At 55.6% G+C, this 57,671-nt stretch carries 49 protein-coding genes, 1 tRNA gene and 1 pseudogene (2 of these 51 cut by a window edge); 16 read left to right on the top strand and 35 right to left on the bottom strand.

Annotation, left to right across the window (positions count from 1 at the left end; genetic code table 11):
• From H1D41_RS03045 to H1D41_RS03000, 10 genes are all read right to left on the bottom strand, one after another.
• On the bottom strand, window positions 1–311 hold the 5' portion of the coding sequence (locus tag H1D41_RS03045; protein ID WP_228847526.1) for a tetratricopeptide repeat protein. Its footprint begins 547 nt before the window's first position; 311 of the gene's 858 nt are visible here — the first part of the coding sequence; the start codon lies at window positions 309–311; its stop codon lies off the left edge, out of view.
• 27 nt (window positions 312–338) lie between these two features.
• Window positions 339–899, bottom strand: a complete 561-nt coding sequence (locus tag H1D41_RS03040) for a tetratricopeptide repeat protein (protein ID WP_228847525.1) — start codon at window positions 897–899, stop codon at window positions 339–341.
• A gap of 28 nt (window positions 900–927) precedes the next feature.
• Window positions 928–1,908 (bottom strand): type II secretion system F family protein, encoded by a 981-nt coding sequence (locus H1D41_RS03035; RefSeq protein ID WP_228847524.1) that lies wholly within the window; start codon window positions 1,906–1,908, stop codon window positions 928–930.
• A gap of 25 nt (window positions 1,909–1,933) precedes the next feature.
• A complete protein-coding gene (locus tag H1D41_RS03030; protein WP_228847523.1) occupies window positions 1,934–2,902 on the bottom strand; it encodes a type II secretion system F family protein in 969 nt (322 codons plus the stop codon).
• Between the two features lie 3 nt (window positions 2,903–2,905).
• Window positions 2,906–4,342 (bottom strand): CpaF family protein, encoded by a 1,437-nt coding sequence (locus H1D41_RS03025; protein WP_228847522.1) that lies wholly within the window; start codon window positions 4,340–4,342, stop codon window positions 2,906–2,908.
• 14 nt (window positions 4,343–4,356) lie between these two features.
• Window positions 4,357–5,613 (bottom strand): AAA family ATPase, encoded by a 1,257-nt coding sequence (locus H1D41_RS03020; RefSeq protein WP_228847521.1) that lies wholly within the window; start codon window positions 5,611–5,613, stop codon window positions 4,357–4,359.
• 310 nt (window positions 5,614–5,923) lie between these two features.
• Window positions 5,924–6,595, bottom strand: a complete 672-nt coding sequence (locus H1D41_RS03015; RefSeq protein WP_228847520.1) for an OmpA family protein — start codon at window positions 6,593–6,595, stop codon at window positions 5,924–5,926.
• 5 nt (window positions 6,596–6,600) lie between these two features.
• Window positions 6,601–8,037, bottom strand: a complete 1,437-nt coding sequence (locus H1D41_RS03010) for a type II and III secretion system protein family protein (protein WP_228847519.1) — start codon at window positions 8,035–8,037, stop codon at window positions 6,601–6,603.
• A gap of 203 nt (window positions 8,038–8,240) precedes the next feature.
• Complete coding sequence (locus H1D41_RS03005; protein WP_228847518.1) at window positions 8,241–9,902, bottom strand: U32 family peptidase C-terminal domain-containing protein; 1,662 nt, start codon at window positions 9,900–9,902, stop codon at window positions 8,241–8,243.
• A 103-nt stretch (window positions 9,903–10,005) separates the two neighbouring features.
• Window positions 10,006–10,377 (bottom strand): hypothetical protein, encoded by a 372-nt coding sequence (locus H1D41_RS03000; protein WP_228847517.1) that lies wholly within the window; start codon window positions 10,375–10,377, stop codon window positions 10,006–10,008.
• An 88-nt stretch (window positions 10,378–10,465) separates the two neighbouring features.
• Here H1D41_RS03000 and H1D41_RS02995 point away from each other — a divergent pair, with 88 nt between their 5' ends.
• Window positions 10,466–11,233, top strand: a complete 768-nt coding sequence (locus H1D41_RS02995) for an alpha/beta fold hydrolase (protein ID WP_228847766.1) — start codon at window positions 10,466–10,468, stop codon at window positions 11,231–11,233.
• A gap of 2 nt (window positions 11,234–11,235) precedes the next feature.
• Here H1D41_RS02995 and H1D41_RS02990 read toward each other — a convergent pair whose 3' ends face one another.
• The gene (locus H1D41_RS02990; RefSeq protein ID WP_107496351.1) at window positions 11,236–11,421 is read right to left on the bottom strand and encodes a CTP synthetase; all 186 of its coding nucleotides are present in this window, start codon (window positions 11,419–11,421) and stop codon (window positions 11,236–11,238) included.
• Window positions 11,422–11,510: 89 nt separating this feature from the next.
• Window positions 11,511–12,185, bottom strand: a complete 675-nt coding sequence (locus tag H1D41_RS02985) for a hypothetical protein (protein WP_228847516.1) — start codon at window positions 12,183–12,185, stop codon at window positions 11,511–11,513.
• 720 nt (window positions 12,186–12,905) lie between these two features.
• On the opposite strand from H1D41_RS02985, the gene lepA reads away from it, so the two are divergent.
• The gene (gene lepA, locus H1D41_RS02980; RefSeq protein ID WP_228847515.1) at window positions 12,906–14,705 is read left to right on the top strand and encodes a translation elongation factor 4; all 1,800 of its coding nucleotides are present in this window, start codon (window positions 12,906–12,908) and stop codon (window positions 14,703–14,705) included.
• Between the two features lie 239 nt (window positions 14,706–14,944).
• The gene (locus tag H1D41_RS02975) at window positions 14,945–15,637 is read left to right on the top strand and encodes a hypothetical protein (protein WP_228847514.1); all 693 of its coding nucleotides are present in this window, start codon (window positions 14,945–14,947) and stop codon (window positions 15,635–15,637) included.
• Window positions 15,638–15,776: 139 nt separating this feature from the next.
• Here H1D41_RS02975 and H1D41_RS02970 read toward each other — a convergent pair whose 3' ends face one another.
• The 8 genes from H1D41_RS02970 to H1D41_RS02935 form a co-directional block, all read right to left on the bottom strand.
• Window positions 15,777–16,088 carry a type II toxin-antitoxin system Phd/YefM family antitoxin gene (locus H1D41_RS02970; protein WP_228847513.1) on the bottom strand — a complete coding sequence of 104 codons (312 nt, stop codon included), beginning with the start codon at window positions 16,086–16,088 and terminating at the stop codon, window positions 15,777–15,779.
• A gap of 79 nt (window positions 16,089–16,167) precedes the next feature.
• Window positions 16,168–17,094 (bottom strand): AEC family transporter, encoded by a 927-nt coding sequence (locus tag H1D41_RS02965; RefSeq protein WP_228847512.1) that lies wholly within the window; start codon window positions 17,092–17,094, stop codon window positions 16,168–16,170.
• A complete protein-coding gene (locus tag H1D41_RS02960; protein ID WP_228847511.1) occupies window positions 17,094–17,915 on the bottom strand; it encodes an MBL fold metallo-hydrolase in 822 nt (273 codons plus the stop codon). The genes H1D41_RS02965 and H1D41_RS02960 overlap by 1 nt, the downstream gene beginning before the upstream one ends.
• Window positions 17,915–18,721: a TatD family hydrolase gene (locus tag H1D41_RS02955; RefSeq protein ID WP_228847510.1), complete on the bottom strand. Its 807-nt coding sequence runs from the start codon at window positions 18,719–18,721 to the stop codon at window positions 17,915–17,917. The genes H1D41_RS02960 and H1D41_RS02955 overlap by 1 nt, the downstream gene beginning before the upstream one ends.
• A gap of 3 nt (window positions 18,722–18,724) precedes the next feature.
• Window positions 18,725–19,870 (bottom strand): DNA polymerase III subunit delta', encoded by a 1,146-nt coding sequence (locus H1D41_RS02950; protein WP_228847509.1) that lies wholly within the window; start codon window positions 19,868–19,870, stop codon window positions 18,725–18,727.
• A complete protein-coding gene (tmk, locus tag H1D41_RS02945; RefSeq protein ID WP_228847508.1) occupies window positions 19,867–20,490 on the bottom strand; it encodes a dTMP kinase in 624 nt (207 codons plus the stop codon). The genes H1D41_RS02950 and tmk overlap by 4 nt, the downstream gene beginning before the upstream one ends.
• A 63-nt stretch (window positions 20,491–20,553) precedes the next feature.
• Window positions 20,554–21,756 (bottom strand): D-alanyl-D-alanine carboxypeptidase family protein, encoded by a 1,203-nt coding sequence (locus H1D41_RS02940; RefSeq protein ID WP_228847507.1) that lies wholly within the window; start codon window positions 21,754–21,756, stop codon window positions 20,554–20,556.
• 14 nt (window positions 21,757–21,770) lie between these two features.
• Window positions 21,771–22,562 (bottom strand): SPOR domain-containing protein, encoded by a 792-nt coding sequence (locus H1D41_RS02935; RefSeq protein WP_228847506.1) that lies wholly within the window; start codon window positions 22,560–22,562, stop codon window positions 21,771–21,773.
• Between the two features lie 320 nt (window positions 22,563–22,882).
• Here H1D41_RS02935 and H1D41_RS02930 point away from each other — a divergent pair.
• Window positions 22,883–22,972, top strand: a tRNA-Ser gene (locus H1D41_RS02930).
• A 619-nt stretch (window positions 22,973–23,591) separates the two neighbouring features.
• Here H1D41_RS02930 and H1D41_RS02925 read toward each other — a convergent pair.
• Genes H1D41_RS02925 through H1D41_RS02915 form a run of 3 tightly spaced genes read right to left on the bottom strand, consistent with a single transcriptional unit; the run spans window position 23,592 to window position 28,790 of the window.
• On the bottom strand, window positions 23,592–26,804 hold the full coding sequence (locus H1D41_RS02925) for an error-prone DNA polymerase (RefSeq protein ID WP_228847505.1): 3,213 nt from the start codon (window positions 26,802–26,804) through the stop codon (window positions 23,592–23,594).
• Entirely contained in the window at window positions 26,801–28,288 is a 1,488-nt protein-coding gene (locus tag H1D41_RS02920; RefSeq protein WP_228847765.1) for a DNA polymerase Y family protein, read from the bottom strand. The genes H1D41_RS02925 and H1D41_RS02920 overlap by 4 nt, the downstream gene beginning before the upstream one ends.
• Complete coding sequence (locus H1D41_RS02915) at window positions 28,218–28,790, bottom strand: ImuA family protein (protein WP_228847504.1); 573 nt, start codon at window positions 28,788–28,790, stop codon at window positions 28,218–28,220. Before H1D41_RS02915 ends, H1D41_RS02920 begins: the two co-directional genes overlap by 71 nt.
• Window positions 28,791–29,118: 328 nt before the next feature.
• On the opposite strand from H1D41_RS02915, the pseudogene H1D41_RS02910 reads away from it, so the two are divergent.
• Window positions 29,119–30,150: pseudogene (locus H1D41_RS02910) on the top strand (transposase).
• Between the two features lie 195 nt (window positions 30,151–30,345).
• On the opposite strand, the gene H1D41_RS02905 reads toward H1D41_RS02910, so the two are convergent.
• Entirely contained in the window at window positions 30,346–31,479 is a 1,134-nt protein-coding gene (locus H1D41_RS02905; protein ID WP_228847503.1) for a helix-turn-helix transcriptional regulator, read from the bottom strand.
• A 340-nt stretch (window positions 31,480–31,819) separates the two neighbouring features.
• Between H1D41_RS02905 and H1D41_RS02900 the strand changes: the two genes are divergently transcribed.
• From H1D41_RS02900 to H1D41_RS02890, 3 genes are all read left to right on the top strand, one after another.
• Window positions 31,820–37,513: a hypothetical protein gene (locus tag H1D41_RS02900; protein WP_228847502.1), complete on the top strand. Its 5,694-nt coding sequence runs from the start codon at window positions 31,820–31,822 to the stop codon at window positions 37,511–37,513.
• A 132-nt stretch (window positions 37,514–37,645) separates the two neighbouring features.
• Window positions 37,646–38,797 (top strand): SH3 domain-containing protein, encoded by a 1,152-nt coding sequence (locus H1D41_RS02895; RefSeq protein ID WP_228847501.1) that lies wholly within the window; start codon window positions 37,646–37,648, stop codon window positions 38,795–38,797.
• A 67-nt stretch (window positions 38,798–38,864) separates the two neighbouring features.
• Window positions 38,865–39,551 carry an outer membrane beta-barrel protein gene (locus tag H1D41_RS02890; protein WP_228847500.1) on the top strand — a complete coding sequence of 229 codons (687 nt, stop codon included), beginning with the start codon at window positions 38,865–38,867 and terminating at the stop codon, window positions 39,549–39,551.
• Window positions 39,552–39,619: 68 nt separating this feature from the next.
• Here H1D41_RS02890 and H1D41_RS02885 read toward each other — a convergent pair whose 3' ends face one another.
• A complete protein-coding gene (locus H1D41_RS02885; RefSeq protein ID WP_107497059.1) occupies window positions 39,620–40,855 on the bottom strand; it encodes an aspartate kinase in 1,236 nt (411 codons plus the stop codon).
• A 160-nt stretch (window positions 40,856–41,015) separates the two neighbouring features.
• Entirely contained in the window at window positions 41,016–41,438 is a 423-nt protein-coding gene (locus H1D41_RS02880) for a MarR family winged helix-turn-helix transcriptional regulator (RefSeq protein WP_228847499.1), read from the bottom strand.
• Between the two features lie 89 nt (window positions 41,439–41,527).
• Here H1D41_RS02880 and H1D41_RS02875 point away from each other — a divergent pair, with 89 nt between their 5' ends.
• Complete coding sequence (locus H1D41_RS02875; RefSeq protein ID WP_228847498.1) at window positions 41,528–42,124, top strand: YceI family protein; 597 nt, start codon at window positions 41,528–41,530, stop codon at window positions 42,122–42,124.
• Window positions 42,125–42,145: 21 nt separating this feature from the next.
• Here the strand turns inward: H1D41_RS02875 and H1D41_RS02870 are convergent, their stop codons facing one another.
• The 4 genes from H1D41_RS02870 to H1D41_RS02855 all read right to left on the bottom strand — a co-directional run bounded on the left by H1D41_RS02870 (window position 42,146) and on the right by H1D41_RS02855 (window position 45,225).
• Window positions 42,146–43,243 (bottom strand): Hint domain-containing protein, encoded by a 1,098-nt coding sequence (locus H1D41_RS02870; RefSeq protein ID WP_228847497.1) that lies wholly within the window; start codon window positions 43,241–43,243, stop codon window positions 42,146–42,148.
• Window positions 43,244–43,531: 288 nt separating this feature from the next.
• A complete protein-coding gene (locus H1D41_RS02865; RefSeq protein WP_228847496.1) occupies window positions 43,532–44,182 on the bottom strand; it encodes an SDR family NAD(P)-dependent oxidoreductase in 651 nt (216 codons plus the stop codon).
• Window positions 44,183–44,208: 26 nt separating this feature from the next.
• Window positions 44,209–44,682, bottom strand: coding sequence for a DUF1178 family protein (locus H1D41_RS02860; protein WP_228847495.1), 474 nt, complete (start codon window positions 44,680–44,682; stop codon window positions 44,209–44,211).
• Window positions 44,683–44,757: 75 nt separating this feature from the next.
• Complete coding sequence (locus H1D41_RS02855; RefSeq protein WP_228847494.1) at window positions 44,758–45,225, bottom strand: NUDIX hydrolase; 468 nt, start codon at window positions 45,223–45,225, stop codon at window positions 44,758–44,760.
• A gap of 446 nt (window positions 45,226–45,671) precedes the next feature.
• On the opposite strand from H1D41_RS02855, the gene nrdR reads away from it, so the two are divergent.
• Both nrdR and ribD read left to right on the top strand, forming a co-directional pair.
• Window positions 45,672–46,139 carry a transcriptional regulator NrdR gene (gene nrdR / locus H1D41_RS02850; protein ID WP_228847493.1) on the top strand — a complete coding sequence of 156 codons (468 nt, stop codon included), beginning with the start codon at window positions 45,672–45,674 and terminating at the stop codon, window positions 46,137–46,139.
• A 30-nt stretch (window positions 46,140–46,169) separates the two neighbouring features.
• Window positions 46,170–47,264 carry a bifunctional diaminohydroxyphosphoribosylaminopyrimidine deaminase/5-amino-6-(5-phosphoribosylamino)uracil reductase RibD gene (ribD, locus tag H1D41_RS02845; RefSeq protein ID WP_228847492.1) on the top strand — a complete coding sequence of 365 codons (1,095 nt, stop codon included), beginning with the start codon at window positions 46,170–46,172 and terminating at the stop codon, window positions 47,262–47,264.
• Between the two features lies 1 nt (window position 47,265).
• On the opposite strand, the gene H1D41_RS02840 is transcribed toward ribD, so the two are convergent.
• The 3 genes from H1D41_RS02840 to H1D41_RS02830 form a co-directional block, all read right to left on the bottom strand.
• The gene (locus H1D41_RS02840) at window positions 47,266–49,341 is read right to left on the bottom strand and encodes a capsular polysaccharide biosynthesis protein (protein ID WP_228847491.1); all 2,076 of its coding nucleotides are present in this window, start codon (window positions 49,339–49,341) and stop codon (window positions 47,266–47,268) included.
• 3 nt (window positions 49,342–49,344) lie between these two features.
• Window positions 49,345–50,472 (bottom strand): polysaccharide biosynthesis/export family protein, encoded by a 1,128-nt coding sequence (locus H1D41_RS02835; RefSeq protein ID WP_228847490.1) that lies wholly within the window; start codon window positions 50,470–50,472, stop codon window positions 49,345–49,347.
• 105 nt (window positions 50,473–50,577) lie between these two features.
• Window positions 50,578–51,879, bottom strand: a complete 1,302-nt coding sequence (locus tag H1D41_RS02830; protein ID WP_228847489.1) for a capsule biosynthesis protein — start codon at window positions 51,877–51,879, stop codon at window positions 50,578–50,580.
• Between the two features lie 233 nt (window positions 51,880–52,112).
• Between H1D41_RS02830 and H1D41_RS02825 the strand changes: the two genes are divergently transcribed.
• The 5 genes from H1D41_RS02825 (at window position 52,113) to H1D41_RS02805 (ending at window position 55,838) form a co-directional block, all read left to right on the top strand.
• Window positions 52,113–52,715 (top strand): riboflavin synthase, encoded by a 603-nt coding sequence (locus tag H1D41_RS02825; RefSeq protein WP_228847488.1) that lies wholly within the window; start codon window positions 52,113–52,115, stop codon window positions 52,713–52,715.
• A 218-nt stretch (window positions 52,716–52,933) separates the two neighbouring features.
• Window positions 52,934–54,052 (top strand): 3,4-dihydroxy-2-butanone-4-phosphate synthase, encoded by a 1,119-nt coding sequence (gene ribB, locus H1D41_RS02820; RefSeq protein WP_228847487.1) that lies wholly within the window; start codon window positions 52,934–52,936, stop codon window positions 54,050–54,052.
• A gap of 2 nt (window positions 54,053–54,054) precedes the next feature.
• Window positions 54,055–54,609, top strand: coding sequence for a 6,7-dimethyl-8-ribityllumazine synthase (locus tag H1D41_RS02815; RefSeq protein WP_228847486.1), 555 nt, complete (start codon window positions 54,055–54,057; stop codon window positions 54,607–54,609).
• Window positions 54,606–55,109 (top strand): transcription antitermination factor NusB, encoded by a 504-nt coding sequence (gene nusB / locus H1D41_RS02810; RefSeq protein WP_228847485.1) that lies wholly within the window; start codon window positions 54,606–54,608, stop codon window positions 55,107–55,109. The genes H1D41_RS02815 and nusB overlap by 4 nt, the downstream gene beginning before the upstream one ends.
• 429 nt (window positions 55,110–55,538) lie before the next feature.
• Window positions 55,539–55,838 (top strand): hypothetical protein, encoded by a 300-nt coding sequence (locus H1D41_RS02805; RefSeq protein ID WP_228847484.1) that lies wholly within the window; start codon window positions 55,539–55,541, stop codon window positions 55,836–55,838.
• Here the strand turns inward: H1D41_RS02805 and H1D41_RS02800 are convergent.
• Both H1D41_RS02800 and H1D41_RS02795 read right to left on the bottom strand, forming a co-directional pair.
• Window positions 55,835–56,611, bottom strand: a complete 777-nt coding sequence (locus tag H1D41_RS02800; RefSeq protein ID WP_228847483.1) for a class I SAM-dependent methyltransferase — start codon at window positions 56,609–56,611, stop codon at window positions 55,835–55,837. The two genes, H1D41_RS02805 and H1D41_RS02800, sit on opposite strands and share 4 nt — an antisense overlap.
• Window positions 56,612–56,996: 385 nt before the next feature.
• Window positions 56,997–57,671: the 3' portion of a BaiN/RdsA family NAD(P)/FAD-dependent oxidoreductase gene (locus H1D41_RS02795; RefSeq protein WP_228847482.1), read on the bottom strand. The gene runs 507 nt beyond the window's last position; 675 of the gene's 1,182 nt are visible here — the last part of the coding sequence; its start codon lies off the right edge, out of view; its stop codon occupies window positions 56,997–56,999.

Here is a 57,671-nt window from a genome sequence, read left to right as displayed (position 1 = left end):
ATGGCTTCAGGATGTTCCACTGTTGCTTCCCAGGCTGTCAGCGCATCATCATGCTTTCCGGCGCGGGTCAGAGATTGTGCAAGACCGCGCTTCAGATCAATCCGGTCAGGGTGCGCAGAAGAGGTGCGGACAAAATGTGCAACCGCTTCATTCGGATCTGCCGCGTTCAGCATGACATCATTGAGATTGCTTTCGTCAATGACGTTGAGATCAACCAGGGCTTCTTCGACCTGTTGTTCACCTGATTTCTGACAGGCAGAAAGCGCAACAGTGCCGGCAAGACACAGGGATATAATAAATGAATGGCGCATTTTTGCGTCCTTTTACTGCTCAGGATCTCAGGAGGGGGTCAGCAACAGATAGCTGCCATTGCCCCGGCCAATCAGATCAAATCTGGTCTCACTTTGTCCATCATAAGACAGATCTTCATTTTTTGCGATAGCACCGCGCAGGTTGTCCCGGATAGAGTCACTTTCGCCACTATCAAGAGCATAGGCCTGCCGGAACACCTGGACAGCTTCGGCGGTCTGGTTGCGTTCCATCAGGACAACGCCCAGATTGTTCCAGGCCTCTGGGAAATCTGACCCTTCTTTCACGGCCTGTCGCAATGTGGTTTCGGCCTGCCCCAGGCGGCCAAGCATCAGCTGCGCAGATCCGATGCCAGACAGTGTATCTGCCGTCAGGCCATATTGCCCGGCAGCCCGGTAGTAGGCTTCAAGCGCAAGATCATATTCCCCGGCCGCCATCAGGCGGTGCCCGACGATCAGCCCGTCGACACTGTCTGCGGGGTCAAAATTACCACGCGGCGCGTAAGGGCTGCCTGATTTGGTGGTCAGGCCAGCCTGCCCACAGGCCGCGAGGGCTGAGATCAGAAGAACAAGAGGAATAAAGCGTGTCATCCGCGCAAAAACTTTCGGTGATCCGGTGTTAATAGCTGGTAGGAGTCCCGCCACCCAGAAGCAGAACAATGTCGTAAACTGAGGGCCCGATAAGAATAATCAGCAGCGGGGGAACGGTCAACATCATGGTCGCCAGCGTCATTTTGGTCGGCAATGTGTTGGCTTTCTCTTCCGCCCGCATCACCCGTTTGTCACGCATTTCACCGGCATAGACCCGCAGCGCGTCGGCGATGGATGTACCGAAGGTCTGCGACTGAATAAGCACGGTCACAAAGCTTGAAACATCCTGTACACCCGCCCGTTCTGACATGTCCCGCAGGACCTGGGTTTTGTCTTTACCCGCCTTCATTTCCTGTGAAACGATGGTGAATTCATCTGCCAGTGCCGGAAAACCAGCGCGGATTTCACCGCTGACGCGCAGAATGGACTGGTCAAGGGATTGACCGGCTTCGACACACACCAGCATCATATCAAGCGCATCGGGGAAGCCATTGGTGATCTCTTCCTGGCGTTCTGCGACGCGGCGGGTCACCCAGTATTTCGGGGCCATATAGCCGATGACACCTGGCATCAGAATGGTCAGAACGGTGTTCTGTGTGGTGACCTCGCCCTGAGATCGCATGTACAGCCAGACAACAAGACCCACCGCCATCAGACCAAGGCCAAGGGCAAACTGGGCAAAGTGATAGGTCCGCACGGATTGTTTCGACCGATAGCCCGCCTGCAGCAGTTTCAACCGGACCGCAGAATATTCCGCTTCATCCTGAGGTTCCAGGAAGTCAGAATATTTCTCAAGTTTATCGGCCTTGCTGGTATAGCGCAGCTGTTGCGATTTGCCTGCTGCCCGGGCTTTGGTTTCCCGGTTCAGCTTGGCCAGAGGATCTTCTTTCTGCGAAAACATTGCAGGCAGAACGGCCAGGATCAGCAACAGACCCAGCCCGCCCAAAGCCATGAGAGGGCCGAACTCGCCGAAGTTGTCGATCAGAAGCTGGTTGATTGAATCAAGCATATTTTCCTCGCCTCACGGGCAGATTTCAGACTTTGATATCCACAAGGGACCGCATGACAAACACATTGACGATCAGGAAGCCGGCCACCACCAGACAGGCCGGGATGAAAACCGGGGTGTCGATCACTTTGTCATAGTAATTCGGCTGCGCCACGTTGATGCCGATCAGCGCGGCAATCGGGAAACCCGACAGGAACATGCCGGACCATTTGGCTTCGGCAGTAATGGCTTTCACGCGGCGGAACAGTTTGAACCGCGAACGGATCACCAGAGACAGACCATGCAGAATTTCCGCAAGGTTACCCCCCGCCTGGGTCTGAATGGCGACGGCCACCGCCAGGAAGCGAAGATCCTGCATATCAAGCCGTTCGGCCATGTCTTTCAGGGCTTCGCCAATGTCGCGGCCGTAAGCGGCTTCATCGGAAATGACGCCCATTTCGGATGCCAGAGGATCCGGAACCTCATTGGCCACAATAGACAGGGCAGAGGTGAAGGGATGCCCGACGCGCAGACTGCGTACCATCAGGTCAACGGCGTCAGGCAATTGTTCTTCGATCATCGCCAGACGTTTCTTCGCCTTGCCGTTGATCCAGATATAGACCCCGGCCACGCCCATGATGATGGACAGGCCTATGCGCAGTTCAAAACTCGTAGCTGTGCCGAAAGTCAGGCCGACGAATGCGACGCCCGCAAGAACCCCCATAAGCATAATAAGCTGGGGCGGGCTGAAAGCGATGTTGGCTTTCTGCGCTTTCTGGGCCAGCAGGGAATAAAGTGGGATGGAGTCAAACTTAAGGTGCTGCTCCATTTCTTTGCGCAGCTGGTCAAGAACCTGTTCGCGTCCCTGACCTTTTTCCATCATTTCAAGGCGACGGTTCACCTTGCTGTTCAGGCTGATCGATTTGCCAAAAATCGTCAGGTAGATGCCTTCCACCAGAAGGATAACGCCGATGAAAACAAGGCCGTAAATAAGGAGTTCCGGATTGATGGACATAGGTTACTCCGCCGCGATCGGCTCAAAGATAGAGGGTGGCAGATCATAGCCCCACATGCGGAAGCGTTCAGAGAAATGCGAACGCACGCCGGTGGCGGTGAAATGGCCGATGATCTTATTGTCAGGGGTCAGGCCGACACGCTGATAGCGGAAGATTTCCTGCATCGAGATAACATCCCCTTCCATGCCCGTGATTTCGGTGATGGAAGTCATACGCCGCGACCCATCCTGCAGACGCGAGGCCTGCACAATCAGGTTCACCGCAGATGCGATCTGGTTCCGCACAGCCTTAAGGGGCATTTCGATCCCGGCCATGGCGATCATGTTTTCAAGACGTGAAATACCGTCCCGGGCAGAGTTGGCGTGAATGGTGGTCATGGATCCGTCGTGACCGGTGTTCATCGCCTGAAGCATATCGATAACTTCTTCGCCCCTGGTTTCCCCCACGATAATGCGGTCAGGTCGCATCCGCAGGGCGTTTTTCAGACAGTCGCGCGGGGAAACTTCGCCTTTGCCTTCGACGTTGGGTGGACGGCTTTCCATCCGGCCCACGTGCGTCTGCTGCAGCTGAAGTTCCGCCGTGTCTTCGATCGTCAGAATACGTTCGGCGTTATCAATGAAAGAAGACAGCGCGTTCAGCGTGGTGGTTTTACCGGAACCCGTACCGCCGGATACAATGATGTTCAGTCGGGTTGATACCGCAGCCTGAAGATAGGCAGCCATTTCTTCGGTGAAAGCACCAAATCCCACAAGGTCATCAATCGCAAGTTTGTCTTTTTTAAACTTACGAATAGAAACCAGAGACCCATCCACCGCAACAGGTGGCACCATGGCGTTGAAACGTGAACCATCAGCAAGACGGGCATCCACATAAGGGTTGGATTCATCAACACGACGTCCTACCGCGGATACGATTTTGTCGATGATCCGCAACAGGTGGCGTTCATCTTTAAAGGTGATCGGGGAAATTTCCAGTTTACCATCGCGTTCAACAAAGATCTGTTGCGGACCGTTCACCAGAATATCGTTGACGCTATCATCTTTCAGAAGCGGTTCCAGCGGGCCAAGACCGGTGACTTCGTCAAACAGATCCTGGTTCAGGGTGTTGCGTTCTTCACGGTTCAGAACCACACCCAGATCATCCAGGGTTTCAGACGCAATCGCGATGATTTCCTGGCGCAGGTCAGATTCTGATGCGTTTTCCAGTGCTGACAGGTTCAGGTTATCAAGAAGTTCCTGGTGCAGGTGAGATTTGATTTCACTCAGCCGCTCTTTGCGTTTCTTTTCTTTGTCCTGTGTCGGGGATTGCGCAACTTTGCTGGCTTCTACCCGTCGGATGACTTTGCGTTCTGTTTCCGGTGCGGGGGATGCCGTTGCATCTACCGCCTGGGTTTTGGGGGCCTGTTCGACCTGTCCTGGTTTTTTATATTTGGAAAACATAGCTGAATATCCTTTTACCGTCCGGTTTCAGCGACCTGGTTCACTGCATGGACGGACTGAGCCAGTTTCTGAATTTCTTTGCGCATCGGGTTTTTCGCGGCTGTTTCCTGCAGAGGCAGGCCGTGATCCCCGGATTGTGTGACGGGTTTCCCGCCATCCGGAAGCTGCAGCTCGATGGTGATATCAAGGCTTTCCGCCATCCGTTTGACCCGGCCTTTGCCGGTGAGGTCCGTGAACTTGGGCGCACGGTTCAGTACATAGCGCAGCTTTTCATAGGGCAGTTCTTCAGATTTCAGCGCCCGGATCATCCGCAGGGTGTTCTGTGCAGACCGCATATCCAGTTCCATGGTCGCAAAATAGACATGGGCCAGGTGCAGAACTGTTTCCGTCCAGGCCACCAGGGTGGAAGGCATATCAATGACGACATAGTCGAAATTGCTGCGGGCGGTTTCAAGCAGACGCGTGATGTCTTCCGGCCCGATAAGATCCAGAGGCAGAACCTCGGCAGGGGCCGTCAGCACATGCAGCTTGTCTTCAAAAGTCAGCAGCGCCTGCATGAAAGAGTCATTGTCCATGGATGCGGTGTCAGACAACAGTTCATAGACGGAATCGCGCCGGGGCAGATCAAGGTAAGTGGATGTGGTGCCGAACTGCAGATCCAGATCGATCAGGCAGACCCGGGGTGGGGTGTCTTTTTCGACGTTCGCAAGTTCCCAGGCCAGGTTCACGGCAAGCGTGGTTGCGCCTGTGCCACCGGCAAGCCCGTGAACGGGAAGCACAACGCCATTGCGGTCACCCGTGGCTTTGATGGTTGTGCGCAGTTCGTCCGGGACGTCAGAATGATCTGCTGTTGCCTCGGGGGCAGGGCGGCGCAACCGTTCGATGGCTGCGTGCAGTTCGCCTTCGGGCAGAGGGTAGGGGATGAAATCGCCGGCACCCATACGCAGCAGCTGGTGCAGGGCGATCGGGCTGACTTCTTCCGCGATCAGGATCACTTTGATCCCGCGTTCATTGGCCATGCCGATCAGGGATCCGATATCTGTCAGCCGTTCTTCATCATGGTCATCAATGGCAATCGCCACAAATTCCAGCTGATTGGCTTCGGGCTGATCAAGGAAGGCAACAGCATCCTCAAAGCTGAGATCACCCCAGCTTTCGCCCAGTTCGGTTTCCATATCATCGATCAGAAGATCGAAGTTCTGCACATCCCGCGAGATGGTACAGGCCACAATTGGAGCTGGTTCAGGCTGCAACATTGCGCTACTCGACATTTGCCTCATTATCTCCTGTTACAGGCTGCCGGTTAATATTCGGGCAATGCCTGCAAATTACTGATTCCGCTGACACACTGAATAATGTCCGCGAATCTGCGGAATACCGGGCGTCTGGCTTATTCTGGCGGGTAAACTGGGCAACATTGCGGCTAATAATCGAAAATTGGCGATTATATGGCGACAAAACGAAATACGAAGTTTGTATTATAGTCAGATTGAAGCAAATTGCGATGATATTTGCGAATGAGCTATGAGAAAAGCCGCGACATATTTTGTCGCGGCTTTTCCGAATGCTATGCGGCAGGTATCAGCCGCCCTGACCTTCGGCATCGGCCCTTTCCACTACGCGAGCGGGCTCGGCGCTGGTCAGGTATTCACGCCAGACGATCTGGGCATATTTGCCGTTCAACACTGCCGGGTTGCTTTGCACAAAGCCGGAAACCCCTGTCACTGTACGGCGATTGCGGCGTTCGCGATCCTGTGTCTGAACCAGTGGCTGGGATTCACCCAGGGAACTGACGGCTTCCAGGCGGCTGCGGGAAATACCCTGTGCCACAAAGAAGTTAACCACTGCCTGTGCCCGGCGCAGACCAAGGCGACGGTTGTAGGCGTCCCCGCCTACAAGGTCAGTATGGCCGTAGACGCGGAACTGAATCTCAGGGAACTGACGGATCCAGTTGGCCTGTTGTGTCAGGACGCGCCGTGCCTCTGCATCAAGAGTTGCCTCATTGAAGCCAAAGTTGATTGTGCTTGGCACCTCTGCTTCAAACCGGTTGGCAAGGTTGACGGCATAGTCAAGCTGGCCGGTCTGAATCAGGTGGTTGTTCATATTAGAGTTGCCGAAGTTGCCGCGATTAAGGACGCTGCCGGCTTCTTTATAGAACTGCAGGTTTGCCCCTGGTGCGCAGGCGGTAAGACCTGCAAGACCAGCAACAAGGATCAGGGATTTCAGTCGGGTGGGGGATGTTGTGATTTTCATGATCTTCACTCCATCACATAGCCATAGGAACCAGAGAAATCCTGGCGTGAAATTTCAGCCGCTGCACCGGAAGCTGCATTGCCCTCAGACGCCACACGGCCACGCAGGAACAAATCCGCTTCTGTGGGTGGACGAACCCGATCTGTTGGCAGAGCCAGGGCTTCGCCGCGGGTTGGTGTCACCAGATGTGCTGTGACCACGATCACAAGCTCGGATTGGTCACGTTCATAATCAGCAGACCGGAACAGAGCACCCAGAATCGGGATGTCGCCCAACCATGGCACCTGAGAGTTCAGATCGCGGAAGTCGTCCTGCAGAAGGCCTGCAATCGCAAAGCTTTCACCATCGCGCATTTCTACGGTGGTAGAGGTTTCACGACGTGTGAAGGCCGGAATGCTGAGGCCGCCGCTGGTGAAGCTGTTGGACGGATCCAGTGCACTTACTGCAGCAGAGAGTTCCAGATTGATCACATCCTGATCCACAACGCGAGGGGTAAAGCTAAGCTCGATACCAAATGGCTTAAACTCAACAGTAATCCGGGTGAAGCCGGTTTCATCAACACGCTGTGATACGGGGATCGGGAATTCACCGCCAGCAAGGAAGTTTGCTTCTTGGCCAGACAAAGCCACAAGGTTCGGTTCCGCCAGTGTGCGAATTACACCACGGCTTTCCAGAGCTTGCAGCATAACAGCAAGCTGAACATCACCGATGCCGATGGAGCCAATCGCGCCACCCTGAGAACCTGGAAGGGATGAAAAACCGGAGCCGGAAATGTTACCGCCGCCGCCGCCGAAGGTCAGGCTGCCATCTGTGCCCGGGATCTGAACATTCAAACCACCACGCAGAGCTTTGGTAACAGAACGCTGCATTTCCGCGAAGCGGACTTTCAGCATGACCTGTTGTGTGCCGCCAACACTCATAAGGTTGGATACACGGCCAGGAGCGTAACGTTCCGCCAGATCAAGTGCACGATCAAGGCGGGCGATGGAAGATATCACACCGGACAGCACAAGACCGTCATTGGCGGTGCGCACTTCAACCGGTTCACCTGGCAGGATCTGCTGCAGGCGTTCCTTGAATTCTGCGATATCAGGGGAAACCTGGACATCAACGTTTGCCATCAACTGCCCGTCTGCTGTCAGCAGGGTCAGGGTTGTACGGCCCGGGATCTTACCCAGCACGTAAATTGTACGTTCATTAATTGTTGAAATCTCTGCAATGCCGGGGTTGGCAATCGAGATGTCTGAAAAAGCTCCCTGTGTTTCCACCACTACAGCGCGGTTCATTGGAACACGCAGAGTTGCGGAAGACTGCCCCTGCACAACACGCAGGGTTGACCCGGAGGTCGTTGGGAGATTGTTTTGTGCGATACCTGCACTGATACTGGTTAACGAAACAGCAAGACCTATCAGTCCCGCTTTCAGGAAGTGTGAGTGTGTCATTGTGACCTGCCTCTCCGATCACTGCTTCGCCTGAGCATTTTTGCCCTTATTAGGCGAACAATGGCGGATAACACACGCTTTGGCAACAATCTTTGCATATTGCCGGGGAAAAGATGTGGGGAAGAAGACACACCCGCCTGGGGATAGCGGGTGTGGGATGTGTTGCGCCTGGATGGTGTGTGGCTACTGCATTCAACCGCAGATCACAGGTCCAGTTTCAGTTCTGCAGCTTCTGCTTTTGTCAGCTGTTCACCCTGTTTGCGCTTCAGCAAAACCTTGCGGGCAAGGGCGTATTTATCGTCTTCCCAGAAGATCATACAGCCATTGCAGCCCTTACCACAGCACCCGTCCACGCCGACACGATTGGTCTTGAAACGCTTTTCATTGCTGTCCTCTGCAATGCTATCCGCCAGGGCATCACGACGACGCTCGTAAGCTTTCGCATTCTCTTTGCCGGAAATTTCCAGCCCCTGCGTCAGTTTGTCAAAGCGGATGCGATTCCATTGTTCGTCGCTCAGGGCTTTTTCTTTGCGCAGCACGGAATACTGCGGGAAACGCGCTTTCAACTGATCCAGGTCCTCGTGATCAAACAGCGTAAACGGAATGCGGATCGTGGTTTTTGTGCCACCCTGGACGATTTCTTTGCGCGTGCCTGTGGCGGCATCTTCAAAGTCATACATGCGCAACAGCACGGTTTCACGTGAAATCGGCGAGATAAATTCAAGCACCTCACCGGCGGCAAATCGATTCTTGACCTCAACCAGGAAAGCATCCTCAGTCACTTCAGACACAACGCCTGCATATTCCCACTGCGACAGCGATGCGGTGTGTTCATAATCATGCGCCAGATTGTTCAGGCGGCCATTGTGGAAGGCCAGGGTATAGCCCCGGTTCCCGACAGATTCGAGTTCCCGCATATAGGGTTTCGGATCCCAGTTTTCCGGATCGGCATAATAGTCATCAATCGCCATACGATAGGCACGGGCAACCACGGCACAGTAGTATTCAGACTTGCCGCGCCCTTCGACCTTCAGACTGTCGACACCGATCTTCAGGTAATCATCCAGTTTCGGCATAATGCAGAGATCGCGGGAATTGAGGATATAGGATCCACGCCCGTCTTCCTCAATCGGCATCAGTTCCCCGGGGCGGCAGCCTTCTTCCAGCAGGAATTCGAACATATCAATATTATCGTCATTGATATCCAGTTCCTGCACCGTGCCATCCTTCAGGCGCATACGCACACCATAGTTCCAGCGACAGGAATTGGCGCAATTGCCCTGGTTCGCCCCGCGTTCCGCCATGAAGTTCGACAGCAGGCACCGGCCGGAATAGGTCATGCACATGGCGCCATGCACGAAGGCTTCCAGTTTAATGTCAGGGCATTTCTCACGGATTTCCGCAAGCTCGGGGTAGGACACCTCGCGCGCCAGCACCACAAGTTCCGCGCCCTGTTTTTCCCAGAACTGCACGGACAGCCAGGAACAGATATTGGCCTGTGTCGAAATATGCAGGGGCAGTTCCGGTGCACGTTCGCGCACATATTGAAACACACCCGGATCCGCGATGATCAGCCCGTCCGGCTTCACCCTGCGCACCGTGTCGATATATTCATCAAGCTTGGGGATGTCTTTGTTGTGGCTGAACAGGTTCAGGGTCAGATAAGCGCGTTTGCCGTGGTCATGGCAGAAGTTCACGCCTTCAATCACCTCTTCCAGGGAAAACTCGGATTTTGTGCGCAAAGACATATCCGGCGTGCCCAGATAAACTGCATCCGCCCCGTAAAGGATCGCAAGTTTCAGTTTGCGCAGGTTGCCTGCGGGCATCAGCAATTCGGATTTTCGCGGGTTTGTTTCGTGGCTCATATCACGGCTCGATTTTGGATCAGGGACGCGATGTTTTAGCCGTAAGCTGCAGGAAGGGGAACGGCGCAAACTGCGACCAATTCACACGTTCGCACAGGCAGGTTCAGATCAGCCCGCGCCAGGCCAGAACCGTGATCAGCCCGCCACCGACCACGAGGATCACAAGCCCGATCCGCCAGGCGCTTTCCCACAGAAGATCCCGCGCCCGTGCCCCCGGATCCACATCCGCAAGCCAGCGCAACGCATTGCGATGGGTGCGTTCAATCCGTTTCATATCCACAAGTTTCGCCAGCCGCGGGTTCGCCGCCAGCTCCTGCGCGTCACACATATATTTCAGATCACGCCGCAGGTGGCGTGGCAACAGCCGCCCGGCTTTGCGCACACGTGCTGACAAACTGCTTCCGCGCAGGCGAAAACTGCGCCCGAGCGCGTCAAAAATTTCTTCAGCTTTATCTTCAATCTCAGATGGAGTCATCTGCAGCCTCCCGTTGCTGAAACCTAAGCGCTTGCAAATTGCATTACAACGTCTGGAAAGCCTGACCCCGCTGCGTTACATAAACTTCATGTTGAACTATGTTGAATACGGCACAGAACATGGCGGCACGCCGCTGTTGATTGCCCATGGCCTTTTCGGATCCGCCCGCAATTGGGGGGTTATTGCCAAACGTCTGGCGGATACACGCCATGTGATTGCGGTGGATATGCGCAACCATGGTCAGAGTGATTTTGGCAACAGCCATACCTATGAAGATATGGCAGCGGATCTGGCTGAGGTCATTCGCACTGTGGGCGGGCAGGCCGATGTGCTGGGGCATTCCATGGGCGGCAAGGCGGCGATGATGCTGGCGCTGACCTGGCCTGACCTTATGCGCAAACTGATCGTCGCCGATATCGCGCCTGTGGGCTATGGCCACACGCAGACCCCGCTGATTGACGCGATGGAGGCGCTGGACCTTGCCACGATCACGTCCCGCCAGGAGGCGGACACAGCCCTTGCAAACACCGTGCCCGAAGCCGGCGTACGGGCGTTTCTGCTGCAATCGCTGGATTTACGCGCGGATCCCAAAGCCTGGCGTCTGAACCACGCAGCCCTGCGGGCGCATATGAATGCAGTGATCGGCTTCCCGGCGCTGGGCGATCAGATCTTTGACGGGCCGGTTTTCTTTCTGTCCGGTGCCACATCCGATTACGTGCGCCCGGAACACCGCCCGCTGATCAAAACCCATTTCCCCGCCGCCCGTTTCGCAAAGATCCCGGGAGCAGGGCATTGGCTGCACGCCGACAAGCCCCGCGAATTCGAGGCCGCCGTGCGTGTGTTTCTGGACGCGTAAGCTTACTTCAGCTCAAGAATCGCTTTGGTCACCAGCCATGTGACGGGCAGGGCCACGATGGCCCCGACAGCCGCCGCATAAATGATGGGCATCATGGTGTCATAACCCATGGTCAGAACGGCCACGACACAGGCCCCCGCAATGGAGGTGCCGACGATGGAATATAAAGCAGATGCGAGGCGTAACATGGGGCAGACCTTTCCTGTGCAGCCTTGAAGTTGCACAAATATTACCCCGAGTCGCCCGGCCAATCTTTGATCCAGGTCAGGTTGCAATGTCAGATTTCGATCACTTCGGGTGTTTCATCTGGTAGAACATCGGATGTCGTCGCCTCAGTTCCAAAAATAGCTGTCCTGGCTGCACCAAGGTTCTCAAGCCTTTGCTGCATGCCAAGATCATCCCCTGAGATCAGCCAGAGCGCACCACACATCGCACCATACATTTTCCAGTCGCCCAGGCTTTTGCCGATCTGCTCTTTCAGGGCGGGTAAAAAAACCGGGGCAGGGGCTTTGCGCAGGGCGTTTACCTCCTGTTCCAGTTCAATCACCCTGGCATTTAGTCGCCCGATTTCCTGGCGCAGGCTGTTTTCAACCGTCGGGTCAGAGGCATGTTGTCGGATTTGGCGGCTGACACGGACCATTGAACCCGCAATTTCCGGCAATGCCTGAAATGGGTCAGGCAGTTGGTTTGCACCGGTGTCATTCAGATAGCGACATTCGGCGTCCCGAATACCCTGCGCCGCGGCCTCAATCTGTCCGGCGGAGAGTGTGGGCGCGCGCAGTATGCGTTCCAGAGAGGAGGGTTCCAGTTCCTCAAATCGTTCCTGTTCCGGGGCAGTGGTGCCGTCAAAATCCCTCCGGATTTCTTCAATCACCCGCGCAATATGCTCCGGCCCTTTCTCCCAGTCCTCATCCGGGATCATCGCCACCCGCCGCTGCAACTCCCAATCCATGGGTTTGCCATCGAGAAAACCTTGATGCCATTCGCGCCAGAAGGAGAAAATGTCATTGTGAAGGTACTCGCGAATATTCACTTTTGGGGGAAATTGAGAACGTGGGTTTTGTTCATCAAACCATAACGGGCTATCGAAGGCCTTTCTTTCTGGCAAATTAATGTCTCTGACTGTTAGCATTGACATTAAATCCTGTGCTTCAAAATAGGAGCTTTCGACGCTGAAATTCTTGTTAATATCGGGAAATAAATTTTTGTTTGTCTCGGTTTCTGTTGCAAAGCTTGCGATCACATCTTCAACAGCTTCCCACGCTCTCTCACGCGAAATGAGCAGAAGTGATTGTGCCGCTTTAACGGCCGCGGATTCTGCCTGTAGAAGGCCGGTGATTTCCTTCATGTTTAATGCTGATGAGACACTGTCCTGGATGGTCTCTATAGGGAAGTGGTAGGCAAGATTCGCGCTGAGAAGCACCCGGCTTATTGGGAAAACATATTCCCGACCCAGATCAACATTTCCCCTGATGTTGACATCCGGATAGCCCCGAAGTGCAGCACGAAGCGCCGCCTGGATACACTGATCAACTTCTTTCGTGTCGAATTGCTCTTCTAATATCTCTGAAAACGCTGACATGTTGCCCTTTATGCCTTACCTTGATTTATCTCAACCAAACCACTGACTAACGACCTTGACCAATCCTCAAATCCCTATAATACGCACAGTATGACTGAGCTGAGCAAAATCCGCAATTTCTCCATCGTGGCGCATATCGACCACGGCAAATCCACTCTGGCTGATCGCCTGATCCAGGAAACGAATACCGTTGCCGATCGCGATATGAAGGAACAGATGCTCGACTCGATGGATATTGAGCGCGAGCGTGGCATCACCATCAAGGCCAACACTGTGCGTATCGACTATACGGCGGAGGATGGGGAAGATTATGTTCTGAACCTCATCGACACCCCCGGCCACGTCGATTTCGCTTATGAAGTCTCCCGTTCCATGCGTGCGGTTGAAGGCTCACTCCTGGTGGTGGATAGCTCGCAAGGGGTCGAAGCACAGACGCTTGCGAACGTCTATCACGCCATGGAAGCCGACCATGAAATCGTACCGATTCTGAATAAGATCGACCTGCCGGCGTCTGATTGTGAACGCGTGGCGGAACAGATCGAAGATGTGATTGGCATTGAGGCCACCGGCGCCATTCAGGTGTCTGCAAAAACCGGCCAGGGCATCCGCGAAACGCTGGAAGCCATCGTCAATGAACTGCCCGCCCCCAAAGGCGATGCTGACGCGCCGCTGAAAGCCATGCTGGTCGACAGCTGGTATGACGCCTATCTCGGCGTGATCGTTCTGATCCGCATCATTGATGGTAAGCTGAAAAAGGGCGAACGCATCCGCATGATGTCCACCAACGCTGTTTACCCGGTGGACCGCATCGGCGTGTTCCGCCCGCAGATGGAAAGCATCGATGAGCTTGGCCCGGGCGAACTTGGCTTCCTGACCGCGTCAATCAAACAGGTGCGTGACACCCGTGTGGGCGACACCATTACGCATGAGAAAAAAGGCACAACCGAAGTGCTGGATGGTTTCAAACCCGCCCAGCCCGTTGTGTTCTGTGGCCTCTTCCCCGTCGACACCGCCGAATTCGAAGACCTGCGGGACTCGATCGAAAAACTCGCCCTCAATGACGCCTCCTTCAGCTATGAGATGGAAACATCCGCGGCACTTGGTTTTGGCTTCCGCTGTGGCTTCCTGGGCCTGCTGCACCTTGAGGTCATCCGCGACCGGATTGAGCGCGAATATGACATCGATCTGATCACCACCGCGCCTTCCGTTATCTACCACGTGCATATGCGCGACGGCACGATGATCGAACTGCACAACCCCGCAGACATGCCCGACCTGACGCTTGTCGATCACCTGGAAGAACCGCGCATCAAAGCGACCATCCTTGTGCCTGATGAATACCTGGGTGACGTGCTGAAACTCTGCCAGGACCGTCGTGGCATCCAGGAAAACCTGACCTATGCCGGTTCGCGCGCCATGGTTGTTTATGATCTGCCCCTGAACGAGGTGGTGTTTGACTTCTATGATCGCCTGAAATCCGTAACAAAAGGTTACGCCAGCTTCGATTATGTCATGACCGAATATCGCCAGGACAACCTGGTGAAAATGTCTGTGCTGGTGAATGATGAACCGGTGGATGCGCTCTCCACCATGGTGCACCGTGACCGGGCCGAGATGCGTGGCCGCGCCATGGTCGAAAAGCTCAAGGATCTGATCCCGCGCCACATGTTTAAAATCCCGATCCAGGCGGCGATTGGTGGCAAGGTGATCGCCCGTGAAACCCTGTCTGCCATGCGCAAAGACGTGACCGCGAAATGTTACGGTGGTGATGCGTCCCGGAAGCGGAAGCTTCTGGACAAGCAGAAAAAGGGTAAGAAGAAGATGCGTCAGTTTGGTCGCGTTGATATCCCGCAAGAGGCCTTCATCAACGCCCTTAAAATGGACGACTGATCCGGCTTTGACGGCCAGACACAGATTTCAGACCCCGGCCCCTGCGCCGGGGTTTTTCTTTGTCAGGAAGGTTGAGTCTGGCCCCATGTCTGGCCAAAGGCCAGACAGCCCCCGTCCGCCCCCCCTGGGCGGGGGCTTCACCCCCACCCGCGGCCGGGTACTGGGTGAAACCTTGTTGATGTTATTTTCCATCCGTGGTTGCATAGCTGCGTTGGTCAAAGCAATTATACGAGGTTTTCATGGACGTTGATAACTCTGCCGAAGATAGGCGGATTGCCGAACTGACCGAATATTTGCGTTTATTAGGCTTGGATACTTTGGCTCATGAAATTTCTGAAGAAAGGTTTGCACGAAGGATATACGAAGCTCAACAAATTCAACAAAAATACGATTTCCAAGAGCATATAGAGCATCAGTTACAAGACACCATTGAGCAGCGCCTAATTGCTATGCATGGCACTTTGTTTGATAAATCTGCTGCTTACAATAATATAATTATTTCTTTTGGGTATGCAGGATTCTTTGCAATTTGGGGCTTTATAAATGACCAGTTACATCCATGGGATGCTGCGCTCGTAGCTGTGCTTCTAGGGCTTTCGCTGATACTTTTTGTGTATTGGACGCTTAAGATCTCGCTTCACAATGCGTTTAGTGCAAGGTTAATGGGAAATGCGCTGGTTGGAGACTACCAAACCAAAGAGGAGAAGGTTGAAGCGATACTTGCCGCCGAGAACAGAAGTATCGAAAAGGCAATAATCATTCAAGGACAGTGGTTTCCGGTTTTTCTGGTTACTGTTATTTTAGGGTTTGGTGCCGGGGTATTGCTTTTGATTTTAGTGCTTTTTCAGGTCTTGAATATTGAATTCAGCTATCACGATTTTGTCTTTATGACTTTGGCAGACCTAATTGAGAGCCGTGGTAACTCACTCTAACCACGGTGAAAGTTTGTTCTTTGCCCGTGCAACGCACGGGCAGCGCCTGACCCTCCCCACGGGAGGGCGCTTCGCACCCACCCAGGATCGCGCTGCCCTCCGCAAACCTCACACTATCATCGCGCCTGTTCACCAGGCCTCAATCCCAATGCCACCCCCAGTTCCGGGCGCGGCCTTTGGGTGGAGGCTGATTGTTGCGGCGCACGCGGATAAAATCAGACGGTACCCAGCTGCGGATCAGGCCGGCCCCCGGGCGGCGACCGGTTTCGGGGTTCACCTCACCCGAGGTTTCATCCTCCATCGCTTCAAACATCCGTTTCCATTCCATCGGCGGCACAATCACCCCCACCAGCTTGCCGTGGCGTGTGATCTTCACATGACCGTCGCCATATTCCACATGGCCCAGGCAGCGGGTCAGTTCTGGGCGTAAATCAGTTACGGTAACCTGCACGTGGTTTCCCCCTTACAAAGTTTAAACTTCGCCCCTCAGCCTCTGTAAAAACTTTAAAGATTTCCTGAGTTCTCCGACCTCAGAGCAGGGACAACCACATCCAGGCGGTCAGCACACAGGCGGCGGTCGACAGTAACACAGAAGATGCCGCAACCCGTTGCGCGCGTCCGTAGATAGAGGCGAAAACATAGGCATTTATGCCCGGTGCCATGGCGCTTGTCAGGATAAGGGATCGGAACATATCTGATTGCAAATCAAAGGCTTGCCCTATGCCCCAGGCGAGCGCCGGATGCATGAACAGCGACACTGCACAGACAAAAAGGATCGCCCGCATATCGCCTTCGGGTTTGTACTGCACAAGCACGCCCCCCAGCCCGAACAGGGCGGCGGGCAGGGCAGCACGGATCATCAGTTCAATCGCATCTGTAAGGGCCAATGGCAGGGTACTGCCCGTGAAATTCACAAGGAATCCCAATGCGATAGCGATCACGAGCGCATTGCGGAACATCGCGTTCAGGATCGCTTTCAGCGTCGTGATCCCGCCGCCACCACGATTGCGTACGATCTCCATCGCGGTCACACCAACCCCGTAACAAAACGGCGCGTTGAAGGCGATGATCATGTAATTCGGGGCCAGCGCCGCCTCGCCAAAAGCGCGTTCCGTAATCGGCAAACCCAGCAGAACCGTATTGGCAAACATGCAGGCAAACCCAATGACAACGCTGTCCTCCCAGTCGCGCCCGAAGATATAACGCGCGCCCAGAAGCCCCGCGACAAATCCCGCACCGGATGCGCCGTAATAGGAAATTAGCAACCCCGGTTCAAACTGCTGGCCCAGATCCAGTGTGGAAATGGCGCGAAACAGCAGACAGGGAATGGCGAATTGCTGGGTGAACTTCATCAGCCCCTGCACGCCTTCTGGTGAAAACAACCCGCGCCAGACCGCGACATAGCCAAACCCGACGACCAGAAAAACCGGTAAGATGACGTCGAGCAGGGCCTGCATTATTGGCCGTCCGGATCGGGCAGGGTCAGCACCATTCCGTCATAGGCGGCGCGTATGTGATTGGGGGTTTCGGCCTCGACCGTCGCGTGGTCCAGATCAATATGCATATTGGTCAGAACTGCTTGTTTTGGCTGCATCTTTTCGATCCATTCCAGGGATTTTTCCATATGGATATGGGTCGGATGCGGATCTCGACGCAGACAGTCCAGCACCCAGATATCAAGGTCCTGCACATGTTCCCAGGCTTCAGGGTACATCTCGGAGACATCGGGCAGGTAGGCGAGATTGCCAATGCGGAAGCCAAGTGCGTCGATCCGGCCATGGGCGACAAGGAAAGGTGTGAAAGTGATCGCACCACCTGCGCCGGTAACGGTCACAGGGCCATTGATCAGGTTGAGATCCAGGATCGGCGGGTAAGAGGATCCTTCGGGCTGTACAAAGACGTAAGAGAACTTCTCAAGCAGCTGATCTGTCGTGGTCTGATCGGCCCAGACAGGCAGGCGTTGTTTCAGGTTGTAAACAATGACACGCAGGTCATCGATGCCGTGGATATGGTCCGCATGGGCATGGGTGAAAATCACACCGTCGAGCGTCCCAACACCGGCAGACAGCAGCTGTTCGCGCAGATCGGGCGAGGCATCAATCAGCACACGTGTTGTGCCGCTGTCCGTCACGCGTTCCACCAGCATGGAACAGCGGCGGCGGCGGTTTTTCGGATTGTCCGGGTCGCACCGCCCCCATTCGCCACCGGGTTTGTCGGACAGGCGTGGAACGCCGCCCGATGATCCGGTGCCAAGCAGGGTGAAGCGCAACTCCGCCATTATGCGGCCTCGCGGGTTGCGATCGCTCGGGTGAAAAGGCATTCAAAGTTTGCCTCTGTCTGTGCGGCGAAATCGGCGTATTCCATACCGAATACCTCTGCCCCCAGGCGGCCCGTGTGGGCGGTATAGGCAGGTTCATTTCTCTTGCCACGGAAGGGTGTCGGCGCAAGGTAAGGTGCGTCTGTTTCAAGCAGCACACGATCCACAGGGGCGGCTGCGAAAATATCGCGGACTTCCTGGCTGTTTTTGAAAGTCGCGATGCCGGACATCGACAGATAAAACCCCAGATCGGTTGCGGTTTTGGCCAGTTCCGGACCAGAGCAATAGCAATGCATCACGCAGTCATACGCGCCTTTGGCGTGCTCGTCTGACAGGATACGTGCCATATCTTCATCCGCCGCGCGGGCGTGAATGATCAGGGGCAGTTTGGTCTGACGGGCGGCCTCAATGTGGATCAACAGGCTTTCCTGCTGGATCGTTTTGCTTTCAGCCGTGTAGTGATAGTCAAGCCCGGTTTCGCCAATGCCAACGAATTTCGGGTGCGCAGCCAGCGCGACCAGTTCTTCGACAGAAACCAAAGGTTCCTCAGCAGCGCTCATCGGGTGGGTGCCGGCGGCCCAATAGACCGGGTCAAAGCGTTCAGAGATCGCTTTGACCTGATCGACGTTCTTCATTTTGGTGCAGATCGTGACCATGCGCTGAATGCCGGCTTGTTGTGCGCGGGCAATCACATCGGGCAGTTCTTCCGCAAAATCAGGGAAGTCCAGGTGGCAGTGGCTGTCGGTAATGGTGGGGGCGTCAGTCATGGTCTATCTCGTGGCATGTTTGGCGGCGATGGCGTCAATTTTCAGACCCATATCAAGCAGCAATGCGGCCGGGTCAAGGTTCACAGCTTTGCCGTGGCGGGCGCGTGTGCCAAGGTCTTGTTGGGCTTCCGCCCAGGCACGTCCGGCAAGCGGATTGGGGGACAGGCGGGTAAGTGTTTGTGCTTCGCCATTGCAGGCCTCATGCGGGGGGGCGCCAGCAACGCCGGCGCGGGCCAGGCGGGCGATGAAGAAATCAAGCAGGCGCAGAAGCAGATCAAAATGATCGACGTTTTTCACACCCGCCGCACTTTCAGCCAGCCGCAGCAGGGCCTGGCGATCAATATTCGGGCAGGTGCCGAACAGGCTGACGATATTGTGGTAGGCTTCCATGCCGCCCAGGTTCAGAAGACGCAGGGCCGTTCCGGCAGAGCCAACAGCAAGGGTGGCCAGGGCTTCGGTGCTGGCGGGGATTTCGGTGCCGGTTGCAGACAGGGCCTGGGCCATATCAGCAGGATTCAGTGGGTGCAGACGCAATGTCTGACAGCGGGACCGGATTGTTGGCAGCAGGGCAGAGGGCTGATGCGAGATCAGAAGCAGCGTCACATCTGCGGGCGGTTCTTCCAGCAGTTTCAGAAGCGCGTTAGAAGCAGACGTGTTCATCTCATCCGCGCTGTCGACAATCACCACACGACGGCCGCCATCCGCAGCTGACATCATGAGAAAGTTTTTCAGCACGCGCACTTCGTCAATGGTGATGACGGTTTTATGTTTGTCTTTCTTGTCGTCCCAGGCCCGGCGCAACAGCTTCAGGCGGGGTTCGGACAGGGCGGTGATCCGCGCGGCGACGGGATGGAATTCATCAACGTCGAGGTTTTCCGGCGTCGCAGGGGCAAGGTCTTCGCCAAACAACCCGCCGCCTTCTTCAGTCCTAGCGGGCTGTGTCAGCAGAAACCGGGCCATGCGCCAGGCCAGCGTCGCCTTGCCAATGCCCTGGGGGCCGGTGATCAGCCAGGCGTGGTGCAGATGACCGGCGTTAAACGCCGTCAGGAATTCCTGCTCGGCTTTGGTCTGACCATACAGCATCTGGGTTTCACGCGGATGCGGGGCACCTTCGACGCGATCTGCTTCGGGGATGCTGTTATCCCTCATGACAGGCGCGCCTTGACGACGGTAAGGATGTCAGCGGCCACCGCATCCATATCCTGGGCACCGTTGATGATTTCGCAGCGCTCGGGGAATTCCCGGGCCAGCTCAAGGAAGCCCGCGCGCATTTTCGTCTGTAGATCTTCGCCGAAGCCTTCAAAACGTTCCTCGGACGTCTGGCGGGACAAAGCGCGGGACAGGCCCACGGCAGGGTCCATGTCAACGATCACGGTCAGATCTGGTTCGCGTCCGATCATCAGGCTGTGCAACTGGTCGACCACAGCCCGCAGGTCACCCCGGGAAATGCCCTGATACATGCGGGTGCTGTCAGCGAAACGATCACAGATCACAATCTTCCCGGCCTCAATCGCGGGGGTAATTGTCTTTTCCAGATGGTCGCGACGTGCGGCGGTAAACAGCAGAATTTCGCTTTCCGGGGACCAGCGATCCGGGTCGCCTTCCAGCACCAGTGACCGGATTTCTTCCGCTCCGACGGAACCGCCGGGTTCGCGGGTGTGGACGACCTCATGGCCGAGGTCACGCAGAGTTGCGGCAAGACGTTTGGCCTGGGTCGATTTGCCCGAACCATCGATGCCTTCGAAACTGATGAAAATGCCTGTGTTCATACCTGATCCATACAGGGGAATGCAGCGCCTGACCAGTGGAAGCGGGCGCTGCCGGCGGGTGAATTACCCGGCGGGGGCTTCGGGGGCGAGGAAGCGGTTCAACAGGACGCTGGCCGCAGCCTGAAGGCGCACAAGCACGCCTCCCTGGGGGATGTCACGTTCTGCCACCAATGGGATTACCGCATCAGGCAGGCCATTGCGGCGCACGATCAGATCGGCAACCTGTTCCCCGGCAGACAGCGGCGCCTGAAGCGGGCCGCGATAGGATACCTCGGCCTCAACCTGATCCGCAGACTGAATGGCCGGGATCAGTACGCTGGTGTCAGAAGCGGCCACAAGGCCGACAGAGCGTTCCGCGCCCAGCCAGACATCGGCACGTGTCACTTCCTGGCCTTCGCTCAGCAGGGCCTGTTCACGGAACTGGCGGAAAGCCCAATTGACCACGGCTTCGGATTCTTCTGCGCGTTCGCGTTCAGACTGCAGGCCTGTGATGACAAAGATGATACGACGGGTGCCCTGAACGGCGGATCCGACAAGGCCATAGCCGGCCTCATTGGTGTGGCCGGTTTTCAGGCCGTCTGCTCCGATGTTCAGGCGCAGCAGAGGGTTGCGGTTAAAGCGGTTGTCCGGTGCGCGGCCATCAAAAGCAAATTCGCGCTGACCGAAATAGCCGTAATATTCGGGGAATTCGGTGATCAGACGACGGGCGAGGGTGCCCAGATCACGCATGCTCATGCGCTGGCCGGGATTTGGCCAGCCGGACGCATTGGCAAACATGGAATTGGTCATGCCAATGGCTTTGGCACGTTCATTCATCATGCGGGCAAAGCCATCTTCCGTGCCACCCAGGCCTTCGGCAACCGCCACGCAGGCGTCATTGCCGGACATGACCACGATGCCCTGGATCAGTTCTTCGACGGTCGGACGATCCCGTTCATTCAGGAACATGGTAGACCCGCCCATCCCGGCAGACCGGGCAGACACGCTGAAACGTGTATCAAGCGTCACGCGGTTGTCGCGCAATGCTTCGAACAGCATATTCAGGGTCATCAGCTTAGACATAGATGCCGGGGGCAGGGCGACATCGGCCTGTTTTTCAAACAGTACCGTGTCGGTTTTCACATCATAGATCCAGGCCGCAGTGGCGCGGGTGTCAAGGGTAGAGGCTGATTGTGCCAGGCCGCTGATCGTCGTTGCGGACAAGGCCAGGCCAGCAATCAGCAGGGTGCGTGCGCTGCGGATCAGGGCGGAAAAACGTCTTGGCATAAGATACCTCCGGATCAGCGGGTGACGAAATAGGCGTCAGCAAAGCCCATCTCTTTGACTTTGTTCAGCAAGGCTGCACGGTCAGAAGACGTTGCAGAAGGCCCGACAACGACACGCCAGAATTCGCGCCCGTTGGATGTCAGAGTGCGGACATCGGCAGAAACCCCGGCGTCCCGCATAGAGGCGGCAGTGCTGTCTGCATTTGCTTCGACGCTGAAGATCCCGATCTGGATATAAGGTTTGCTAAGCGACGAGGCAGCAGCGGTGGCCGGTACCTCTGCAACCGGTGCAGAAGTTGTTACCGCGGCGGTGTCACCCGCGCCGTCAATCGCAGCCGCAGCCGCAGCGATCGGGTCCAGTGTGGTTTCTTCGATTTCTTCAGCCTCGGGAATAGCCAAATCACCCGGCGCAGGTTCTGTTGTCTCGACGATTTCTTCACGACGCAGTGCGGTCACCTGCAGATTTGCCGGCTGACCTGCGAGCATCCCAAGCGCTTCAGCCGCAGCAGAGGACACCTGGAATTCAGGGCCGGGGGTCAGGCGTTCACGGCGGAAAAGCGCGCCAACCACGAATTTCCCGTCTGCTTCATTCCGGATGATCACGCGTTCAGGTTCGGAGACATCTTCATGTGCGATCCAGACGCCGCCAAGGGACGGCCGCCCATCCCAAAGACCGCGATCAGATTTCTGAAAAACATCAGGTGCTTCAACATCACGTTCAACCGTACGGGTGACAGCGGCCTGCGTTGCCTGTTCTGTCTCAGCCGTGTCACGTGGTTTGAACGGATTAAACCCGTCACCTTCCATACATGCGCTTAACAGCAGCGTGCTGCTTAGAATTAAAGCGGAAGCTTTTGAAAAATATATTTTATTATTGCCCGTCATCTCTTGCCCTCATTTTCCCTGATCCCTGACTGGCGGCGCAACTGCCTGTAAACGCCACCGGGATCCCCTGGGTGGAACCTGCAATTTACTGATAAGTTACTTTTTACTTCAGAAACAGTCTGATTTTCAGACATTATTAGCTATGGCCGATCAAGTTGAAAAGCCTGAGAAGAAAACCATGCATAAACCGGCGTTTTTCCCCCTTGCAGTCCCCGTCAGAGGAAGCTAAAACCTGCCGTGTCGGAGGAGTGGCAGAGTGGTCGAATGCACCGGTCTTGAAAACCGACGAGGGTTAACGCCCTCCCAGGGTTCGAATCCCTGTTCCTCCGCCATTTTCAATGGCATCGCTGTAAATTATTGATAGTATTTATACTTTTTGCATTACTCAACTGACTTCCATACACGTTTACCACACACGCCGACCCAATGCCCGGACATATATGACTTTATCCTCTTGAGCATACTTGAGGTTCGACAAGGATGGCTGAAACAGCGATGGCACAAGTTCTATGCTGTATATGCGGGTTCGAACAAGTGATCTTCTGAAATACAGGGAACTTCTGTTTCATGTCGGGGAACCTCAGAAAGTTGAAAGGTTTGGTATGTTTTTTACTTCCGGCCAGAGTCATATGTTACAAAAAACAGGTGTGGGAGACCGAAAGTTTACGATTGGATGCGGATTAAAGAGCATTTGTCTGAACTGTATTCAGCGGAATCGCAGCCGGAGCGCAAAGAAAGTTGTATTTTTGAACTTATCTCTTTTGCCTAAAAAGCACTTAAGCAATCGCCAGGTCGCACTTCTAGTCATATACACTTATGTTGTATTTATCGCAATATATGTATAATTATTCAATAGTATCAATGCATTGGGGTGTTGCGGAAAATGTTACAGCCCGTTACAAAATGCAGAAAGCGTAACATTTTGTGTTGGGCATTTTTTCTGATTGAACCTCAATGAAAATCCCGACTGGGAAACAGGCGTTTTGCTTGTTCGCGGGGGTGGCGGGCGCTAGCGCGTTGGGGGCGTGGGGCGTCGTCGGCTTCGGGGCGGGTGATGCCGATTGCGTCTTCCATCGGGTGGCCCAGTTCCGTCAGGCGATGTGACATGTCTTCAATCGTCTGGGCGATCAGATGCACAACGATGCCTTCGCGTTGCAGATAGCCGTTTACGCGCAGCAATCGCCCGCCCATCACGATACGGCGGAATTGCTTATAGACCTTCGGCCAGACCACGATATTGGACACGCCGGTTTCATCTTCCAGCGTCAGGAAAATCACACCAGAGGCAGTGCCGGGACGTTGGCGGGTGATGACAAGGCCACAGACACTGCCGCGTCCCAAAGGCACATGTTGCAGCTGATCATGTGGGATCAGACCCGGGATCGCAGGACGAAGCAGTTCCATCGGATGGGCGCGCAGGGTCAGGCGGGTGGCGACGTAATCTTCAACCACTTCTTCGCCCAGATGCATGCCGGGCAGGGTGACGGCGGGCTCATCAATGCTTTCGCCATCAATCGGGTCGTTAAACAGGGGCAGGGGGGATTGACTGCGGATCGCTTTCACCTGCCAAAGCGCATCGCGCCGGGTCAGGCCCATGCCGATGAAGGCGTCGGCCTCGGCCAGACGTTCCAGTACCGCAGGCGCAACACCGGCGCGCAGCCAGACGCTTTCCGGGTCCTGAAACCCATTGCCGCGTGCGGCGACAATCCAGCCTGCGTCTTCTTCGCGAAACCCCTTGATCTGGCGAAACCCAAGCCGCATGGCCAGGGCACCATCGGTGCGGCGTTCCAACATGTTGTCCCAGGCGCTGGCGTTCACACAGATGGGGCGCACCTCGACCTGATGTTCACGGGCATCGCGCACGATCTGGGCGGGGGCGTAGAACCCCATGGGCTGGGAATTCAGCAGCGCACAGGCGAAGATGGCGGGATGGTGGCATTTCAGCCAGGCGGACACATAGGCCAGCATGGCAAAGGCGGCCGCGTGACTTTCGGGAAAGCCGTATTCGCCGAACCCTTCGATCTGGCTGAAACATTGGTTGGCGAAATCTTCGGTATAGCCACGGTCCAGCATGCCATTCACGAACCGATCCCGGAACGTGCCAATGGTGCCCATCTTGCGAAAGGTCGCAAGCGATCGGCGCAGCTTATCGGCCTCTTCTGGCGTAAAGCCCGCACCCACCACGGCGATCTGCATGGCCTGTTCCTGAAACAACGGCACGCCAAGGGTTTTGCCCAGGACACCACGCAGATCTTCCGAGGGGAAACTGACCTTTTCACGCCCCTGGCGACGGTTGATATAGGGATGCACCATGCCGCCCTGAATCGGACCAGGCCGTACGATCGCGACCTCGATCACCAGATCGTAAAATTTACGGGGCTGCATGCGCGGCAGGAAGTTCATCTGTGCGCGGCTTTCGACCTGAAACACCCCAATCGCATCCGCCACACATAACATATCATAAGTTTGACTGTCGGCCTGTGGCACGGTTGCGATGCTTAGATTTTGGCTTTCGTGTTCCGTCAAAAGATCAAAGCTTTTGCGAATACAGGTCAACATCCCAAGGCTGAGAACATCGACCTTCAGGATGCCAAGCGCATCAATGTCATCCTTGTCCCATTCGATAATCGTGCGGTCCTCCATCGCGGCGTTTTCAATCGGGCACAACTCATCCAGACGCCCTTTGGTGATGATAAAACCGCCGACGTGTTGGGACAGATGGCGGGGAAAACCAATGATTTCGCCAATCAATCTGATCGTCTGGGCAAGGCGGCGATCGTTCAGATCAAGGCCCAGCTCTCGTATGCGTTCGGGATCGGCCCCACCATCCGACATGCCCCAGATCTGGCCCGATAGTCCGGCGGTGACATCCTGGGACAGCCCCATGACTTTACCGACTTCGCCAATGGCTGCGCGAGACCGAAAATGAATGACCGTTGCACACAACCCGGCCCGGTGCCGCCCGTAGCGTTCGTAAATCCACTGGATCACTTCTTCGCGGCGTTCATGTTCAAAATCCACGTCAATATCTGGCGGCTCGCCCCGGTGTTCAGACACGAAACGTTCCACCACCATGGTGATGGTTTCCGGGCTGACATCGGTGATGCCCAGCAGGTAGCAAATGATCGAATTCGCCGCCGATCCGCGCCCCTGACACAGGATGCCCTGGCTGCGCGCATATTGCACAATGTCATGCACGGTCAGGAAATAGGCGGGGAAATCCAATTTCGCGACCAGCTTTAATTCCTTCTCAAGTTGCGCTTTCGCTTTCTCACTGGCCCCTTTCGGATAGCGTCGAACAAGCCCTTCGCGCGCCAGACGTTCCAGCCGCGCCATAGAGCTTTCACCATCTGCGATCTCATCAGGGTATTCATAGCTGAGCTCGCCCAGATCAAAGCTACAGCGGGCGGCGATTTCCATTGTGCGCCTGATCGCTGCGGGGTGATGACGAAACAGGCGCGCCATATCCGCATGGCCCTTCAGGCGGCGTTCGGCATTTGGCAGGGCACGGGTGCCGATCTGATCAATGGTGATGTGATGGCGCATGCAGGTCAAAACATCTGCCAGTTTCTTACGTTTGCCGTGGTGCATCAACACGTCCCCCACCGCAACCATGGGCGCGGAACACCGTAAGGCGAGATCAGCGCAGGCGGTGAAATACCCCTGATCGCTGCCGTCATATCGCGGGGCCGTGCCCAGAAACACATGCCCGGGAAAACGGCGTTGAACCGAGTGAATATCAGGCGGGGCGGTCTTCAGATCACGGGGCAGGGCAATCAGGATCATTCCTGCGCCGTGATCCATCAGATCCTTCAGATCAAGATGACATTCCCCCTTCGGGGCGCGTCGTTTTCCCAGGGTCAGTAACCGCGTCAGGCGCTGATAGGCCATGCGATCTGTGGGCAGGGCGAGCCATTCAACAGTGCTGTCACGCAGGACCAGGCGACATCCTGTGATCAGCCTGGGCAGGGCCGCATCCGGGTTTTCCTCTCTGAGAACTTTCAAAGCAGACCAGGCCCGCACAACACCGGCCAGAGAATTGTGATCCGTGATCGCAATGGCCCTAAGCCCCAGGCCTGCCGCACGGGTGATCAGTTCCTCCGGATGAGAAGCCCCGGTCAGAAAGGTGAAATTGCTGGTGGTGCAGAGTTCCGCGTAGGTCATGCGAATTCCCCCTGCACAAACCATGCCGGGTTTTGTGGCGTGAAAAATAGCCACAATCTACGCCCCTGGCGCGTTTCCACCCGCCAGTAATCCCGCACGCCCGCGCGCCAGTTTTCATCCGCCATCCACCACTCTGGCGTAATACGTTCCGGCCCATATTTACGTCCGGTGGACAAAGCCATGCGCCGCCAGCGAAAATGATCCGGCGGCTGCGGTGTGTTTCCGGCAATGGGTTCTGGCGGAAACAGGTGGGTCGGCCGGGGTTGTGATGCGATCCACGCGTCATCCGGTTCGGAAAAAGCCGCTGGCGCAATGATGAAACTGCGTTCTGGGATGTGACTGTCGGCGGGCAGAAAACGCTGAATATTCTCAAGCCCGATCCGCGCGCCAAGCCGGGTGATCAGATCATCCAGCTGATCCTTTCCACCGTTAGACACATGGCTGGTCTGTTGCACCGGCAGCGTTTCAACCTGAGTTGCCATCAGGTGCAACTGATCAATACCAAAGCCGGCATCCACCCCATCCACACCGCGCTGAAACAGCGGCAGAATACGGGGGGCATCATTCAACGCGCGCGCCAATCGCAGCTCAACCTCCTGGGCTTGTTGATCCACGCGACGCAGAGTCAGCAACAGCACACGCGCGCCAACACCGTCCGTGGCCAGCTTTTGACAAAGCTGCACCAACAGACGATCAACCCCCGCCATGACATCGGCACACAGACCAATAGGTTCCGGCAATGTCATGCGCACACCGTAATGGGGCGGGTCTTTCAGCGGGGTGATATTTTCAGGTTGCACCCCAAGCGCCTGATCCAGCCGCAACAACAGATCCGGTCCAAATCGACGGGCCAGGGGGGCGCGTTCCGTGGTGATCAGGTCACCAATGAAACGCAGCCCCAGTCGCTGCAGGGCGATACCGGTTTTGCGATCAATGCGCAGGGCTGCAACGGGCAAAGCAGCAAGGGCAGCCTGCATGTCATCGGGCGTCGGATCATCACTATAATGCGCCAGCGCCCAGGCCCCACCACGACTGACACCCAGGCCGGGACGCGCAGTGATACCCGCACGCGCCAGGCGTTGTTGCATGTCATAAATCATGGCGGCTTCATCGCCAAACAGATGGGCAGACCCCGTGATATCCAGGGTCAGCCCATCGTCACCTTCCAGCCCGACCCAGGGACAATACCGTGTCGCCCAGCGGTGCAATGTCAGAAGAAATGCCTGATCCGCCTGTATATCCGCAGGCATGCTGTGCAGGTCCGGGCAAAAAGCACGGGCATCGGAAAAAGGCATGCCCTGATGCAATCCCTGGTGTTCCGCGGCTTTATTCAGGCAGTAAATCCGGTTCGCATTGCGTTCAATCAGGGTCAGGGCGAAGGGGCCGTTTATTGGACGTGCGCGCAGAACCCGGTCACTGGCCAGGCGGGGAAACCACAGCGAGACGATCCGCCGGGTTGGTTTGATGCGGGTTCCAACGAACATACCAATCACACAATGTTCCTGATTTGTTCTTAATAAGCGACCACCGCATGAGAGTCGAGTCCGCGCGATCGGGATCAAACACCGGATCACAGCGCCAGCGGGTCTCAGCCGCATTGCTGCCCATGCCGTCCGGAATGATGCACAGCCCGGTTGTGCCGCCGTCCTTTGCCGCCAGCTGCAACCGACGCCCGGCTGTCAGATCAAGGGGCTGGTCAAGCTCAATAATAACATGTGACAGGCTGCCATCACGCAAGGCTTCTTCCATCACGGCAAGACCTTCCATCTGATCTTTAATCTGCGCCAGTAAGATCCGGGAGGGATTGCAAAACGCTGATAAGCCAGCCGGGTTCAGATGATCTGATCGCCAGGCCTGACGTATCCAAAGCGCACGCCCCTTGCTTTGCCCGACAGAAATCGCCGCGAAACAAAACGCCCCACCGCCACACACTTCGTGAACACGGGTTTGTCGCAAAGGCAAGGGGAGGTGGGTATCAGACAACATAACCGGATCCTAAAGGAAGGCACTCTTGATTTCAATTTGAGGAAGCGGCCCTTGCCGTGCCATCGGGCGTCAGTCCCTCCCCATCAACATCGAAATACAGTTGGCGCCGTTCACTGTGACAAACACAGGCTCACTCCAGATTGTTAAACTCCATCCTCTCAGACGGTCTCAGGATTGCAAGGTAGCCCCGAAAGCGCAAAGCCGTCTGTGCTGGTTTCCTTGAGATGCGCCATGAGGGTCGGTAACTGGCGAATTTTGTTGAAAAACTCTACCTTGATCGTCGAGTGGATTGCTGATTCAATTGTCATATTGATTGGGGGATTTCGCGATGCCGGGACCTAAGCAGGAAGCACAGGCGGCGCTGTTTCGTCGACCGGCAATGGTTTGTATCACAAGCCATGAGAGGGAATGAGTTTTCGCTGGAAGGCCATGTCCCACAGGATCACCCGCTACGTTCAATTGATCAGTTTGTCGACCTCGGTGATATCCGCCAATATCTTGCTGAGTTTTACAGCCACACCGGCCGCCCATCCATCGACCCTGAGCTTCTGATCCGCATGTTGTTAGTTGGCTACTGTTTCGGGATCCGGTCGGAGCGACGCCTTTGTGAAGAGGTCCATCTAAATCTTGCCTATCGCTGGTTCTGCCGCCTTGATCTGTCTGATCCAATTCCAAATCATTCGACCTTTTCCAAGAACAGACATGGCCGATTTCGGGAAAGCGAACTGCTACGCCACCTCTTCGAGAAGACTGTTGCGCGCTGCATTTCGGACGGCTTAGTGGGTGGGCAATGGATAGCGCCTCTGGATCAGGGCCGATGTTGGGGTGGCTCGTAGATCGCGACATCAAACCTCACATTCCTGTGCTGGATAAGTCAGGTCGTACAGAGGGTACATGGTCTCGCGCTGATTTCGAATGGGATCCTGAGAACAGCCAATATATCTGTCCTGAGGGCGAACCGCTTAAGCAGTTCCGGCGCAACTATTCTGACCCGAACCGAAAACCGACAGGCAAAGGCGTTGCCAGGTATCAGGCTCTGAAACACACATGCCAGGCCTGTCCTTCGAAGGCCCTGTGTTGCCCAAAAGCGGATGCGCGCAAAATCACCCGTGAGGAACATGAAGACGCCCGTCAGGTTGCCCGCGATATTGCCAAAACCAGACAATACAAAGTCTCGATGCGGCTGCGAAAGAAAGTAGAAATGCAATTCGCCCACCTGAAACGCATCCTCGGGTTGGGACGATTGCGATTGCGGGGACCAAACGGCCCAAATGACGAATTTCTCCTCGCCGCAACTGCCCAGAACCTCCGCAAACTAGCTAAGATATTTCCAGCTCCGCAGCAAACGTGCAAAGCCTGATAAGAAAGGCGCTCGAGCCCGGTTCTAAGTGTTCATTTCTGCAAGTGCAGCATGGTGTTTTTCAACAGAATCGGCTGTGAACAACCTCATCGCGGATTTGCGGCAATGGGTGCGGTTCGATCAGGATGCGGTTTAGATGGGGGAGTTTGAAGCGTGCGTCTGACAGCTTTGCGAATGGAGTGTTCCGCAGAACGATCATAAACGGTTGTGGAAGCCAATCAGTTCTACCTGGCTGTTCACCTGAACTTTCTCAAAGATTTGCTTCAGCCTTTGTCGAACCGTAGACACTTTGAGACTCAAAATATCAGAGATCATGTTTGGCGTATTTCCATCCACCAGCAGATCAACAGTCGCAATTTCTGATGCGGTCAGACCGTAATTCTCTCGAAGTTGCGTGTGTTTCAGACCGGTGGCGACACTGCATTCAGTCCGAATAGCGCATACTTTGAAGTGCATGAAAAAATGACGCAAACCGGGAGGGATCTGAATGACCAATACGTTCGTATTGTTTCTGTCAGTGTTGAATTGAAAGGCGCGGCTCAATGACAGGTTGGGATCACTGACACAAAGTTCGCGTATTTCTGCGACAATGTCTTCACTCACTTCCTCGGGTAACAAATGGTTCATGCGTGTCTGGGCTTGCAATTTGCCGTCGCTGTTGATGCTGAAGCAGGCCTTCCCATCTACATCAAGCACGAAAACTTCGGATTCAGTGCCCTTAAAAAATTGTGCGAATGTTGCGATGCGTTTATGGGCCAATTCATCCGCACGTGTCGTTGCTTTGGCGAACATCGCCTGGATACGCTCAATCAAAATCGCAGCAGCAGGGCTGATTTCTGGATGATCATTGTCAAAATGGATTGCCAGCGCCCAATACCCATTTGGCGTTATAATACGCACGCAATAGGAAACCCCAAAATTTAACGGATAAAGGTAATCGCGATAAATCGGTATCTGGTCTTTTATGGCACGATCGGGAAAGACATCATGGTCGCAGGCATGTCCCTTTTCCATCATACGCTTCAGTACTGCTTCGCGCGGATCGTTCTTAAACCAGCCGTCGCTGAGGTAGCGGGGCAAAGCTTCTTTCATATTTTGGGTTCCGGCCATCCACATCCCGCGGAAGAATGGATCAGTGGCCGGAAAAAGTGCCCCGCGCGCGCCAAGAATTTCAACGACGATATCCAGAGAGGGATCCCAGTATTGTGCGTCTTCAGTCGCCAATGCGAGTGTCGTTTCAAGTTGTTCAAATAGGTCTTCCACTGTCGGCATCCTTTGAAGAACGGAGGCATTCCCTACCCCACGCCAGGTGGCCCCAAGTGTATTCATAAAGCGTCCTTCTGCCTTGCATAGAAAAAAGAAGGTGGAAGGTATGTATTTCCATACCTACCACTTCAACCCACTGAAAGAAAGTAATTTAATGGACTTCGAGCATAGAATTCGCGGTTCAGTTCCAACATATTTCACAAGCACTACCATATGGTAGTTCGCATCAAAGCATGCCCGTCTTATCCTTACAAGCAACCTTGCCTGACCCTTGGTTGATAAAAGTATTTGAATTGGAATTTCCATCATGACCGCATGCATCCCCACCGCAGCCTCACGCATTTTAGCACTCGGATTGGTTACCTGCCTTATTGCGCCGTCATGGGCGAGCGCACAAAATATTTTGGCAGACGGCGGGTTTGATGGCGCACCCCAAACGCAGTATGGCAATCGCTTTGACGAAGATCTTTCGCCCTGGATGTTTGCAACTGTCTCACCCACAGCGGTTATCCAGAACACGCAAAACCTGGTGGCTGTCGATGGGCCGGGCGGGTTTGATTATCTGGATTTAGGTCCCGAGTCTGACGCATCCGGGGCGCCTGCAGGTGTCACCCAGTATTACATCGATAGCGGTAATATCCCGCTTTATGCGTGGCAGTATTTCACGCCCAGTTGTCGTGGTACAGCGACGGCAAGCATGAAAGTGACCAACCGCGAAGGACATGGAGAAACCGGACCAACGCGCACGGGGAGCGAAGTTCCACCGCAAACTGACCCATTCACATTTCGCAGTACGCAAGGTGGCCTGGCAGTGCTGCAGGTTTCTAATGAAATCCCAGCGTTTCCTGTTGGTTTCGGCGTTGCGCCCGCGACAACCGCGCAACTTGTCACGGCCCTGAAGACACAATTCGATGCTGAAAAGATGCCGTTTCTTTTGACCGCTGGCAGCACCCAGACCTATCCGTGGACGCCGATGACGGTACAGGCCCCTGTTGAGGCGGGCCAGCTTTACGCCTTTATGGCCGAACTTGGTCACAGTGTGAATATGGACGAGGCCTCGGTTGAGGTCGCGTGCGACACACCAGTCGTTCCCGTGCAAACAGAGGCCACAGTAACCAAGACCTGCTCACCCCCCGTTGCAGGTGTTCACAATGGTGTATCAGGTATGTTGTGGGACTGTGTGATTGATGTTCAGGGCGTGTTCAATGTCCAGCCTAATCAAGGCATTGTGCATGTCACCGATCTGGTGACGCCGTCAACGGGAAGCACCGCTGAAATTATATCAATGACCTCCCAATCGGGAAATTTGAATTGCTCGTACAATAATGGCTTGTTGTGCCTTGTCGGGGGCAATGGCTTTGACACACTCAATGGTGAAGCGGTTGATGTGCAGCTTTTCCTGACGGGGTCACCAGCACCCGCGCTGCATACAGTCGAAAATTGTGGTGATGTGCGGTATTTTAAGGATGGTCATTCCCCTGGCTTCCCGCAAAGTTGTGTGACAACTCAATGGGAGATGCCAGCAACTTCACCTGTCGTCGGGGCTGTCAAAACCTGCGATCCGATTGCCCCTGTCAGTTCTGGTCCGATGACCCTGAACTGTCAGATCGAAGTAACAGGCACCAATCTTGTACCGGGTAGTTTTGTCATTGCGGGCGATGGTTTTGCGGGTCTCGCGCCGGTGACGGCATCGATTGCCGGCACAATGATGAACATCACTTCAAACGAACCCTGGTCCTGTGTTGATCTGAATATTAACACGCCCAGCTCTCTTGGTTTATGTGAACTGGCTGCGGCCGATATGGCGGCAGCTGGTGGCATCTCGGTGATCAATGTAAGCTTTGAATTCACCACTGACCAGACAGGTGGCCAGGTGGTCAATTGTCCAATGTCAGATACATCACCCACATCGTTTATTGGGGCTGCGGGACAGCGCAACGCCGAACCGCCGATGCGCAGCCCGCAGGCTAATTCTCAACAAGGATTGCCCGATGGTTGCGTAATCCTGGATCTGCCAGGCACGACCCCAACCCCTAAAATCGAACGCGCGGAAATGAACAAAAGCTGTGATCAGCCTGTGCAGGCCGTTGTCAATGGTGTGCTGGGATACACATGGGATTGCGAAGCGTCGATCACGGTTACCCCAACACCATTTAGCGGGACCTTCACCTTCGATGATGATGCTTCCAACATTTCGATTGGCTCAGCACAATTCCTGTCAGCGTCGGAACCGAATTGTCAGGGGATTGGCACAGATCAGCTGAGCTGCACTCTGGATGGCACTGTGATGACAGCGCCGCATCTCGTTACCTATCAACTTTTCACGGCGGTCACGGATCCCAATCAACCGATTGAGTGGGAGAACTGCATCAGGGGCCGTGCCGAAACCGTGGCGGATGAATACCCAACGGTCCCGATGTGTGTTGGGCGTGTGATTAAGCCCGAAATCTCTATCGATGATCCTGAACCCAACGAAATAGCTTTGTCCAAATTCTGCGGCACCCCACGTGATGGACAGCATGATGGCGTCAACGGAAAGCTGTGGTCCTGCGAGATCACCGTTGCGGCCAATCCTGCGCCGTTCTCTGGCAGTTTTAGCTTCCTTGAAGACGCCAACAACATATCTGGCACAACCAGCGCCAATATCATTGGTTATCAGTCCGGCAACGCGGCCTGGACCTGTGGTGGCACCTTCCCGCAGCCGCAAACCCAATGTGGAATTGTTGGCAGTGCATTTTCACCATCCGGTGTTGAAACAATCAGTTTCGATCTGTTCGCAGCCGATCAGGGCAACAGTGTGAAATGGGAAAATTGCGTGTCAGGCAGCTATTCGAATACGTCTGGTGAAGCACGGGCTGTAGAGGGCAATTGTGTGAGTGTCGATTGGGACACCCCCAAAGAGCCTCCGGTTATTCCGCTGGAAAAGAACTGTCGGGTGACCGGCACAGAAAGCGGCAACACCAATTACCTGTGTTCAATCCATGTGAACCCGCCCGTCAGTGGTACCGTCACTGGCCCGCTGACGGTGGATGAATTGTTCACCACAGCATCCGGTGCACCGGCAACCCAATATATCCAAAGCCTGACGGGCACGCCCGCTGCGCCAAATGGATGGGTTTGCCAGCAACCTGCATTCCCGAATGGGGCAAGTTGCACAATTTCTGCGGCTGATTTCAACAGCAACACGGGCCATCGGATAGATGCCCATATCGCAATCCCGAACGGGGTTCTGCAAAAAGAAGAATTCAGGAACTGTGCTCAGGTGCGCATCGGTGATCAGGTCGTCGGATCAGCTGACTGCGTGGATATCACCGGGGAAATTGAAGAGGTGCGTTTTGATGTCGAAAAATCCTGCAAGCCATCAGGTGAGCGACATATCCTTGGCGACACAGGCTGGGTGCAGGCCTATCAATGCACCCTGACTGTGACGACGAACGGGGTTCCGTTCACAGACCCACTCTGGATCACCGAAGATTTGCATTTCGGGACAAACTCCGGCGCGGGGCAAATCCAAAGCATCACCTCGGCTGATCCCTGGTCTTGCTCAAACCCGCCGTATTCTGCCCCGGGTCAGGGCAACGTGCCTTATTGCGGCATCCAGGGCACTCAGTTTCCGGCCTCTGGCACCTCGACGCTTACGGTTGATCTGATGATGAATGCGGCGATGGATCAATTCGGCGCAGAGAATTGCGTGTCACTCAGCGTCGGTCAGCCAACGCCGAATGGCCTTCCGGCGCCCATCGCCAGTGATTGCTTTGAAATCGCCCCGGCACCAACCCTGGAAGATCCTGACATTGATCTGGTGAAAACCTGTTCGCCTGCTCAGCAAACGACTGCGGGCCAATGGACTGTCGCCTGTACCCTGACCATAACAGGTCAGAACCTTCCTGCCGGGCTGCAGGTTCGTGTCACAGATGAACTCATGTCATCGGCGACCCAAACTGCAATTTATGGCCAGGTTATGGGGGCGACAAACGCCTGTGGCGGTGGCCAGATGAATGGCGGCACGTCCAGCGCGTGTGATATCACCACTGATGATATCATCTCCGCGCCGGGTGGTGTTCTGACCATCCCGTTTACCGGCACCTACCAGGGGCCAGCGGGGCGCCCGTTGAATGGCGCTCAGGCCCAGAATTGTGCGTATGTCGATATTGCCGCGCTGGGCTTACATGGGCCAATGGGTGGAAATGGTAAATCTTGTGTTCCCGTGACCTTCCCGCTTTCGTCTGTTGGGGGCGCAGGCCCTATGATCGGGGATGTTGTTACACCTTCCACACCGACGCTCGGAACAGGCAGTTTTGAGGTGGGTTCGGTTACCGATACCATCGCCACACCTGTCATCCCGGTTGGATGTGGTTTTGATACGCTGTTTCTTATTGATCGATCCGGATCCATGAACCTGCACAATCGTCTGCCGCTTACCAAACAGGCTCTTATTGCTGCGCTGCGTGTTTTTGAAGGCGGCGGTTCAAGATCGGGTGCGATCATTTTCAATCAATCGGCAAATATCATTGGTGGACCATCTGCACTGCTGCCCTCACCCGACTTAGAAGCCGCGATTGGTGGTTTTTCTGCATGGGGGCACGAAGACTGGCAGGTTGGCATGTCTGCCACAAACACTTCCGTGTCTGGCATGACAGATAAACCGTTGGTTTTGTTCATTTCTGATGGGGTTCCAGGCAAGCCTTTCCCTGGCGATTATGCGCAGAACATAAATGCTGCGTTACCGGCGCTGAACGCTTTGCGCAACCAGGGCAGCCGTGTTGTCGGGGTCGCCCTTGGATACACATCTGTTGCCACCAGCCTGTCGACACTGCTTGGGCCGGACCTTGTCACCGCAGGGGGCAATGCTGCGTTCGATCCGCTCACGACAGACGTAATTCACATTCCTGACTCATCCCAGATCATTCCGGCATTTGAAGCCATCGCGCGTGCATATTGCCCCGATAGGGGGCGAATGACCGAAGCACAAACAGAAGCGCTGATTGAGGTGATGCAAGCCATGCCAAAATCGGAAAGTGCTTATCTGGGGGATGACGAAGACCACGTATCACTGGAGCAGGATGAAGTGGTTCAGCCACCAGTCCTTCCAACCCAGTCGCCGGTTTTGACCATCCTCAAAGAACAAACCGGACCATGTGAACCCAATCGCGCCAGTCAGACCTATAGTTGTGGGTTCCGGTTAAGTGTGATCAACACCGGCACCGGGCCATATTTCGGGCCACTGGTGGTCACTGATACAGCCGGCAATCCGGGACTCAGATCGGCGACTGCAATTGCAGGGAATGACTGGACCTGTGGCGCGGTTGTGCGCGATGCGATCTCTTGCACGAACGCAGCCGTCAATCTGGCACCGGGGGCTTCAACCCATGTTGACTTGCGGATGAATGTCCAGGGCCTGCGCGCAGGTGGCAGCATCCGGAACTGTGGCACCACAGGTGTGACAGCTGATCATCGTCAGCGGGTTGCATTGATCCAGAAGATCATGAACGATCGCGGCCTGGAGGCAGGGCCCGTTGATGGCGTCGCTGGTAACAAAACCTATGCGGCCCTGAGCACATTGCGCAGCGATCTTGGTTTGCCGGGCAGCCGCGAGTTTGACAATGCTTTGTTCAACGCTCTTGGTTTGCCGTTGCAGACCGCAGGCCAGGCGTCTTGTATCACGGTTGATCTTGCGCCGATGCCAGCCCCACCGTTGCAATGCAACACCAGCACCACCGTGGCCCAGGGCGAAAGCTGTGCTTGTCGTTACGATAACATGACGCGCCGCAATGCAACGTCCTGCCGGTGTCAGCCGGGGTTCAGTCTGGTGGCAGGTGCAGGGTGTCAGGAAGTCGTTGCCCCCACACCACAGCCCGTCCCGGAAACCGGACCGGATTGTGACCGGCGTTCAACCTATCCGGATGGAAACGCCTGTTCCTGTATCGATCGTGAGAACGCAAGAAACGTCTCGGAAACGCAATGCAGATGTAGCAATGGCCTGCCGATGATCAACGGAAAGTGTATTCCGATCAGGGTTAATCCGACGATTGAAACGGATGGGCCAGCTGAGCCAACAGAATGTCGCATCAGGATCAATGGTATCTGCCTTAATTGAATGAAATTGGGCTGCGCTCCCAATGCGTGGCCCAGTTGATCACTAGAACTTCTCTGTCGGAATTAACGACCCTTGCCGGACTGAAAAGGCACAATTTTCCCGCCGTTTTCAGATCAATGAAAGTGATATATTATGAAGAATACGTTGTTTGCATCACTCGTCGTCGCACATCTTCTGGCGGGAGGCATGGGATTGGCGGAAACATCCTTCATGCAGGTCACAGGTGTGCCTCAGGGTGATACCCTGAATGTACGCACAGGGCCCGGATCCCGCTTCCCAGATATAGGTGATATTCAACCCGGTCAGGTTCTGGTGATACTTGGCTATGATGAAACCGGACGTTGGGCGCAGGTGCGTTATCAGGGGCAGCTTGCATTTGTTTCCTCCCGATACTTGCGATCCCCCAGCCGGGCGGATGGCAGTTCAGTTACGACAGGCCCCCATGAAGTGACCGGCATCAAAGCTGGCGACCCGGATGGCGGCCTGGTTGTGCGCGATGGACCAGGATCCAACCACGCAAACATTGGTGTTCTTTCCAATCGCACCCAGGTGCATGTAATTCAGCGCAGTAGTGATGGGGCATGGGCAATGATTTCCGCCGGCACCGGTGTGGGCTGGGTCAGTGCGGCCTATCTGAACAGCTTACAGGCGACAGGCACACCAACACCTGAGCCGATGCCATCCCCCACACCGCAGACGGCCCCTGATGGCGGCAGCTTGCCAGCGATGTTCATCGTCAGCGGCGTGGCCGCGGACGACAGCCTGAACTTTCGGGATGCGCCCGGCACATCAGGCAACATCATCGGCCACTTTGCCCCTGGCGTGGATGTGCAGGTTTTAGGCATGGCAAGCGGCAATTGGGCCTATGTCACGGATGGAGAAACTGCAGGTTACGTAAACATCCGCTACCTCACACGAAATGGCGGAAGCTCTGGCTCCGGCGCTGCCCCTGTGACCCTGGCGAACGGGTTTGTTCTTGGCATCCTTTGTCGTGGCACGGAACCTTACTGGACCTTTGAGATAGCCGATGACCGCACCACAACCTATACTTCGCTGATTGGCGGCCCGGGGCCACAAAGCTCGCTGGTGCAAACAACCCCGTCTTCACTGACGGGCAGCTATCCGTTCAACTTTTCGGCGCCACCCTATTCGGGGCTGATTAAAACGCAGCAATGCTCGGATGGGATGTCAGATGTTAGCTATACGATGTCTGTTTCTCTGAATACCCCGGGGCAATCCGGCGGCACTCAAACGTTAAATGGGTGCTGTAACGTTTGGCCGTGAAGTCAATTGCAGTTCAGTTTTGCCTCAAAATCAACTTATTTAATTGGTTAACCCAAGGTCAATACAAGTGAACTTAGGGGAGAAGTTGATGTTTGTATCTAAAGCCAGTGGGTTTGCTGCGGCTGCAGTCATCGTTTGCACTTTGAATGCCGCGAACGCTCAGGATAACTATGTTTATGGGGGGCTGTCATTTGTCAGTTCCGGGCCGGGCTACACGTATACTGCAGGAGGGCCCGGGTTCGGAGGATTCCCTGTTGAAGTGAGCTTGACAGATAATGTGCCATTCATTGGGTATGGACGTGTCCTGCGCCGAAACGGGAATTTCAGTCTTGCCGTCGAAGCAGATGTAATGGCGGGTGGCGCAGCTTCAGGGCGTCAAGAGCTTGGTGCTCCACCCTGTATTACCCCTGGCCAAGCTTGTACTCTGGAAATCGACAATATGGTTTCGGTGCGTTTTGTCTATGCTGAGGAAATTGGGGCCTGGAAACCATTTGCAACCTGGGGGCTGGCAGCTGCAAGCGTTTCGGGGAGCGCCGATACAGGTGCTTGCGCAGGTCCATGCGACTTTGATGAAACACTTTTTGGATTCAGCCTGGGGCTGGGCACAGGCTATCGTATCAATGAAAAATGGTCTGCCCGTGCAGAAGTTCTGTACTCAGAGTTTAATGCGCCAGAGTTCACAAACCCGGTGAATGTGACTTCAACCGGGGTTGATGCAGTGCAGCTTCGCTTTGGTGCTTCCTATACGTTCTGATCCGAATGAAGATCTGAAACAGAAACGGGCGCCGCTGGCGCCCGTTTCTAATTTGGGGAAACCTGTTTTCAGGCTTTTTCCAGCTCAAAGCTGTCATGCAGGGCCTGAACAGCCAGTTCCATGTATTTTCGGTCAATCAGCACAGAGACTTTGATCTCGGATGTGGTGATAACCTTGATGTTGATGCCTTCATCCTGAAGCGCTTTGAACATCTGCGCCGCAACCCCGGCGTGGGACCGCATGCCAATGCCAACGATAGAAATTTTGGCAACATCGGTATCCGCCACCAGATCATGGTAGTTGATGTCGCCTGCATCTTTTGACGCTTGCATGGCAGCTTCTGCGCGGGCAACCTGATCGGTCGGGCAGGAGAAGGTCATATCCGTGCGACCATCTTCAGAAATGTTCTGCACGATCATATCGACGTTGACGCCGGCTTCAGATAGCGGGCCGAAGATCGCGGCTGCAATGCCTGGCCGGTCCGCAACGGACACCAGGGTGACTTTGGCTTCATCGCGGGAATAGGCCACACCGGCCACTACATTAGATTCCATGATATCCTCCTCGGCGCAGACAAGCGTGCCGGAATTTTCGTCATTTTCTTCAAAACTGGACAGCACCCGCAGACGCACACCAAAGCGCATCGCCAGTTCAACAGACCGGGTTTGTAGAACTTTCGCACCCAGAGATGCCAGTTCAAGCATTTCCTCGAACGCGATTTTGTCCAGTTTGCGGGCTTTGTTCGAAATACGCGGATCGGTGGTGTAAACCCCGTCGACGTCGGTGTAGATGTCGCAACGCTCTGCCTCAAAGGCGGCTGCGAAAGCCACAGCTGTGGTATCAGACCCGCCACGGCCCAATGTGGTGATGCGGCCTTCAGGCGAGATGCCCTGAAAGCCTGCAACCACAGCAACCCGCATACCTTCGCCGAACTTCGCGTTCATATTGTCGGTTGGGATTTCCTCGATCCGGGCATTTGCATGCGCAGACGTGGTTTTCAGCGGCACCTGCCAGCCTTGCCAGCTGCGTGCGGGAATATCCATTTCCTGCAAGGTCAGGGCCATCAGGCCTGCGGTGACATTCTCACCGGAGCTGACCACAGCGTCATATTCACGTGCATCATACAGCGGCGAGGTTTCATTAACCCAGCCCACCAGTTCATTGGTCTTGCCTGACATTGCCGAGACAATCACAATAACATCATAGCCTTTGGCGACTTCCACGCCGATCCTCTTGGCCGCACGTTTAATGCGATCAAGCGAACCAACCGAGGTGCCCCCGAATTTCATCACCAGAAGCGGCATGGTTTTTCCTTTACCCAGCGCCAATAAATCCAGCGTTTCATAGGGGTTTCAGAAGGGCACCGCAAGAGCTGCGCAGATAACAACCTGTGACTGCCTGAAAATTGTGCAGCCGGAAACTTTGAAAGTTTCCGGTCCGTTTTCTTTCAAAGAAAACGGGGTCTCACTTCCGGGGAAGATCCAGAAGAGCCGTCAGACAGTCTTTCTGTTCTGATGCGTGTCGCATTTCCTGATCAATGGCCTGCCGATACACAGGCCAGATTTTGCCCCTCAGCGCTTTGCCCTGATCAGTGATATGCAGAACAAGGCCCCGTCCGTCCGTTTTATCTTTCCGGCGTATAATCAGCCCTTCTTTTTCAAGTCGCATCGCCAGGCGGGAAAAACCGGATTGTTCAAACAGCAGGGCTTCCTGCATCTGATAGGGGCGCACCCCATCCGGCGCGCATTCCAGCGCCCAGAGCACATCATACCAGTCCAGCCGGGGCATCCCGGCGTCCTGCAACGCCCGTTCGATATTGCGATGCGCGCGCGCATGTATCTGGTTCAGTGCGATCCAGGCCGCTTCTCTGGTTTCAAAATCAGTCATCTCACACAGTTGTTACCTTGTCGGGCTGGATTTGGGAATCCTGATCTGCAATATGGATGCAAATGCATCTATATGTGAGGGATAAGATGATGAAGACACTGATGACTTCAGCGGCGCTGCTGATGGCCGCGTCTGGCGCAATCGCGGAAACATATGTACTGGACCCGACACATACCGAAGTGCGTTTCTACTGGAACCATGCGGGGCTGACAGAACAGCACGGCGAATGGCTGGGCATTTCTGGTACAATTGAGTTTGATGCAGAAAACGTAACCGCAACCTCTGCCGATATCGCCATTGATCCGGCCAGCATTCATACCGGTGTTGTGGCCCTTGATGATGAACTGAAGGGCGAAATGTTCTTCAACGCAGAAGCCTACCCTGAGATCCGCTTCACCTCTACGTCCGCGGTACAGACAGGTGCTGAAACCATGCGTCTGATCGGGGATCTGACCGTTAAGGACAACACGCATTCTGCGGTGCTGGATGTGAATATGAAGTTCATGGGCAGCCACCCGCTGGGCGGCTATTTTGATTTTTATCAGGGTGAGTGGATTGGCGTCGAAGCCACATCATCCCTGCTGCGCAGCGAATATGGCGTCGGGTTGTACGCACCTCTGACCAGTGATGTTGTGCGCCTGGAAATCTCCGCCGAAATGCGCGCAGGCGGCTGGCCGGCCGAATAAATCCGGCCCTGAAGGCAGCTGTCAGACCAGCTGAGAGACAAGCGGACGGTTGTTTTTGGCCGTCCGCGACACGAATTGCTTCTGCCGCTTTCCGTCTGGGATAATCCGCGCCGCCGGGCGGGAGGTTTTGCCCCCCATGAGTTCCGGGAAGAGGATGGAAATCTCTTCAACAGAGGCGTGTGGCAGGGTTTTCATCGCCTCAGTGCCCGTATGCAGGCTTTCTGTCGGGGTGCCTTCTGCATAGACGATTTCGTGCTGTTCAAAAAGCATGTGGAAATAGGTCACAGGACCGCCCACCGGGGCAACATCAATGCCAGGCAGTTCCGTCAGTTTGATGGCTGCGATTAATACTTCTTCTGCGCCGAACATGCGTTCGGAAATGCGTGACACCGCCAGCATCCTGTGCTGACGGGAGACCTGCAGATCCCGCACGGGCAGATCCCGCGCCAGGGCGCCTGCCTTGATGCGCACGGGCCGAAGCTTTTCATTCCGCCGCAGCATAGCGGGGGTGATCTCTTTCGTCCCAATCCAGCGCAAAGGCTGAAAACCCCGGTCCCGGGTCATGATCAGATCACCGGGTTTCAGATTTTCAATGGCGATCTGGCCGTTTCGGGTTGCGATCAATGTGCCTGCTGTAAAGCAGACCACATTCTGAACCTCGGCGGTGTTCAGAAACAGCCACCCGTGCTGCTGATCCGGATCGAAGTTCGTCAATGTAATCTGATCAAATGGCCCGGCGACAGTGACGGTCTGCGTAATGTTGGTATCAAACGGCGCCTCATAAACCGCAGTTGTACCACTGGTTCCGGAACTCAGGGTGGTGACAACCGGTGTGCCGTTCAAGGTCGATTCCACAACCATCTGGTCATTGAAGCCGCCCTGAAAGCCGTTGGAGTTCACATCACCAACCGTGAATGTCAGGTTTTCAACCGGGTTGGAAAACGTCAGAGTGAAGGAATCCGCATCTGTATCAACTGCGTTATCGGTCTGGACATCTCCTGAACCGTTCACAAAAAAATCGCTGGTAAAGGTCGCGGTGATTGTAACGCTTTGTCCGTCATCATCCACGACTGTCTGCGAACCATTTGCCAGCAGAATTGCGAAGTCGATCGTAGCCATTTCCGTATCCTTTTGCGCGGTCGAAGAGGGAACTTGCTAAGTCACGCAGGCTGACAGGCGTTGAGAGACACCGCTTAAAAACGGTAAAATGCGCACAGGCCAGACTGAACTTTTGAAAGGAAGACGTATTTACAGAAAACAGGGCCTGATTGACCCCGCAACTGTGGTTAAATTGTGGCGCTGTGATGGTTTGTTTTCGATATCACATTGATCTTAAATGCTTAAAGGTGGATTGAGTCCGATTTAAATCCACCTATGGATGTGTTTTAGGTAGGCGAAGGCGATACATCACAAAGCGTGGGGGGCGCCATCAAACGCCAGAAATTCACCACTGCGGGACATATCCAGGCGATCAAAGTGACCGATCAGCTGGCTGGCCGAAGCTTCGGGCGTCACATGACCAGCCTCGCCACCCATATCTGTCTGCACCCAGCCCGGATGGTAGACGCCAACAGCGATGCCTTCTTCGCGCAGATCATGAGCCAGATTAAATGCCAGATTGATCACAGCCGCCTTGGAGGCCCGGTAAATATAGCTGCCGCCCTGGGCTTTGTCGCGCGTGCCCATTTGTGACCCAATGATGGCAATGCGTGCCTTGTCGGACCGGCGCAGGGCAGGCAGGCAGGCCTCAATTGTTTTGTAGGCGCCGGTGACATTGGCGGCGAAAGTCTGCGCCCAGATGTCAGACGGCAGATCATCCCCGATATAGCGGCCCTTGTCCTGGTACACCCCTGCATTGCAGATCAGCAGATCAAGCGCCTGAGTTCCGAGTGACTGCGAAAGATCCTGTAGTGAGGTATCCGAGGTCACATCCACAGAAAGCATATCGCGCCCCTCTGCACCGCGGGTTGTGCCGATGACACGCTGATTTCTCGCCTGATACTGATGCATCATTTCTGCGCCAATGCCGCGATTGGCGCCTGTGATCAGAACTGTCATCATATCTCTCCCGCTTTTGCGGCAGATTAGTTGGTTTTGCGTGTGGGGGTAAAGGGCAAAGGCAGAACCGGCACGCCGTCTTCGATCAGGGATTTTGCCTCTTCGGGTTTCGCTTCGCCCCAGATCGGGCGGTTGTCAATTTCACCGTCATGCATGGCGCGGGCTTCTTCCGCGAAACTCATTCCGACATATTCGGAATTTTTCTCGACTTCGGCTTTCATGCGGGTGATGGCAGCTTCCGCTTCGCTTTGTGGTGTGCTGAGCGGGGCTTCGGGCGCAGGCGCGGTTTCCGCGGGTACAGATGCAGGTTCCACCGGGGCCGCCGCTTTTTTCCGTGCGGTTGTGACCTGCGGCGCCATCAGAGATTTTGCGACTTTTACGCTGCCACAGTCAGGGCAGGCATTCATACCCGCAGCCTGAAGCTTGTCAAAAGCATCAGCAGACTGAAACCAGCTGTCAAAGCTGTGATCATTTTCACATTTCAACGTGTAACGGATCATCGGGTCTTCCTGTTCTTATTCTTTAGATAAGAGCCCGGGCCGGAAATGACAATGCCGCAGGGCAGGGACGCGCGCTTACAGAATGGTTTTGGGATCAAAATTACGGATGATCTGCGCCAGTTCAGGTTCGTCAATCAGGCTTGCGGCTTTCTTTGGGGTGAACCATTCCCGGCTGCGTTCATCCGCCTCGGGATAGTCATCCAGCAGCTCTTTCACCTTCATCGGAAAGATCGCAACGATACAGGGGATCAGTTCATCACCGGGGGCTTCGCGCATGGTGGAATAAAGGCCAAGACAGGTCTCATAGACTTTGCCCTTTACGCCGGCTTCTTCAAACGCCTCAGTCGCAGAGGCTTCTGCCGGGGTTTTCTCATCCATCGGCCAGCCCTTGGGGATCACCCAGCGCCCGACGCCACGGGAGGAAATCAGCAGAACCTGCAGCTTGTCATTATGGTACCGATAGCAAAGCGCACCAAACTGCGTTCGTACGGAACGTTTGCCGCCATCGGCCAGCTTAATCGGTTGTTGCTTCGTTGCTATCATCGTTACGTATTACTTGCCTGTCAGCGGGCAGTTTCTGCGCAATATATTGCAATTGGCTTACGCTGCCGCTTTTTTCCTGTTCGCATTGCTCTTGTCAGAGCAGGCCACCGCTTACTTCGCCTGGTCATATTTTACAACCACAATATATTGTGTAGCTGCTTTGGCCAAGCCTCAACTTACCCCTGAAATAAGTGATCTTCAGGGGATTTCCAGGGGGAAGGGGAACGGATTTTTCCCGAAATGCGGGAAATAAGGCAATTTCTGGCGCTGCAACCCCCGCGTTATATGCGGTTTTTTGCGGCGTGGTTTATGCCGGAAAAGTGATGACACAGCTGTCGAACTACCAGGGAAGCGGGGCAGACATAGTGGATAAAACTTAGGGCTACCCAAAACCCAGGGGGCTGCCTATAGTGCCTGCAACAGAGAGACAAAGGCAGGGGGATGCAATGCGCTGCCCATATTGCGGAAATGTAGATACGCAGGTGAAAGATTCACGCCCGGCGGAAGATCACGTTGCCATTCGCCGGCGTCGGTTCTGCCCGTCCTGTGGGGGTCGTTTCACCACCTATGAACGGGTGCAGCTGCGCGATTTGGTTGTGATCAAAAGCAACGGGAAACGCGAGGATTTCGACCGGGATAAGCTGGAACGTTCCATCCGTATTTCCATGCAGAAACGCCCGATTGAACCGGAACGCATTGATCAGATGATTTCCGGCATCGTGCGGCGTCTGGAAAGCATGGGGGATACGGATATCCCGTCCCGCCAGATTGGCGAGATCACCATGGAAGCGCTCGCCCGGATTGATACCGTGGCCTATGTGCGTTTCGCCAGCGTCTATAAAAACTTCCAGGCCGCGGATGATTTTGACAAATTTGTCAGCGAATTGCGCCCGGATGTACTGGACAACGACTAATTCCTGACCGGCCGGAAGATGGGGGCTGCTATGACGCAAGATGATCTGCGCCATATGAATCATGCGCTGATGCTGGCGCGGCGTGGGCTGGGGCGTGTCTGGCCTAATCCTTCCGTTGGCTGTGTCATTGTGAAAGACGGCCTTGTTGTCGGGCGCGGGCATACAGCACCTGGCGGGCGGCCCCATGGTGAACCCCAGGCGCTTGCCATGGCCGGTGATGCCGCGCGTGGCGCAACAGTCTATGTCACCCTGGAACCCTGTTCCCATTTCGGAAAAACCCCGCCCTGTGCGCAGGCACTGATTGATGCCGGTGTCGCGCGTGTTGTGTCAGCCCTGACAGATGACGACCCCCGCGTTGCCGGTGGCGGGCATCAGATGCTGCGGGACGCCGGGATCACGGTTGATACCGGGCTTTGCGCAGATGAGGCGCAGCAAATCAATGAAGGTTTCTTTAACCGCGTGAACCAGGGTCGTCCGATGCTGACGCTGAAGCTTGCGTCCAGTTTTGACGGGCGTATTGCCATGGCCAGCGGCGAAAGCCAGTGGATCACCGGTCCCGAGGCGCGCCGCAATGTGCATATGGAACGCGCCTGTCATGACGCGGTGCTTGTCGGGGCAGGGACTGCGCGGGCGGATGATCCATCCCTGAACGTGCGCGGGCTTGGTATCACCCATCAGCCGGTACGGGTGATTGCCGCGCGGATGCTTGATATTCCCCTGACTGGAAAACTGGCGCAGACCGCGCGCGATATTCCGGTCTGGCTGTTGCACGGGGCTTCGGCCCTGCCAGAGCGGCGGGAGGCCTGGGGGGCCTGCGGCGCAAAACTGTTTGAGGTGGATGAAATCAACGGCACGCTTTGCCCGCAATCCATGATGCAGGCGCTGGGTAGCGCGGGGCTGACGCGGGTGTATTGCGAAGGGGGCGGCAGTCTGGCGGCGGCGATGCTGCGGGCGGATCTTGCGGATCATGTGTCGGGCTATACGGCGGGTGTGATGCTGGGGGCGGAAGGGCTGGCGTCTCTTGCGCCGATGGGGTTCGAACATCTGGCAGACACGCCCCGTTTTGATCTGCGCGATGTGCGCAGGCTGGGCGCGGATATTCTGCACCGCTGGCAGCGGAAATAAATCAGCGCCGCCAGATCCAGCTGTAACCGGCAAACCAGCCCTGAAGTTTCGCAACCATGCGATTGTGGCGTGACGGCGCGGGAATATCACCGGAAACCAGGCGCTCTACCACGACCTCTGCCGGTACAGGACGGCCGGATTTCGGATCAAAGTAGCGCGGATAGTCAATCAGGGCCGCATGGGCCAGGGCGGGCAGCGTCGGATAGCAATCGCGCCGGGCAGGTGTGTCTGACATATCCTTCGTCAGCCCCCAGCCTGCATAAAAAGGCGCGCCAAAACAGGTGACTTTCCTGCCGCGCAACAGGGCTTCGAACCCCATAAGCGAGGTCATGGTTGATACCACATCCACGTGATCCAGCAGCGCCATCGCGTCAGCATCTTCCATCACGTGATCAACCCAGGTCAGGGCCTCTTCCGCGCTGATCCCGCCTTTGCGCAGACCTGCTTCGCAATCCGGGTGGGGTTTGTAGAGGATCACCGCATCGGGATAAAGCGCGCGGGTGGCTTCCAGCAGGGCGCGGTTTGTGGTGACATCCGTTGTGCCCAGCCGGATTGACGCATCATCTTCAACCTGACCTGGCACCAGGACAAGTTTGCGGCCTTCGGGAATGTCCGGCAGTGCGGTTTCCTTGCTGAGGTTATATTTGCTCAGCCCGCCATCGGTGATCTTATGGATCAGCCGTTCAATCCGCGTGGTTTCCGCATCGCTTAGGCGCGGGCGGGCATGGATCAGGGTTTCAAGGCGGCACTCTCTGGTGGGGTCGTAATAGATCCCCAGATCATCTGCGACGAGCGACAGTGGCGGGATCAGATCGGCCCCAAGCCCACGCGACCGCAGAAACCCGTCTTCCACCCGGATCAGAGACGTATCCCCGGCGATATTGCGGATCTCTTCCTTTGCATAGCCCGCCCAGATCATCAGCTTACGATCCTGCTGCCGGGCCATGGTTGTGGCGCGTCGGGGGCGGTCATCAAACCTGACGGCTTTTTGTGCACCAAAGAACTTCTGCAGATGTCCGCGCTTCCAGCTGCGCATGGCCATGGCTGTATAGCCCTGCTGATCTTCGCGCCATTGCCGCACTTCAGCCTCAAGGGCGCCAATGGCGTCTTCAAGTTCACAAAGGCGATCATTGGCCGGATCATACCAGGTCGGATAAAGGATCATGACAGCGGCAAACAATTGCGCGCGGGTCAATTCACGCTGGCGACGGTCCAGGGGATGTTCGTCATCGGTCAGCCCCCACCCCGCGTAACAGGGCTGGCCAAAAACCCGGGGTTTGTGGCCGGTGAAGATCGCCTCAAACCCAAGGGTGGAGGACACCGTATAAACCGCATTGGCCCCTTCCAGCAGGGCGTGAGGCGAAACCGGATCGGTGAACAGGCGAACCTGATCGTTTTCGTCCTGCGGGCCGAAGTAACCTTCACGATAGCCTGCCCCGGTTTCCGGGTGGCTTTTGATCAGGATGGGCGTGTTTGGATGTTCCAGCCGGGCAGTGGTCAGCATTTCCTTAAAGCTATTTGAGTCCGCCCCGCTATAGGTAACAGAAGCATCACCACGGGTCTGATCCAGCACCAGCACATAACCGGGATCGGGCAGGGGGGCTGCGGGATCAAAGTTATTGTATTTCGACAGATGCGCCTTGCGGATGCGTTCCATTGCGCCACGGGCGCGGTTCAGAATGGCGGCGTCGTCCAGCGGGTGGTGCTTCAGGATCTCTTCCAGATCACTGGGGGCAGAGCTGTCAAAATGCACACCTTTTTCATCCAGCAGCAGCCCTATGGGTTCACTTCCGCTGCGTCCGGGCAGAACAGACCGCAGAAAGGCATCTTCGACCCGCAGAACCGGGCTGTCAAAATGCTGTGCGACTTTTTCCCCGCGTGGTGAAGTCGGGCTTTTGCCCCAGACGCCCACCAGATCACCTGCGCCAGGTGTGCCGATCTTAATGTCATAGCCTGCCAGCGACAGAATGCGCCGGATGCGCCCCTGTGTCAGGAAGCCACCATTGTAGACGTAAAGACGCCGGGCCTCTTCAGACCCGGCGTTTGTATCTTTTGCAGCGTAACGCGCCTCAGGCATGCATCAGTTCACGACGCTGTTGATCGCATCTGCGGACGAAAGTGAACCGGTCAGAGCACCAATGGTTTTGTTCCACTGAACAAATGGCGCTTCGGTCACATAAATCGTGTCTTCATCGCGGATCATGAAATCCCTTGCCAGGAAGACGCCGTTGGGCTGTGTCAGATCAAGCACATAGGCGACCCGTTGAGGGCCTTGCAGATCGGTGCGGTTCAGAACGGCATTGGTGGCCTGGGCGGTTTCATCCCGGAAAACAAAAATGCCGGTAGGATCTGCGATGTTGCTTGAGAGCCCGCCAACCTGGGCAATGGCTTCAATTGCGCTCAGGTCCTGGGATTCAAAGGCGACGCGGTTTTGTGCGCCGGTCGCACCGAGGGCGGTAAAGGACCGTGTGTCTGCTTCAATAAGCACGCGGTCGTTGGCACGCAATGCAATATCAAGGGCAGGGTTTGAATAAAGATCTTCCAGCCAGATTGTGCCGCTCTGCGCGCCACGCAACACGCGGATTTTTGTGATTTCAGGTTCAATCTGAATGCCGCCGGCCTGGGCGATCATCGCTGCCAGAGTTCGCGTGGGGCGTTCGATCGGATAAACGCCCTGCGCGCCGACGCCACCAACGATAGATACGGTTGCCCCATCACCGGCCAGGCGTGTGACCATAACCTGGGGGTCAGGTGTCTGTTCATCCAGCTTTTCTGTAATAATCCGGCGCAATGCGTCTGGTGTATTGCCCGAAGCACGGACACGGCCCGCATAGGGCACAAATATCATACCGGCCCCATCAACCTGAACCTGATCCAGGACAGAAGGTACGCCGCGAGTCCCCAAAACGCCGGTTTCGACGTTTTCCCAGATGGTCAGGCCAAGGGTGTCACCAGGGCGGATGGTGTCAGAGCCAACTTCGCCAGCGTTCAGGAACGCGGATGAGAACCCACCGGTGGGGGCACGCGCGATCTGTTGCGCGGTCTGATGGTCAACCGGGACAACAAAAGAGTTGCCAAAGGTTTCATCGGCACCAGCGTTGATTTCCTGTTTGTTCGGACCGGAACGCGGCAGGCCGCAACCGGCCAGCGAAAGAACAGCTGCCGTCAACACCAGAGGTTTCACCCAGCGGGAGGTCAAATAAAACAATACTGCGCCCTCTTTAAAACTTATCGGATGAAGTTTTTTTCATCACTTTCTTTTGGTAGACCGTAGCGAAGCCGGCGCAAGAAATCCAGATTCGTTTACAGGTGCTTACCGGATGCTGTGCAACTGTTGCCTCGGGGCCGCGTTGCCTGAGATCAGCGCATCATAAGGATCCTGCGCTGAAAGCATCAGATCAACCACCTGTCGCAAGACCTGACGCCGTCCCCGTGCAGAGTAGAAGCCACCGGTGATTTGTGAAGTTTCCAGAAGAAAATGGCGATAATCACGATAGGCGCGGGTGTCTGGCCGTGTCGGATGCGTGAAGAATTCAGGCAGGGCCTGACGTGAGACAAACTCTGGTTTTGAATAGACAGCCTCACCGAAAACCTTCAGTGGTAACCCCCGCCAGAGCACCTGTTGTGCGGCGGTGGAATTGACGGTGATTGCACTTCTGGCGTGATTCAGAAGCTTGGCAAGTTTACCTCCACGGACATAGTGTACCCGATTCTCAACGCCATGTTCTTTGGCGATTCGGCGGATTTCGCGTCGTTGCGGAACTCGGCCGTCTTCCAGTGGATGGGCCTTGAACACCAGGTGGTGATGTTGCGGTGCTCCTTCTGCAAACCCTTTGATGGCGGTTTCAAGAAACTCGGTCATGCTGGTGAAAGGGCTGTGCATGCGGAAGCTTGAATCATGTTCCAGCTGCAAAAGCGCGAGATGGTAGGGGAACCCGCCGTATTTGATCCGGGCTGTTGCAATGATACGGTCAATCGCAAGTATGGGGGCAAGCATCAGTCGCTGAAAGTAGAGCCGGAATTCCTGCCAGACACTGATTTCGCGATGGGGACGGAACCCTTTGTACTTCCGGTTCCGCAGCATCACGTGCCAGTGGTACAAAGCGCCGTAAAACATGTGCTGACGCATATCACCCCAATGGGCCGGGGCTTCCGGCGCATCCATGTCGACGGTTTCAAGTGCTTTCTGCATAGCGGGGATGTCCAGATCCATCAGGCGGGAGTGGCCGTTTGAGCCGCCACGCTCATAGGTGATCCAATAGGGGCGCAGATAGCCTTCTTCAAAGATATGCACGCGCAGACCCAGGCTGCGCGCATGTTCTACCGCTGTCGCATGGATCTGACGGGTGTCCCCATAAAGGACGATGTCAGTGATCTGATGTTCTGTCAGCAGATTGTCGTAAAATGCGGGCCAGTCCTCGGGATTGCCGGTGTAGGGAATATAACCGGGGTTGCGAAACCACATGGCCTGGTCCCCGGCATTAAACCCCACACGCCAGACATCTGCCCCCGCCGCCCGCAGCATTTTCCCCAGGCGCGCAAAAAACGGCCCGTGAGGGCCCTGGAGAAACAGAAAGCGATGTCCGCCTGAATGGGATGCCGATGGTAAACTCATTAATGCCCGTACTTTCGCCGGTGCTGATCCGGCCAGTGTTTTACTTATACAATTTGTTTTCGTCCGGAATATGGCAGCCGGAAGATGCGTTGTCGCAACTTTAGCCTGAGCAGGGTAATTTGCGCAAGTCAGGGGCGCAGAGATAAACTCAGATCAGCGCGCCGGGTTTTTCTTGCACGGCTTTGCACAACAGGCTACCCCGACGACAAAGGCATCACGCAAGAGGGCGCATCATGTTTACCGGAATTATCACAGACATTGGCGAAGTGCTTGAAACCGAACAGCGCGGCGATCTGCGTGCACGTATTGGTACGTCTTATGACATTGAGGGCATTGATCTGGGCGCGTCCATCGCCTGTGACGGGGTCTGCCTGACGGTGATTGCGACGGGCATCAGCTCAAAGAACTGGTTTGATGTGGAAATTTCCGCCGAAAGCGTGAATCTCACGAATATCGGCCGCAATGCCTGGTTTGCCGGGCGTCGTCTGAACCTGGAACGCGCGCTGAAAGTCGGGGATGAACTGGGCGGGCATATTGTCTCAGGCCATGTAGACGGCGTGGCTGAACTGGTTGAGCTGCGTGACGAAGGTGACAGCACCCGCATGACCTTCCGCGCCCCGGAAGACCTGGCACGCTTTATTGCGCCAAAAGGCTCTGTGGCGCTGAACGGCACATCACTGACCGTGAATGAGGTTGACGGCTGCACCTTCGGCATCAATGTCATCCCACATACCAAAGAGGTGACCACCTGGGGCGATGTGAAAGAGGGCGATTTCATCAACCTCGAAATCGACACCATGGCCCGCTACGTCGCCCGCCTGCGGGAATTTGGCTGACACTGCGCCAGACACGGCGCGTGGCACGGGGTCTCCTTTCTGCGCGGTTTCGCGCCACTGCAGGCGAAGCCTGCCATGCCCAACAGGTTTCATTCGTCAGAATGTAAACCTGGCGGGAGCCACTCCTTTTGTATGGCGCAAATTCTCTTTCCCTTCTGGCCCATAAGGTGTATCCGGAGGCGTCCCGTCTGCCGGGGCGCATCACGAGAGTAGCTGCCATGACCACATCCCCCCTGAGCGAGGCTGAAATCGCCGCCGCCATCAGCCCGATTTCCGAGATCATCAAAGACGCGCGCGAAGGCCGCATGTTTATCCTTGTGGATCATGAGGACCGTGAAAACGAAGGCGATCTGGTGATTGCAGCCGAATTTGCCGATGACGCCGCGATCAATTTCATGGCCACCCACGGCCGCGGGCTGATCTGCCTGCCCATGACCGAAGCGCGTGTGGATGAGCTGGCTCTGCCGATGATGGCGGTAAACAATTCCTCCCGTCACGAAACCGCGTTCACTGTGTCGATTGAAGCACGTGAAGGCGTGTCTACCGGGATCTCCGCCGCGGACCGTGCCCTGACCATCGCTACCGCGATTAACCCCGACAACACTCAGGCGGATATCGCAACCCCTGGTCACGTCTTCCCGCTGCGCGCGCGCAATGGCGGTGTTCTGGTGCGGGCTGGCCATACAGAAGCTGCGGTGGATGTATCCCGTCTGGCAGGCCTGAACCCCTCTGGTGTGATCTGTGAGATCATGAATGATGACGGTACCATGGCCCGTCTGCCTGATCTTGTCTCCTATGCTGCGAAACATGACCTGAAGATCGGCACGATTTCTGACCTGATCGCCTGGCGTCAGCGCCACGATAACCTTGTGGATGAAACCCATAAAGAAACCGTCACCTCCGCCCATGGTGGTGACTGGGACATGCGCCTGTTCACCGATCAGCTGACCGGCACCGAACATGTGGCCCTGATCAAAGGTGACATCACCACCGATGCGCCGGTTCTGACCCGCGCCCATGCGATCAATCCGATGGAAGACGTCCTGGCGATTGGTTCTGGTGGTTCTGATAAGCTCGGCGAAGCGATGGAAATCATCGCCGCAGAGGGCCGTGGTCTTGTGGTTCTCTTCCGTGAACCGCGCCCGAAACTGATGCTTGACGACGATGATCACGCTCCGCGTACCATCAAACAGACCGGCATTGGTGCGCAGATCATGTCCAAGCTGGGTCTGCACAAGCTGGAACTGCTGACAAATTCACCGGATACAACATATCTTGGGCTTGAGGCCTGGGATCTTGAAATCACGGGCACCCGTCCGATCAATGAGGAGGCATAAGCATGGCTGGTCCATCCCATTACATCATGCCGCGTGCGGAATTTGATAAGCCGGTGAAACTGCTGATCGTGGTGTCACCTTATTACAAAGACATCGCTGACAATATGGTTGCCGGTGCGGTGGCTGAGATCGAAGCATCTGGCGGCACATATGAACTGGTGGAAGTGCCTGGTGCTCTGGAAATTCCGACCGCGATTTCAATCGCGGAACGTCAGGCGAATTTTGATGGTTACGTGGCGCTGGGCTGTGTTGTGCGCGGTGAAACCACCCATTACGAAACCGTCTGCAATGACTCATCCCGTGCGATCCAGCTGCTGGGTCTGCAGGGGGCCTGCATCGGCAATGGCATCCTGACCGTGGAAAACCGCCCCCAGGCAGAGGTGCGCGCAGATCCGAAAGATCAGAATAAAGGTGGCGGTGCAGCCGCTGCGGCCTTGCATTTGATCGCACTTTCGCGCAAATGGGGCACCCAGACGAAAGGCATCGGTTTTAAACCTGCCTCGGAAGAATTCCGCATCGCGTCTGCCAGCACTGACAACGGACCCGCAAAAGCATGACTGATACGCCTGAAACCAAACCGGAAGACGCGCCGAAACCCTCCGGCAACCAGCTGCGCAAAATGCGTTCCGCTTCCCGCTTTTTTGCGGTGCAGGCCCTGTATCAGATGGAAGTGTCTGACCAGAACGTGGAAGCTGTACGTCGCGAATTTGAAGAACACCGCTTTGGCGAGGACTTCGGCGAATATGATATGGCGGAAGGCGACACTGGCCTGTTCCGCAAGCTGATCGCCGATGCGGTTGATAATCAGGCGCAGGTCGACCAGCTGACCGATCGTGCGCTGGTGGCAAAATGGCCCCTGGGCCGTATCGACACAACCCTGCGTGCGCTGTTCCGGGCTGCTGCTGCGGAGCTGCTTTTTGGTATTGCGCCGCCAAAGGTTGTGATCACTGAATTTGTGGATGTGGCAAAAGCTTTCCACCCGGAAGGCCGCGAACCGAAGTTCGTGAATGCAGTGCTGGATCACATGGCACGTGAAGCAAAGCCAGAGGCGTTCTGAACGCCTCTTCGCTTCTCTATGGGCAGGTTCGCTGTTCATCTTTCCATAAATACTCTGGGGCGGAGCTGGTCTCCTTCCGGTCTTTCGATGAACAATCGCAGGCAGCGTACTTGCCACTTGTGAAATCTAAAGATTCACACAGCATAGTTCTGACTGATCGATCAGACCCGGACTATCAATCCGGGAACCATAAACGGAACGAGGCCCGATAAAATACTGGGCGAAACAAGCTTCCTCACCGGGTTTCACAGCCCGGTCTCATCCTCCGTATGGGCGGCGCCGCCACATTACCAACCGGCATCACCATTATGCGTTAAGCAGCAGACAACCGGGCAGGGCAGGAGCTTTGCACCGGCAAAAACTGCGACTTTGTGCCGGCTGACACCCGGGGAAGCCCCTGTCATAATGACATTGATACAGGAGAGCCCCATGCCCCCATTGATCCGCCTTTACATCCGCAATGTTCTGATTGGCTTTGGCCTGTCGGCGGCATTCGTGACCGCGTTGCTCTGGTTCAACGTGGCGAACCTCTGGCATCTTGTTTCCACCTCGGACATGGGCCTTGTCGCGGTGATCATGCTTTTTATGTTCAATGGTATTGTCTTTGCTGGCGTGCAGGCCGCGATTGCGATCATGCGGCTGGGGGATAAGGAAAATCCGCCAACCCGTGGCAAAACGCAGCGCGTGTTTAATAAGGCAGCACCAGTGAAAGTCACAGAGCAGCGTTAAGCTGGTTTTACGGCCCGCAGATGTGTCGGGCATAAGCTGCCAAGACGTGCGGCTTCGGCCAGATGACGGCGGATCTGCAGCCAGTCCTGCATGATCTCAGTGCCGACTTCACGCACCAGATCATCGTATAGTTCTTCCTCAACCTTCTTCACCTCACGCGCGGCCAGATCCGCGTACCAGGCGTTGCGATCGAGGGTTGTTACGGCCTCAAATCCGCATTCGCGCAGGATATCAGCAGTCTGGCTTGCGGTCGCCATGCGGAAATCAAGATAGCCCCGGGCGTTGAACTCCGCCATCACCCGGGCGGCTTCCGCGCCTTCGCCCATCAGCCAGTCACTGGCGGCAAAGACACCACCCGGGCGCAGCACCCGCAGAATTTCGCCATACATCGCGGCTTTGTCGGGCACATGGATCAGGCTGTCTTTGGAAAAGATCACGTCAAAAGAGGCGTCCTCAAACGGCAGTGGTCCGGGATCTGTCAGGATCAGGGTGATCTGATCCCTATGGTCTGAAGCCTGACGCGTGGCTTCGGCATGGGGCAGAAGTTGTGGTTCGATATCCGTACCCGTCACTTGTGCGCCAAGCGACGCAAGAACTGCTGCGGGGCCGCCGGTGCCAAAGCCGATATCAAGCAGAGATTTCCCAGCCAGATCCAGCCCATCAACAATGCGTTTCACTTCCTCTGGTCCACCTGGTGACAGAAAACCACGCCCCCAGACCGCCTGAAGTCGGGTGATGAAATGATCCGGATACTGAATGCCGGCGCCTGCCATATTGGAATCCTCCCGCGCGCAGCCTGCGGTGGTCAGGTCAGGAAAGCAAGGAAAAGTGGCGGGCCCGCAAACGCAGCCGTGTGGGTGTGTGAATTCCCGAGGACCTGTATGTACAGGTGGGCGCCAGGTAAGTGGACCAGGGTCCGCACAGAGCCAGCTCCCTCGAAAAAGCTTAAGGCCACTGGAATTGAACCCGTTCACGAGAAGGGCAGAACCCGCCACGAACAGATATAGGGTGTGAATGGCGGGTGGACAAGGGGTTGATCTGAGAGAGGGCGCGGGCAAGTTCACCGGAAAACCGGAAAACCGGAAAACCGGAAAACCGGAAAACCGGAAAACCGGAATTCCCATAAGCACGTAAGCCGGACGCGCAAAGCGTAAGAGGTTATTGCGCCACAGCCTGCCCACAGGCCACGCCTGATGCCCAGGCCCATTGAAAATTGAACCCGCCCAACCAGCCGGTGACATCCACGACCTCACCTATGAAATACAATCCTGGTACGGATTTCGCTTCCATGGTTTTGGATGACAATTCATCCGTATTTACGCCACCTAAGGTGACCTCGGCTGTGCGGTAACCTTCTGTGCCGGAAGGAGTGACCTTCCAGTTGCGCAATTTTGCCGTCAGCTCATCAATTGCCTGATCGGATTGATCCGCCAGATTGCCGTCAGGGGCGAATTCTTCTGCAAGCAAGGCTGCAAGGCGTTTGGGGAAATATTCGGACAAAGCCCGGGTCATGCCGATGCCACCTTTGGCCTGCCGTTGGGCCTTCAGGGCTGCCGGAAGATCTGTGTCCGGCAGAAGCGACAGTGATATAGGTGCAGCTTCTTCCCAGTAGGAGGAGGCCTGCAGCACTGCCGGGCCGGAGAGGCCGCGATGGGTGAAAAGCAAAGCCTCATCAAACCCGGTGCCACCAGCCGTCACACGGGCAGGTAGTGCAACCCCGGCAATGGATTTCAGCTTCTCCAGAAGGGCACCCTGAAAGGTGAAAGGCACAAGTCCTGCACGTGTTGGCACAATCCGCAGGTCAAATTGTTGCGCAATCTCATAGCCAAAGCC

It is taken from the genome of Halocynthiibacter styelae, assembly GCF_016123485.1.
GTDB classification, from domain to species: domain Bacteria; phylum Pseudomonadota; class Alphaproteobacteria; order Rhodobacterales; family Rhodobacteraceae; genus Halocynthiibacter; species Halocynthiibacter styelae.
Note: the sequence above shows the minus strand (reverse complement) of the source record. Positions and strands in the feature narration are given on the sequence as shown.

Coding starts and splice junctions, on each gene's coding strand:
- H1D41_RS02965 (WP_228847512.1), bottom strand. CDS start 17,094: ATGCAGGCCCTGCTCGACGTCATCTTACCGGTTTTTCTGGTCGTCGGG.
- H1D41_RS02990 (WP_107496351.1), bottom strand. CDS start 11,421: ATGTTACGCCTCGCATCTGCTTTATATTCCATCGTCGGCACCTCCATT.
- H1D41_RS02925 (WP_228847505.1), bottom strand. CDS start 26,804: ATGACCTACGCGGAACTCTGCACCACCAGCAATTTCACCTTTCTGACC.
- H1D41_RS02995 (WP_228847766.1), top strand. CDS start 10,466: ATGTTGAACTATGTTGAATACGGCACAGAACATGGCGGCACGCCGCTG.
- H1D41_RS02895 (WP_228847501.1), top strand. CDS start 37,646: ATGAAGAATACGTTGTTTGCATCACTCGTCGTCGCACATCTTCTGGCG.
- H1D41_RS02840 (WP_228847491.1), bottom strand. CDS start 49,341: ATGCCTGAGGCGCGTTACGCTGCAAAAGATACAAACGCCGGGTCTGAA.
- H1D41_RS02905 (WP_228847503.1), bottom strand. CDS start 31,479: ATGAATACACTTGGGGCCACCTGGCGTGGGGTAGGGAATGCCTCCGTT.
- H1D41_RS03010 (WP_228847519.1), bottom strand. CDS start 8,037: ATGACACACTCACACTTCCTGAAAGCGGGACTGATAGGTCTTGCTGTT.
- H1D41_RS02805 (WP_228847484.1), top strand. CDS start 55,539: ATGCCCCCATTGATCCGCCTTTACATCCGCAATGTTCTGATTGGCTTT.
- H1D41_RS03015 (WP_228847520.1), bottom strand. CDS start 6,595: ATGAAAATCACAACATCCCCCACCCGACTGAAATCCCTGATCCTTGTT.
- H1D41_RS02940 (WP_228847507.1), bottom strand. CDS start 21,756: ATGCCAAGACGTTTTTCCGCCCTGATCCGCAGCGCACGCACCCTGCTG.
- H1D41_RS02800 (WP_228847483.1), bottom strand. CDS start 56,611: ATGGCAGGCGCCGGCATTCAGTATCCGGATCATTTCATCACCCGACTT.
- H1D41_RS02815 (WP_228847486.1), top strand. CDS start 54,055: ATGGCTGGTCCATCCCATTACATCATGCCGCGTGCGGAATTTGATAAG.
- H1D41_RS02865 (WP_228847496.1), bottom strand. CDS start 44,182: ATGACAGTTCTGATCACAGGCGCCAATCGCGGCATTGGCGCAGAAATG.
- H1D41_RS02975 (WP_228847514.1), top strand. CDS start 14,945: ATGGACGTTGATAACTCTGCCGAAGATAGGCGGATTGCCGAACTGACC.
- tmk (WP_228847508.1), bottom strand. CDS start 20,490: ATGAACACAGGCATTTTCATCAGTTTCGAAGGCATCGATGGTTCGGGC.
- H1D41_RS02855 (WP_228847494.1), bottom strand. CDS start 45,225: ATGATAGCAACGAAGCAACAACCGATTAAGCTGGCCGATGGCGGCAAA.
- H1D41_RS03005 (WP_228847518.1), bottom strand. CDS start 9,902: ATGAGCCACGAAACAAACCCGCGAAAATCCGAATTGCTGATGCCCGCA.
- H1D41_RS03020 (WP_228847521.1), bottom strand. CDS start 5,613: ATGTCGAGTAGCGCAATGTTGCAGCCTGAACCAGCTCCAATTGTGGCC.
- H1D41_RS03040 (WP_228847525.1), bottom strand. CDS start 899: ATGACACGCTTTATTCCTCTTGTTCTTCTGATCTCAGCCCTCGCGGCC.
- H1D41_RS02985 (WP_228847516.1), bottom strand. CDS start 12,185: ATGGATTGGGAGTTGCAGCGGCGGGTGGCGATGATCCCGGATGAGGAC.
- lepA (WP_228847515.1), top strand. CDS start 12,906: ATGACTGAGCTGAGCAAAATCCGCAATTTCTCCATCGTGGCGCATATC.
- H1D41_RS02920 (WP_228847765.1), bottom strand. CDS start 28,288: ATGTTCGTTGGAACCCGCATCAAACCAACCCGGCGGATCGTCTCGCTG.
- H1D41_RS02955 (WP_228847510.1), bottom strand. CDS start 18,721: ATGACTGACGCCCCCACCATTACCGACAGCCACTGCCACCTGGACTTC.
- ribD (WP_228847492.1), top strand. CDS start 46,170: ATGACGCAAGATGATCTGCGCCATATGAATCATGCGCTGATGCTGGCG.
- H1D41_RS02935 (WP_228847506.1), bottom strand. CDS start 22,562: ATGGAAGGTGACGGGTTTAATCCGTTCAAACCACGTGACACGGCTGAG.
- H1D41_RS02830 (WP_228847489.1), bottom strand. CDS start 51,879: ATGAGTTTACCATCGGCATCCCATTCAGGCGGACATCGCTTTCTGTTT.
- H1D41_RS03025 (WP_228847522.1), bottom strand. CDS start 4,342: ATGTTTTCCAAATATAAAAAACCAGGACAGGTCGAACAGGCCCCCAAA.
- nusB (WP_228847485.1), top strand. CDS start 54,606: ATGACTGATACGCCTGAAACCAAACCGGAAGACGCGCCGAAACCCTCC.
- H1D41_RS02950 (WP_228847509.1), bottom strand. CDS start 19,870: ATGAGGGATAACAGCATCCCCGAAGCAGATCGCGTCGAAGGTGCCCCG.
- H1D41_RS02915 (WP_228847504.1), bottom strand. CDS start 28,790: ATGTTGTCTGATACCCACCTCCCCTTGCCTTTGCGACAAACCCGTGTT.
- H1D41_RS03030 (WP_228847523.1), bottom strand. CDS start 2,902: ATGTCCATCAATCCGGAACTCCTTATTTACGGCCTTGTTTTCATCGGC.
- H1D41_RS03000 (WP_228847517.1), bottom strand. CDS start 10,377: ATGACTCCATCTGAGATTGAAGATAAAGCTGAAGAAATTTTTGACGCG.
- H1D41_RS02875 (WP_228847498.1), top strand. CDS start 41,528: ATGAAGACACTGATGACTTCAGCGGCGCTGCTGATGGCCGCGTCTGGC.
- H1D41_RS02880 (WP_228847499.1), bottom strand. CDS start 41,438: ATGACTGATTTTGAAACCAGAGAAGCGGCCTGGATCGCACTGAACCAG.
- ribB (WP_228847487.1), top strand. CDS start 52,934: ATGACCACATCCCCCCTGAGCGAGGCTGAAATCGCCGCCGCCATCAGC.
- H1D41_RS02860 (WP_228847495.1), bottom strand. CDS start 44,682: ATGATCCGTTACACGTTGAAATGTGAAAATGATCACAGCTTTGACAGC.
- nrdR (WP_228847493.1), top strand. CDS start 45,672: ATGCGCTGCCCATATTGCGGAAATGTAGATACGCAGGTGAAAGATTCA.
- H1D41_RS02885 (WP_107497059.1), bottom strand. CDS start 40,855: ATGCCGCTTCTGGTGATGAAATTCGGGGGCACCTCGGTTGGTTCGCTT.
- H1D41_RS02960 (WP_228847511.1), bottom strand. CDS start 17,915: ATGGCGGAGTTGCGCTTCACCCTGCTTGGCACCGGATCATCGGGCGGC.
- H1D41_RS02825 (WP_228847488.1), top strand. CDS start 52,113: ATGTTTACCGGAATTATCACAGACATTGGCGAAGTGCTTGAAACCGAA.
- H1D41_RS03035 (WP_228847524.1), bottom strand. CDS start 1,908: ATGCTTGATTCAATCAACCAGCTTCTGATCGACAACTTCGGCGAGTTC.
- H1D41_RS02870 (WP_228847497.1), bottom strand. CDS start 43,243: ATGGCTACGATCGACTTCGCAATTCTGCTGGCAAATGGTTCGCAGACA.